This window comes from Streptomyces thermodiastaticus (assembly GCF_014656135.1).
Classification (GTDB): Bacteria; Actinomycetota; Actinomycetes; order Streptomycetales; family Streptomycetaceae; genus Streptomyces; species Streptomyces thermodiastaticus.
Genome location: NZ_BNBV01000011.1, coordinates 56,812 through 114,482 on the forward strand (window position 1 = coordinate 56,812; position 57,671 = coordinate 114,482).

Here is a 57,671-nt window from a genome sequence, read left to right on the forward strand (position 1 = left end):
CCAGCTGGTCGTCGCCACGAACGTCTTCCGGCGCACCCCGGTGGGCTGGAAGCTGTGGTCGCACCACGCCTCCCCGGTCCTGGCCGAGAGCGACTCGGACGACGAGGACCGGCCGGACGACACCCCGGCCTGAGCGAAGGCGTCCGTCCGCCGCCGGTCCGGCCCGCGGCGGACGTGGCCGGAATCACGATGACGCCGCCCCCAGGCGGTCGCCGTGCTTCAGGTGCCCGCGTTCTCCTGCGGAAACGCCCGGCCGGTGATCACCCGACCGCCCGGTACGGCCGTGCTGGGGGCCTGGCGCTGTCGGTGGTCGCAGGTAGATTCGTTCGAGGCCGGGGTACTGCCCGCACGCGGCGGGCGCCGGCCCCGACCGACGATTGCAGGAGTGATTCGCGTGGATCGTGTCGCGCTGCGCGGCCTGAAGGCCCGCGGGCACCACGGGGTGTTCCCCACGGAGCGCGAGGAGGGCCAGACCTTCCTCGTGGACCTCGTCCTGGGCGTGGACACCCGCCCGGCCGCGGCCGACGACGACCTGGCGAAGACCGTGCACTACGGCATCGTGGCCGAAGAGGTCGTGGCCGTGGTGGAGGGGGAGCCCGTCAACCTGATCGAGACGCTCGCCGAGCGCATCGCCGACACCTGTCTCCGGCACGAGGCCGTGCAGGAGGTCGAGGTGTGCGTGCACAAGCCGGACGCGCCGATCACGGTCCCCTTCGACGACGTGACCGTCACCATCACCCGGAGCCGAGCATGACCGCATCTTTCAGCCAGGGCCCCACCGATCCCATCGTCCAGCCGGTGCCCGCGTCCGTCACCGAGAAGGTCGACGCGGCCGACACCACCCTGCAGAACCCGAAATGGGCCGTGCTCTCCCTCGGCTCCAACCTGGGCAATCGCCTGGAGACCCTGCAGGGGGCCGTCGACGCCCTGGAGGACACCCCCGGCGTGCGCGTCAAGGCGGTCTCCCCGGTGTACGAGACGGAGCCGTGGGGCGTCGAGCCGGGCAGCCAGCCCACCTACTTCAATGCCGTCGTCCTGCTGAAGACGACGCTGCCGCCGTCCTCCCTGCTGGAGCGGGCCCACGCCATCGAGGAGGCTTTCCACCGGGTGCGGGACGAGCGCTGGGGCCCGCGCACTCTCGATGTCGACATCGTCTCCTACGCCGGCGTCGTCTCCGAGGACCCGCAGCTCACCCTGCCCCACCCCCGCGCCCACGAGCGCGCCTTCGTGCTGGCACCGTGGCACGACGTGGACCCCGAGGCGGAGCTGCCCGGGCACGGGGCCGTGGCCGGGCTGCTCGACGCCGTCACCCGGGCCGGCGTGGCCCCGCGGGCGGACCTGGAACTCAGGCTCCCCGAGTAGTCGTTAAGGTCGAGAAGATCCTTACGACATTCAGCGGCACGACCAGCCCCCGGCGGGGGCCGGACCGGGCCGGCCACACCCGGCCGCGGTCCGGGGGAGCTGAAGGGACACCGTGAAAGAGCTGCGCATCAGGGTGCTGATCGGCGTGTTCGTCGTCGCGGGCGTGCTGTCCTGGGCGGCCGCCCGGCTGTGGAACTCGGTCGGGACACTGCCCAGCGTTCCCCTGGCCGCCCCGATCGTGCTGGCGCTGATCGCGGCGGTGCTGCTCGCCACCGCGCTGTCCCTGCGCAGCCGCCTGAGGGCCCAGCGCGAGCGGCGGCCCGACGCCAAGGGCGTGGACCCGCTGATGGCCGCCCGCGCGGTCGTCTTCGGCCAGGCCAGCGCCATCGTGGCCGCCCTGGTCGCCGGGATGTACGGCGGCACGGGCGTGTTCCTGCTGGAGCTGCTCGACATCCCCAGCCGCCGCGACCAGGCCTTCTACGCCGGTTTCTCGGTCCTGGCGGGGCTTGCGGTGATAGCGGCAGCCCTGTTCCTCGAGCACGTCTGCAGGCTGCCCGAGGACGACGACGACCAGAACCACGGCACCGCCGCGCCGGCTGCCTGACCGGCCTGCCCGGGCGAGGTGCCGCCGGGCCTGCGAGGCACCGCCGGGCTCACCGGCGGGCCGTGACGCGTCCGGTCAGCGCGCCATGATCAGGCTCATCGCCTCGTTGCGGGTCGCCACGTCGCGCAGCTGACCGCGCACCGCCGAGGTGAGGGTCTTGGCGCCGGGCTTGCGGATGCCCCGCATCGACATGCACATGTGCTCGCACTCCACGACCACGATCACCCCGCGCGGCTCCAGGATCTCCATCAGGGAGTCGGCGATCTGCGTGGTGAGTCGTTCCTGCACCTGCGGGCGGCGGGCGAACACGTCCACCAGCCGGGCCAGCTTCGACAGACCGGTGATCTTGCCGCTGGCGGACGGGATGTAGCCGACGTGGGCGACGCCCCTGAACGGCACCAGGTGGTGCTCGCAGGTCGAGAACACCTCGATGTCCTTGACCAGCACCATCTCGTCGTGCCCCAGGTCGAACGTCGTCGTCAGCACGTCCTCGGGCTTCTGCCACAGCCCCGCGAAGATCTCCTTGTACGCCCGCGCCACCCGGGCCGGGGTGTCGCGCAGCCCCTCACGGTCCGGGTCCTCGCCGACCGCGATCAGAAGCTCGCGTACGGCGTTCTCGGCGCGCTTCTCGTCGAACTCGCCGATGGTTCCCTCGCCGTCCAGCGTCACGGGGTCGGTCATGTGAAGCCTCGTTCCTGTGTATCTCAGCCACGACGTACCAAAAGCCGCGCCCCCCAGGCTAGAACCAGGGGGGCGCGGCTGACATTCCGGGGCCGTGGGCCCCGCCCTGCCGACGGATCAGGACTCCGGACGGTCCTCCGGGGTCTGCTCCTTCGGGGCGGCATCCGCGGTGGTGGACTTCACCGTGCTGACCGTCGAGCCGTTCGCCCCGTTGGTCAGCGCCAGCTCCTTCGGGGAGAGCACCGGCGGGCGGGTGGACGGGGTCCGGCGGGAGGAGCCGGTCCACGCGGGCCGCGGCGGCCGCTTGACGACCGGGGCGAAGATCTCGGCGATCTCCTCCTTGCCCAGGGTCTCCTTCTCCAGCAGGGCCAGGACGAGGTTGTCGAGCACGTCGCGGTTCTCGACCAGGATCTCCCAGGCCTCGTTGTGCGCGTTCTCGATGAGCTTCTTGACTTCCTCGTCGACCAGCGCGGCGACCTCCTCGGAGTAGTCGCGCTGGTGGCCCATCTCCCGGCCGAGGAACGGCTCGGAGTTGTCGCTGCCGAACTTGATCGCGCCCAGGCGCTCGGTCATGCCGTACTGGGTGACCATCGCCCGCGCCATGGCCGTGGCCTTCTCGATGTCGTTCGCGGCACCCGTGGTCGGGTCGTGGAAGACCAGCTCCTCCGCCGCGCGCCCGCCGAGCATGTAGGCCAGCTGGTCCAGCATCTCGTTGCGCGTGGTGGAGTACTTGTCCTCGTCCGGCAGGACCATCGTGTAGCCGAGGGCACGGCCGCGGGACAGGATGGTGATCTTGTGGACCGGGTCGGCGTTCGGGGAGGCCGCCGCGACCAGGGCGTGACCGCCCTCGTGGTACGCGGTGATCTTCTTCTCCTTGTCCGACATGATCCGGGTCCGCTTCTGCGGGCCGGCGACGACGCGGTCGATCGCCTCGTCCAGCATCTTGTTGTCGATCAGCTTCTTGTCGCTGCGGGCCGTGAGCAGCGCGGCCTCGTTCAGGACGTTGGACAGATCGGCACCGGTGAAACCGGGCGTGCGGCGGGCGACGGCGGCCAGGTCGACGTCGGGCGCGACCGGCTTGCCCTTCTGGTGGACCTTGAGGATCTCCAGGCGGCCCTGCATGTCGGGGCGGTCGACGGCGATCTGCCGGTCGAAGCGGCCCGGACGCAGCAGCGCCGGGTCGAGGATGTCGGGCCGGTTGGTGGCGGCGATCAGGATCACGCCGCCCTTGACGTCGAAGCCGTCCATCTCGACGAGCAGCTGGTTCAGCGTCTGCTCGCGCTCGTCGTGACCGCCGCCCAGGCCGGCGCCGCGGTGGCGGCCGACGGCGTCGATCTCGTCGACGAACACGATCGCCGGGGCGTTCGCCTTGGCCTGCTCGAACAGGTCACGGACCCGGGAGGCACCCACACCGACGAACATCTCGACGAAGTCGGAACCGGAGATCGAGTAGAACGGCACCCCGGCCTCGCCGGCGACGGCCCGCGCGAGCAGGGTCTTGCCGGTGCCGGGCGGGCCGTAGAGCAGCACGCCCTTGGGGATCTTCGCGCCGACGGCCTGGAACTTGGCCGGCTCCTGCAGGAACTCCTTGATCTCCTGCAGCTCCTCGACCGCCTCGTCCGCGCCCGCGACGTCCGCGAAGGTCGTCTTGGGGGTGTCCTTGGTGATGAGCTTGGCCTTGGACTTGCCGAAGTTCATCACCCGGGAGCCGCCGCCCTGCATCTGGTTCATCAGGAACAGGAAGACGACGACGATGAGCACGAAGGGCAGCAGGGACAGCAGAACGCCGACGAAGGGGTTCTGCTTGGACGGCGAGACGGTGTAGCCGTCCGGGATCTGCTTGTCCTGGAACTTGGTCTGCAGCGTGTTGGCGATGGTCACGCCCTGGTCGCCGATGTAGCTCGCCTGGATCTTCGAGCTGCCCTCGACCTTCTGACCGTCCTTGAGCTCGACCTTGATGGTCTGCTCGTCACCGGTGGTCAGCTTGGCCTGCTGCACCCGGTTGTCGTTGATCGCTGCGACGACCTGGCCCGTGTCCACCGTCTTGTAGCCGCCGGAGGACCCGACGACCTGCATCAACACGACCACGGCAAGGACGGCCAGCACGATCCACATGACCGGCCCACGGAAGTATCGCTTCACGTCCATCCATACGGAGCGGTGCCGCCCCGTCCCTCCTGCCATAGTGAGTTTGATAAGACAGTTCTTCCGACGGTACCCCAGCACGGTGCCTCGTGGCCGCACGGGAGAGCTGACGTCCCCGTCTGCATCCTCCAACGCCCGCGGCCGCGCGGGGGTTCCCGATCACGGCGGCGCGTGGCCGCCGTGAGGGTTCAGCCGCCGTAGACGTGGGGCGCGAGCGTCCCCACGAACGGCAGGTTGCGGTACTTCTCGGCGTAGTCCAGGCCGTAGCCGACGACGAACTCGTTAGGGATGTCGAAGCCGACCCACTCCACGTCGATGGCGACCTTCGCGGCGTCCGGCTTGCGCAGCAGCGTGCACACCTTCAGCGAGGCGGGCTCGCGCGAGCCGAGGTTGTTGATCAGCCAGGACAGGGTCAGGCCGGAGTCGATGATGTCCTCGACGATCAGGACGTGCTTGCCCTTGATGTCGGTGTCGAGGTCCTTCAGGATCCGCACCACGCCGGAGGACTGGGTGCCCGCCCCGTAGGAGGACACGGCCATCCAGTCCATGGTCACCGGGGTGGACAGCGCCCGGGCCAGGTCGGCCATGACCATGACGGCACCCTTGAGGACCCCGACGATCAACAGGTCCCTGCCCGCGTACTCCGCGTCGATCTTGGCGGCCAGTTCGGCCAGCTTGGCGTCGATCTCTTCCTTGGTGATGAGCACCTTCTCGAGGTCGGCACCCATGTCTTTCGCGTCCACCCGCATCACTTTCGGTCGGTCGTCCCACCGGCTGCCGCGGCCCGCCCCGGCTGGGAGGACCGGCCACCGGGACCCTCCCCCGCGGGGGAGACCGGCGCCTTCCCCGCGAGGGAAGGATTCAGCCTTGCCGAATCACCAGTCTGCCACCCTGCCGCTGGGCCACGACTTTGCCGGGCAGGTTGATGGCTCCCTGGCCGCGCCAGCCGGTGATCAGCCGGTCCATCTCCTCGATGTGGCGGGCGAACAGCGACCCGGCCGGAGCACCGGCCGCGATGGCGGCGCGGCGCAGAATACGGCGGCGCACGGCGGGCGGCAGGGCGTACAGCTTGGCGCATTCCAGCCGTCCGTCCTCGTCGCGCACGGCGGCCTCGGCCTGGCCGGCCCAGGCGTCGAGCGCGTCGGCGTCGTCGCGGGAGAGCTGTGCGGTGCGGGCCAGGGCCTCGACGACGCCCTTGCCCAGCGCCTTCTCCAGGGCGGGCAGTCCCTCGTGGCGCAGCCGGGAGCGGGTGTAGGCGGGGTCGGTGTTGTGCGGGTCGTCCCACACCGGCAGGGCCTGGACCATGCAGGCCTTGCGGGCGGTCTGGCGGTCGATCTGCAGGAAGGGGCGCCGGTAACGGCCGCCGGCCCCCGAGACCGCGGCCATGCCCGACAGGGAGCGGATGCCGGAGCCGCGGGCCAGGCCGAGCAGCACCGTCTCGGCCTGGTCGTCGCGGGTGTGGCCGAGGAGGATCGCGGCGGCGCCGTGGCGTTCGGCGGCGGCGTCGAGGGCGGCGTAGCGCGCGTCGCGGGCGGCGGCCTCGGGACCGCCCTCGCGGCCCACGCGGACGGCGACCGCCTCCACCGGGTCCAGGCCCAGGTCGCGCAGCCGCTGGGCGACCTCGCCGGCGCGCTGGTCGGAGCCGGCCTGCAGGCCGTGGTCGACGGTGACGCCTCCGGCGCGGACGCCGAGCCGGGGGGCCTCGAAGGCGAGGGCGGAGGCGAGCGCCATGGAGTCGGCGCCGCCGGAGCAGGCCACCAGCACGAGCGGCGCCGAGGGGTCCACGGCGGCGCGGCGCGTGCGGGAGGGGGCCGGCACCCCGGCCGGGGGCGGCGCGACGGGCGGCGCGGGCGGCACGAGAGGGGCGCCCGGCAGGGCGTACGGGGCGGGCGCGGGGGCGGGGGTCCGCGCGGCGTACGAGGGCTGGGAGGTCTGTTCGTTCAGGATGTCGTGGAGCACGCGGCGAACCGCCAGGCGTATCGCCGCGACCGCAGGATGGGGACCCATGTCCGGTTCCCTTCACGAAGGTTCTTCGGGGGGTGAACCCGAGTCGGTCACTCAGAGTGTGTCGATGGTGACAGAAACGGGCCGTTCCCCGAGCATTGCACGCCTACCCATCGCCCACGGTCCCTCGGACGGGTGATTGGCGGGGCGTTCGTCTGCCGCAGGCCGGATCCGGTTCACCACCTCGGGCGGCCGTTCACGACTCCGCCGTGCGGTGCACCCGCGCGATCCAGTCCGCCGGTTTGGCGATCTCCGCCTTGGTGGGGAGGGTGTTCGGGGAGGTCCACACCCGGTTGAAGCCGTCCATGCCGACCTGGTCGACGACCGCGCGCACGAACCGCTCCCCGTCGCGGTACTGCCGCAGCTTGGCGTCCAGTCCGAGCAGCTTGCGCAGGGCGGTGTCCAGGCGGGAGGCGCCCTTGGCACGGCGCTGCTGGAACTTCTCCCGGATCTCCGCCACGGTCGGCACCACGTCCGGTCCGACGCCGTCCATGACGTAGTCGGCGTGCCCCTCCAGCAGGGACATCACAGCGGTGAGCCGGCCGAGGATCGCCCGCTGGGCCGGGGTCTGCACCAGCTCCACCAGGGAGTGGCCCGTGTCGTCGGCCTCGCCCTCGGGACGGCCGCCGACCAGCGACTGGGCGGCCTCGCGCAGCCGCTCCAGAAAGGCCGCCGGGTCGACGTCGGTCTCGGCCAGGAAGGCCTGGATCTCGCCCTGGAGGTGGTCACGCAGCCAGGGCACCGCGCTGAACTGCGTGCGGTGCGTCTCCTCGTGCAGGCACACCCACAGGCGGAAGTCGTGCGGCTCGACGTCCAGCTCCCGCTCGACGTGGACGATGTTCGGGGCGACCAGCAGCAGCCGGCCGCCGCCGTCGCCCGCGGGCAGCTCGCGGGAGGCCGGGGCGAACGTCTCGTACTGCCCGAGCACCCGGGAGGCGAGGAACGACAGCAGCATGCCCAGCTCGACGCCGGTGACCTTGCCGCCCACGGTGCCGAGGACCACGCCGCCGGGGCTGCTGCCGCGCCGCCGCTGCATCTTCTCCAGCAGCGGTCTGAGCAGCTCGCGGAAGCCGGCGACGTTCGCCTTGACCCAGCCGGGGCGGTCGACGACGAGGACGGGCGTGTCGTGGCCGGCGTCGGTGCCCAGACGAGTGAAGCCCCGGACGTGCTCCTGAGAGGCCTCGGCATGGCGGCGCAGCTCCGCGACGACGGCGCGGGCCTCGTCGCGGGTCACCTCGGGGCCCGGCCGGACCAGCCGGGTCGCGGTCGCCACCGCGAGATTCCAGTCGATCATCCCGGGACTTGCGGCACCACCGATGCTCGTCATGCGTCAACGGTACGTGAGCGGGGCCGCCTCAGGCAGTCCGTGGCGTGTCCGCCGGTGCGGGCCGGGCACGGCGCGGGCGCCCGGCCCGGCGGGGAGCGGGAACGGTTCAGCGGCAGCCGCAGCCCGCCAGCGCGGCCGCCGCCCGGTCCAGGGCGGACTGGGCCGCCTGGGGGTCGGTGGTGTCCTCGGCGAGGAAGGCGAAGGCCATCAGCCGGCCGTCCCGGTCGACGACGGTGCCGGCCAGCGTGTTCACCCCGGTCAGGGTGCCCGTCTTGGCGTGCACGATCCCGGCCGCGGCCTGGCCGGTGTACCGGTCGGTCAGGGTGCCGGTGAAGGCGGCCACCGGCAGGCCGGTGAGGATCGGGCGGAGCCCGGGGCGGGCCGGGTCGGCGGCGGTGCGCAGCAGGGCGGTGAGCAGGCTCGCGGTGAGCCGGTCGGAGCGGTCCAGGCCGCTGCCGTCGTGGAAGGAGGCACCCTTCAGGGGCAGCCCGAGCTGCGCCAGCCGGCGGGTGATCGCCCGGGCGCCGCCGGCGAAGTCGGGCCGCTCGCCGGTGGCGAGAGCCGTCTGCCGGGCGAGGGTCTCGGCGATGTCGTTGTCGCTCTCGGTGAGCATGCGCTCGACCACGTCGGACAGGGGCGGGGAGGAGACGGACGCGAGGGTCTGCGCGCGGCTGGCCGCCGTGGCCCGGGCGGGCTCGCCGGTGCGGATGCCGTGGGCGTGCAGGAAGCCGGCGAAGGCGCGGGCCGCGGCGGCCGCCGGGTCGGGCTCGCGCGGGGCGGGCCCGCTCGTGGAGCCGTCGGTGCGCCCCTCGTCGGCGGCCAGGGCGGTGACCCGGGCCAGGTTGTCGTTGACCCCGATGGGGTGCATGCCGTCCCCGGCGAACAGGCTGGTGTCGTACGCGAGCGTCACGTCGTGCAGGCCGCGCCGGGTCAGCGCGGCGGCGGTGCGGTCGGCCAGGGTGCGCAGGCTCGCCCGGCCGTCCGCGTCGGCGCGGGCGGTGAGGGTGGGGTCGCCGCCTCCGACGAGGACCAGCCGGGTGGTGCCGGGCTCCAGGACCGTGCGGGTGGTGAAGCGGTGGTCCGGACCGAGGGCGGACAGCGCGGCGGTGGCGGTGGCGATCTTGGTGGTGGAGGCCGGGGTGAGCGCCGCGTCGGCGTTCCGGCCGTAGAGCCGGTGCCCGTCGGTCAGGTCGACGACGACCGCCGCGGGCTGCTCCCCGAGCGCGGGGTCGCGCAGCAGCGGGTCCAGCACACCGGCGAGACGCGGGGCGCCACCCTGCGGCCTGGCCAGGCTCGCCAGCACGGGCGGGGCGCTGGGCGCGGGCGCCGGACCGTCGGCGGACGTGCCGGACCCCACGCCGTGATCTGCGCCACCCGCGGCCTGAAGAGCGGCGGCACGGTCTCTCTCGGCCGTACGCTGGCCGGAGGAGTCCCAAGGACCGGCGGCGGTCACCACCGCGGCGGCCAGCGCCACACCGGCGGTGGCGGCGCCCGCGGTGAACTGCCAGGTGCGCGGCCGGCCGGCCGGCCGTGTCCCGGCGGCCGCCGCGAGCCGAGCGATCCGCAGCGCCGCGGAGCGTGCGGCACCCGCCGGAGCAGGCCGTGCGGCCCGCGCCAGCCGTGCCAGACGCGGTCGTGCAGCCCGTGCCAGGCCTGTCAGACGTGGTTTCGCGGCCCGCCAGGCCCTCGGTTCCCGCACGACCACCAGCCCCTTTCGCGATCACACACCTGCGTGGGGGACACTTAATCACCAGAACTATGTGCTGATCATGGAGGAGCCACCGGTGGAGTTCGACGTCACGATCGAGATCCCTAAGGGTTCGCGGAACAAGTACGAGGTGGACCACGAGACCGGTCGTATCCGCCTGGACCGTCGACTCTTCACTTCGACCAGCTACCCGGCGGACTACGGCTTCGTCGAGAACACCCTCGGTGAGGACGGCGACCCGCTGGACGCTCTGGTCATCCTGGACGAGCCGACGTTCCCCGGCTGCCTCATCAAGTGCCGCGCGATCGGCATGTTCCGGATGACGGACGAGGCCGGTGGCGACGACAAGGTGCTGTGCGTACCGGCGTCCGACCCGCGTGTGGAACACCTGCGGGACATCCACCACGTGTCGGAGTTCGACCGTCTGGAGATCCAGCACTTCTTCGAGGTCTACAAGGACCTGGAGCCCGGCAAGTCGGTGGAGGGCGCCAACTGGGTCGGCCGCGCCGACGCGGAGGCGGAGATCGAGCGGTCCATCAAGCGCTACCAGGAGCACGGCGGTCACTGACCCACGATTCGGTAAGGGCCGCGGCCACCCCGGCGGGTGACGCGGCCCTTTCCGTATCGGGCGGGATACGGCCGCCGCGCATACTGAGCCCACGGAACGCGAAGTTCAGGGAGCGTTGCCCAGTGACGGATGCGGAGAACCGCGCGCCTGCGGACGACCGCAAGCCGCAGTCGGACGAGGCGAGGGGTGTCTTCGGGGACCCCGCGGACTCGTCGGTGACGCAGGCGACGCACGAGAACGACGTGCCGCGTGCGGCGAAGAAGCAGCAGGCACCGAGGACGGCGGGGACCAAGCAGGCGGAGGCGGGAGGCCGGGCGGCCACGACCGCCACGGTCCCGGTCTCGCCGCGCCCGGCGAGACCTGTGATCCCCCGGCCCGCCGCGCCCCTCGGGACGGACGGCGAGTCGTCCACGACGTCCGAGTTCGCCGTCCCGAAGGGGCTGGCCCTGCCCCGGACGAGCGAGTCCGAGACCACCTCCGAGTTCGCGGTCCCGGACGGCCTGGCCGTCCCCCGGACCGATTCCGAGACCACCTCCGAGTTCGCCGTCCCCGACGGCCTGGAGGTGCCCGAGCCGCCGGCCGCGGAGCGCGAGGGCTCGGCGTTCAGCCCGCCGAGCACCTACAGCGCCCCGCAGGCACCGGCCGCCTTCACCCCGCCCTTGGGCACCCCCGCGGTCAGCCTGACCAAGGAGATCCCCTGGCAGGACCGGATGCGCACGATGCTGCGCATGCCGGTGGCCGAGCGCCCGGCCCCGGAGACGGTCCAGCGGACGGAGGACGAGGGCGGCCCGGCCGTGCCCCGCGTCCTCGACCTCACCCTGCGTATCGGCGAGCTGCTGCTGGCCGGCGGCGAGGGCGCCGAGGACGTGGAGACCGCGATGTTCGCGGTGTGCCGCGCCTACGGCCTGGACCGCTGCGAGCCGAACGTCACCTTCACCCTGCTGTCGGTCTCCTACCAGCCGTCCCTCGTCGACGACCCGGTGTCGGCCTCCCGCACGGTGCGGCGCCGGGGCACCGACTACACCCGGCTCGCGGCCGTCTTCCAGCTCGTCGACGACCTGAGCGACCCGGACACGCATGTCTCCCTGGAGGAGGCCTACCGCCGGCTCGCGGAGATCCGCCGCAACCGGCACCCCTACCCCGGCTGGGCGCTGACCGCGGCCGCGGGGCTGCTCGCGGGTGCGGCCTCCCTGCTCGTCGGCGGCGGTGACCTGATCGTGTTCGTGGCGGCCGCGGTGGGCGCGATGCTCGGCGACCGGCTGGCCTGGCTGTGCGCGGGCCGCGGGCTGCCGGAGTTCTACCAGTTCACGGTCGCCGCGACGCCGCCGGCCGCGCTCGGTGTGGCGCTGACCCTGGCACACGTCGACGTGAAGGCCTCCGCCGTCATCACCGGTGGACTCTTCGCGCTGCTGCCGGGACGGGCCCTGGTGGCGGGCGTGCAGGACGGCCTGACCGGCTTCTACATCACCGCCTCCGCGCGCCTGCTGGAGGTCATGTACCTCTTCGTCGGCATCGTCACCGGCGTGCTGACCGTCCTGTACTTCGGCGTGAAGCTGGGGGCCCCGCTCAACCCGGACGCGGCCCTGGCCGTCGGCAACCGGCCGGTGACGCAGATCTTCGCCTCGATGCTGCTGTCGCTGACCTTCGCGGTGCTGCTGCAGCAGGAACGGTCGACGGTGCTGCTGGTGACGGTCAACGGCGGCATCGCCTGGGTGGTGTACGGGGCGCTGCACTACGTCGCCGGGATCTCCCCGGTGGCCTCCACGGCGGTCGCCGCGGGCCTGGTGGGTCTGTTCGGGCAGCTGATGGCCCGCTACCGGTTCGCGTCCGCGCTGCCGTACACGACCGCCGCGATAGGGCCGCTGCTGCCCGGTTCGGCGACCTATTTCGGGCTGCTGGCGATCGCGCAGAACCACATCGACAAGGGGCTGGTGTCGCTGGCCAAGGCGGTGTCGCTCGCCATGGCCATCGCGATCGGCGTCAACCTCGGCTCGGAGATCTCCCGGCTGTTCCTGCGGGTGCCCGGCGCGGGCAGCGCGGCGGGCCGCCGGGGCGCGAAGCGGACGAGGGGCTTCTGACCGGTCCGCGCGCGGGCTCACCGGTCCGCGCGCGGGCCGCCGGCTCAGCGGCGGTCGGCCTCGCCGCCGCCGTCGGGGTACCCGGCGCCGGAGTTCCACTGCCGGCGCGGGTCCGGCGCCGGCGCCTGGGCGTATTCGCCCGCCGGAGTGCCGTAGGACTGCGGCTGCTGCGGGTAGGGCTGCTGGGGGTACTGCTGCGCGCCGTAGCCGCCGCCGTACTGCTGCCCGTTGCCCGGCCCGCCGTGCGGGGGGTTCTGCGGGCCCTGCGGCGGGTTCGGCTCGCCGTACTGCCCGGGCTGCCCGTACTGCCCGGGCTGCCCGTACTGCCCGGGCCGGCCGTACTGCGGCTGGTGCGGCGGTTCGATGCGGCGCAGGCGGGTCGTGGCATCGTCCATGACGGGCTGCTGCGGCTGCGCGGCGTACGGCTGCGGGTACGGCTGCTGCCCCTGCGCCGGCTCGCCGGCCCCGGCGGGGGACTGCGCCTCCCTCTTGCTCTTGCCCCGGGCCCGGAGCACCTCGATGGCGACCGGGATCACCGAGACGAGGACGATCAGGACGAGGATCGCCTCGATGTTGTCCTTGACGAAGGCGATGTTGCCCAGCCAGGAGCCCAGCAGGGTCACGCCGGCGCCCCACAGGACACCGCCGATGACGTTGAAGATCAGGAACGAGCGGTACCGCATCCCGCTGACGCCCGCGATGATCGGCGTGAAGGTGCGCACCACGGGCACGAAGCGGGCCAGCACCAGCGACTTGGGGCCGTGCTTCTCGAAGAACTCGTGCGCCTTGGTGACGTTCTCCTGCTTGAACAGGCGCGAGTCCGGACGCTTGAACAGGGACGGGCCGACCTTCCGGCCGAACATGTAGCCCGCCTGGTCGCCGAGGACGGCGGCGAGGCTGATCAGCACGATGGCCGCCGGCAGCGGGAAGCCCATCTGGCCGGAGGTGATCAGCAGGCCGCAGGTGAACAGCAGTGAGTCGCCCGGCAGGAAGAACCCGATCAACAGACCCGACTCGGCGAAGACGACGAGGAGCAGACCCCAGATGCCGAAGGTGTCGAGGAGGTAGTTCGGATCGAGCCAGCTCGGGCCGAGGGCGAGCGTCGTCACGGTACCGGGCTCCTGAAGGGTGAGGGCGGACGGCGGCGGTTTCGGCCTCCGTGGTGCTGCCGCACAAAACTATCAACGCATGGTGTGCGGGTCGCGTTCCACGGGGCTTGTGCGCCCGCCCGCCGGGTCCGCCCTCACCCTTCGCGTCCGGTCACACCCCGGCGGTGCGGCGCTCGGCGTTGGCGTGGATCGCCTGGCGCAGGTGCGCGGCGAGCCCCGGCCGCAGCCCGTCGTAGTACGCCGTGAAGCGCTCGTCGGAGACGTACATGTCGGCGAAGCACCGGTGCATCTCGTACGGCACCTCGAAGTACCACCGGCTGATGTGCTGCCGGTGCTCCTCGGCGAGGTCCATGGCCGTCTCGCCGGACGGCGGCTCGCCGGCGGCCACCACGGCGGCGTACCGCTGCTGCCAGTCGTCCATCTCGGCCTTGATGCGCTGCCAGTCCTCCTTGGTGTAGGAGGCCGTGCGGCGCCGCGACTCGGCGTACGCCTCCGTGTGCCCCCAGCGCTGCTCGGTCTCCTCCTCGTACCGCACGGGGTCCATGTCGCCGAAGACCTCGAAGCGCTCCTCGGGCGTGAGATCGATACCCATCCTGCGTGCCTCCATGGCGTGCTCCACCGCCGCGGCCATCTGCTGCAGCTTCTCGATCCGGGCGGTGAGCGCCGCGTGCCGGCGCCGCAGGTGTTCCCGCGGGTCGGCGTCCGGGTCGTCGAGCAGGGCCGCGACCTCGTCGAGCGGAAAGCCCAGCTCCCGGTAGAACAGGATTCGCTGCAGCCGCTCCAGGTCGGCGTCGCTGTAGCGCCGGTGGCCCGCGTGGCTGCGCTCGCTGGGCTGGAGCAGGCCGATGGCGTCGTAGTGGTGCAGCGTGCGCACCGTCACCCCGGCGAACCCGGCGACCTGTCCCACGGAGTAGCTCACTGCTCCGCTCCCTTCTCGGTACGCACTCCACGGTCGGCCCTCACGTCACGTGAGGTGCAAGTCCGCAAGGGTAAAGGGGGCGGGGGAGGCCGTCAGAACGGGAAGCTGCCGCGCCGGTGCCGGACGGAGATCCACTTCAGGGTGGTGAAGGCGTCCACGGTCGACTCGCCGTTCAGCCGGCCGATGCCGGAGTGCTTCTCGCCGCCGAAGGGGACGTGCGGCTCGTCGTGGACGGTGCCGTCGTTCACATGGAACATGCCGGTGTCGATGCGCCGGGCGAAGGCGACGCCGCGCTCGACGTCCGCGGTATGGACCGCGCCGCTCAGGCCGTACGGGGAGTCGTTGACGATCCGGACCGCCTCCTCCTCGCCGTCGAAGGGGACGAGGAAGACGACCGGGCCGAACACCTCCTGCCGCAGCAGGGGCGAGTCGGCGGGCAGCCCGGTCAGGACGGTCGGCTCGACCAGGTTGTCCCGCACCGAGCCGTGCACCAGGGCCGTCGCACCGGCGGCGAGCGCCTGCTCGACGGTGGCCGTGACGGCGGCGGCCTGCGCGGAGTTGATCAGCGGGCCGATGACGGTCTCCGGGTCGCGGGGGTCGCCGCACTTCAGCGACCGCACTCTGGCGACGAACTTCTCGGTGAACTCCTCGGCGACCGAGCACTCCACCAGGACGCGGTTGGCGGCCATGCAGACCTGGCCCTGGTGGACGAAGCGGCTGAAGACGGCCGCGTCGACGGCGTGGTCGAGGTCGGCGTCGCCGAGGACCACGAGGGCGCTGTTGCCGCCCAGTTCGAGCACCACGCGCTTGAAGTGCCGGGCGCAGACGGTCGCGACGTGCCGGCCGACGGCGTCGGAGCCGGTGAAGGAGATGACCTTGGGGACGGGATGCTCGAGGAAGGCGTCGCCGATCTCGTCGATGTCGGTGACGACGACGTTGAGCAGCCCGGCGGGCAGTCCGGCGTCCTCGAAGATCTTCGCCACCAGGGTGCCGCCGGTCACGGGCGTGTTCGGGTGCGGCTTGAGCACCACCGCGTTGCCGAGCGCGAGGGCCGGGGCGACCGACTTGAGCGACAGCAGGAAGGGGAAGTTGAAGGGGCTGATCACGCCGACGACACCGACCGGGACCCGGTAGACGCGGTTCTCCTTGCCTTCGCCCGGGGACGGCAGGACCGTGCCCTGCGGGCTCAGCGTCAGCCGGGCCGCCTCGCGCAGGAACTCCTTCACGAGGTGCAGCTCGAAGGCGGCCTTGAGCCGGGTGCCGCCCAGCTCGGCGATGATCAGCTCGGTGATCTCCGGCTCGCGCTCCTCGACCAGCCGCAGCGCCTTCTCCAGCACCTCGCGGCGGGCGTAGGGGCTGCCCGCGGCCCACTCCTGCTGGGCGCGGGCGGCCGCCCGGTAGGCCTGATCCACCTCGTCGGCCGTGGCTATGGTGATCGCGGCCAGCTTCTCGCCGTCGTACGGGTCGAAGTCGATGAGGTCCCAGGAGCCGGTGCCCGGACGCCACTCGCCGTCGATGTACTGCTGGGCCAGGTCGGTGAAACAGGTCGGCATGTGTTCCCCCTCGCATCCCGGGCTCGCGGTGGCCGATCGGGCCGTCATCGTACGTGCGAGCGACGGGAGTTGGGGGATCTTGGCCGGTTTCAGGAGAGCTGCAGCAGCCCGCGCAGCAGGTCGCGGCTCTCCTTGGGTCCGGGGCTGTCGCGCTGCAGTTCCGTGAGCGCCTTCTCGTACTGGGCGACGTCCTCGGGCTTGTCCAGGTACAGGGCGCTGGTCAGCTGCTCGACGTAGACGATGTCGGCCAGATCGGACTCGGGGAAGCTCAGGAGGGTGAAGGCGCCGGACTCGCCGGAATGGCCGCCGAAGCTGAACGGCATGACCTGCAGCCGCACATTGGGCCGCTCGGACATCTCGATCAGATGCTGCAACTGGCCGCGCATCACCTCACGGTCGCCATAGGGCCGGCGCAGGGCGGCCTCGTCCAGGACGATGTGCAGCTCGGGCGCATGCTCGGACACGAGGTACTTCTGCCGCTCCAGCCGCAGGGCCACCCGCCGCTCCACATCGGCCTCGCCGGCGTCCCGCATGCCGCGCCGGACGACCGCGCGGGCGTACTCCTCGGTCTGCAGCAGCCCGTGCACGAACTGCACCTCGTAGACGCGGATCAGCGAGGCGGCGCCTTCCAGGCCCACGTAGGTGGGGAACCAGCTGGGCAGGACGTCGGAGTAACTGTGCCACCAGCCGGCGAGGTTGGCCTCCTTGACCAGGGACAGCAGCGCGGCGCGCTCCGCCTCGTCCGTGACGCCGTAGAGCGTCAGCAGGTCCTCCACGTCCCGGGTCTTGAAGCTCACCCGGCCCAGCTCCATCCGGCTGATCTTCGATTCCGAGGCGCGGATCGCGTATCCCGCCGCCTCCCGGGTGATCCCCCGCGCTTCCCGCAGTCGCCTGAGTTGCGCGCCGAGCAGCATCCGCCGCACCACCGATCCTGACTCTCCCGCGCTCACGTCCGTCAGCCTCCCCGACTCCTTCGAACGCCGAAGTCTGCCACCAAATCACTCCGAGCAGTACTCGACCGGTTACAGATCCGCAGGCCCGCGGGCACCGCCCTCGGGCCCCCGAAACGCACGGCGACGGCGGGACGGGCGGCCCGGGGCAGGCGTACGGGCGGACGAGAAGACGGCGGAAAATGACTCATAAGCGGTACGGGAAGCCGCATTCCGGTCTCGTGCACGTGCATCTGCTCTTGCGTCCGCCCGGTGCTTCCGAAACCATGGTTCCCGCACCACCGCTCCATCGCAACGATCTGCTTCGCAACGACCGCGATACCCGGGAGTGCCTCGCATGGGGACGAATGGATCGACCATGCTCGAGCCGTCACGGCAGGGCCTTCCGCCACTGGATCCCGCGGCGGTGTCCGACGCCGCCTGCTGCGCCCTTTCCGCCGGTCACGAGGCGGTGCCCGAGGCCCGGCACTTCACCCGGGGCACGCTCGACGCCTGGGGCCTCGCGGAACGCTTCGACGACGTCTGCCTGGTGGTCTCGGAGCTGGTCACCAACGCCCTGCGGCACGCGCTGCCGGCGGTGCGCTCCCACGGGCCGGCCCCCGACCCCGGCCCTGCGATACGGCTGCATCTGATGCGCTGGACCGGGCGCCTGGTGTGCGCGGTGCGCGACCCCAGCCGGGACCACCCCGTCGTCAGGGACGCGGACGCCCTGCCCGACGACCGGGCCGAGTCGGGCCGCGGGCTGTTCCTCATCGCGTCCTTCAGCGACGGCTGGGGCTGGCATCCGCTCGCGGGCACGCTCGGCGGCAAGGTCGTCTGGGCCCAGTTCCGGCTGGCGGACGAGGGCGGCTAGCGCGCACCGATGCGCCGGGGACGAACGACGTCCTGGCGCTACGCGCGTCACACCACCGGCGCCCCGGCGGCACCGCATCGCCGGTGACGCAGGGTCAGCCGGCCACCAGGTGGTCGAACTCGCCGTCCTTCGCACCACGCAGCATCGCCTCGATCTCCGCGCGGGTGTAGACCAGGGCCGGGCCCTCCGGGAAGCGCGAGTTGCGCACCGCCACCTCACCGCCCGGCAACCGGGCGAACTCCACGCAGGAACCCTGGGAGTTGCTGTACCGGCTCTTGTGCCAGGAGACCCCGCGCAGCTGCGTGGCCGCCATGCCGTTGTACACGCCGCACTCCCCGTACCCGCCGTCGACGTCGTGGTCCACAGGTCGCTCCTCGATGGTGCACTGGCTGTGTGGCCATGGATGCGTTGGTCAACTGCGCCTCGGATCATAACTGGTTCATGTGCAACTGCTCAGGCATATGCACGTGCACGCCGCCGGGCGACGAGGCGCGACCACCCGGGTGACGAGGCGCGACACCACCCGGGTGACGACAGGATGTGACACGTCTTCGACCGATCGGCTACCCGGCTTCTGCCCCGGAACGCACCGGCAAGTGGGCGGGTCTCCCACCGCCTCCCCGCGCCGCCTGCTCACTGGTAGCTTGCCGGCGACCGGCCGGCCGCCGGGGGCCGCCGCTTCCGACAGGGAGGCTCGCAGTGACCACGGCAACGACGGAATCGGGCGCACAGCGGACGCCGGACGCCGCGGCGTCGGGCACGACGGCGCGGACGGCGGCAGGGATCGCGGCCGTCGCGCTGGCGGGCACGCTCGTCCTGACGGCGTGCGACAGCGGCAGCCCGGATCCGGGGACGTCCCGCTCCGGCGCACCGTCCGCCTCCGCCTCCCCGCACAGCGCCTCTCGGGCGCCCGGTGCGTCGCCGGGATCCGGCGGCGGCACGCACGCCGGTGATGCTCCGGCGGTGGACGGCAGCTGGCTGACCACCCGTGACGGCGCCATGGTGGTGCTGACGGTGGAGGGCGGCCGGGCGGCTCTGTTCGCGACGGACCGGACCATGTGCTCGGGCACCGCGCAGGAGCGGGACGGCAAGCGGCTCGTCCGGCTGACCGGCTGCGGCAAACGCACCTTCGGCACGGTGGACTCGGTCAACACGACCACGCTGCGGGTGACCTGGGAGGGTGGACTCGGCACGGAGACGTGCACCAGGTCCGACGGCGGAGCGCTACCGTCGGGGCTGCCCACGGCGAGCCTCGGCTCCTGACGTTCGTACAAGGCCGGTGCCGGTGGCGGCGCGGGCAACCGCGCCGCGCGCTCGTACGTGATGAGCTCCGAGCATCGTCACGACCCAAGGAACTCCCGCTCATGCGTGCCCTCCCGATCCGCGTCGCCGCCCTCGCCACGGCCCTGGCACTGACCGCCTGCGGCCACGGCGGCGGCACCGAGGACAGCCACCGCGACACCGGCAGCAAGAACGCCGACGTCGCCGCCTGCCGCCTCGGCGACGTCACCCTGACAATCGGACCGGTCAGTGCCGCGCCCGCCGCCGGCGACACCGGCCAGGTGCCCGTGACCCTGACCAACCGGGGCGCCCGGTGCGCCCTGCGCGGCTTCCCGGTCGTTCGGCTGGGAACCGGGACCACGACCCGGGCCGTACCGGCCGACCGCACCAGCACGCCGCAGGATCTGCCCCTCGCCACGGGCGACGCCGCCCTGTTCACCCTCACCTATGTGCGGGGGCGTGAGGGGGACGGGACGAGCCTGCCGGCCACCTCGCTGACGGTCGCACTGCCCGGGACGAAGGACGGCACGTCCTTCCCCTGGTCCTACGGGCCGGTGGGGGCCACGGCGACCACGGGCACACCGGACGCGTCGGTGACGGCGTTCCAGCAGGCCGGGGACTGACCCGTCGCGCGGGCACGGGTCCTGCTCCGGCGGCCGGCACTGCGCCGTCCGTGCCCTACTCCAGCGGCCGGCACTCCGTCATCCGTGCCCGGTCGGCGGCCTCGGCGCCCTGAGCCCAGCCGGCCGCGTCGCTCACCCCGCGCAGACGGGTGGTGGTCGTCTCGGGGAACATGCGCTCCACCCGGCCGGCGACCGCGACGTCCCGGCTCGCCAGCACCGGAAGCAGATCCCGCGTCACCTGACTCTCGGCGGCGGCCGCGAGACGGGTGCCGACGCGGTGGGCGTAGGCGGCGAGGAAGGACTGCCGGAAGGTCTTCGTGCGTCTGCGTCCGCCGGCCCGCTGGGCGGCCTCGGCCTTGGTCATCGCCGTCGTCGCCTGCACCAGGAGCGAGGTGTACAGCAGTTCCACGGCCTCCAGGTCGGCCTCGAAGCCGACGACGGTGGAGAAGCCGAGGGCTTCGTGCCACACGGCGCGGCAGTGGTTGGCCGTGGCGACCGCGTCCAGCAGGACGGCCTTGGCCTGTTCGTAGGGCGGATCGACGCCGATCCGGCAGGCACCGGGCACGTCCGGGGACGGGTCCTGCGCGGCGAGCCGTGCCTCGTCGACACTGTGCCGTGCCATCAGCTCCTGCGCCTTGGCGCTCAGCGCCTCCGCCTCCTGTGGATACCCGGTCGCCTCGGCCTTGGCGAGCAACGCCCGTATGCGGCCCAGCACACGCGACTCGCCGTGCGCGGCGGCCCGCCGTCCGGCCGGGCCGGGGGCGTCCAGCGGTTCGAGGACGGGCAGCCGCAGCAGCAGCCGGTACAGCTGAAGGACGGCGGTGGCGTGCGTGAACCGGTCCGTCCGGGCGGGCGCCCGGCCGGAGGACTCCAGCAGCCGGCCGGTCTCGTCGAGCTGCCTGGTCCAGCGCCGCCCGCGGGGCCGGTCGGCGGCGGCCTGCGCGCGGATCAGCTCCGCCGCCAGGCGCACGTGCGGCTCGTCCAGCTCGCGTCGCACCAGGCGCAGGACATCGGCCGGCTCCCACCCCCGCCGCCAGGCGGCCGCCACCAGCTCCTCACCGCGCCGGGCCAGCTCGGCTTCGGCGGCCGGGTCGGCGGCGAGCAGGGAGGCACCCGTGTCGAGCGCGGTGTCGTCGGCGGTGTGGAGCGCGGCCGCGAAGGCGCGGTCGACGGTGCCGGCCGCACCGGACGGGCCGGAGGTGCTGGTCGTGGTCACGCACCGATCGTGCCACGACCGGCCGCGCGACCCCGGCCGCATCCACAGCCTGTGGACAACGCACCCCGCACTCTCCTCTCACCCCTCGGCCACCGCACCCCGGCAACTGTCAACCGGCGGTTGACACCCCCCAACTGTCAACCTACGGTTGTCAGCATGACGAACCTCACCTTCAGGTCGTCCATCCGTCTCGACGACCTCATCAACGCGATCAAGAAGGCCCACCAAGAACCGCTCGAGCAGCTGCAGGACGCGGTGCTCGCCGCCGAGCACCTCGGCGAGCTGGCCGATCACCTCATCGGGCACTTCGTGGACCAGGCGCGGCGCTCCGGCGCGTCCTGGACCGACATCGGCAGGAGCATGGGCGTCACCCGGCAGGCCGCACAGAAGCGGTTCGTGCCGAAGGAGTCCACCGATCTCGACCCCAGCCAGGGCTTCAACCGCTACACGCCGCGCGCCCGCAAGGTCGTGATGGCCGCCCACGACGCCGCCAAGGCCGCCCGGAACTCCGAGGGCCTGCCGGTGCACCTCGTCCTCGGGCTGCTGACCGAGCCGGAGGCCCTGGCCGCGAAGGCGATCCAGCACCTGGGCGTCACCCTGGAGGCGGTCCGTGAGGCCGCCACCGCCGCCCTGCCGCCGTCGTCCCCCGACGCCCCGGAGCTGATCCCCTACGGCCCGGCCGCCAAGAAGGCCCTCGAACTCACCTTCCGCGAGGCCCTGCGCCTCGGCCACAACTACATCGGCACCGAGCACATCCTGCTGGCGCTGCTGGAGCAGGAGAACGGCGAAGGCCTGCTGAGCGGGCTGGGCCTGGACAAGGCCCGGGTCGAGGAGTACGTCACCACGACGCTGGCGGCCCTCCTGGAGGACTCCTCGCCCCAGGAGACGGCACCGCGACCGGACGGGACGGCGGACGGAGGGACGGCACAGGAGCCCGAGGGCGCCTGACGTTCCGTGTCCGGCCGGATGTCAGACCCTGCTGCAAGACTCGTACGCATGACCGGTCGGTGGGCTCTCGCCCCGGCCGAGGACGGTGGCGCCGACATCGCACCCCTCGGCCCCGACGGGCTGCCCGCCGGCCCGGTGCGCCGGGAGACCGACCTGGCCGAGGCCGTCCGGAGCAGACCACAGGTCACGCGCTGGGTCTGGCGGTCCACCGCCGAGGTCGCCCCACGGCTGCTCGCCGCGGGCGCCCATGTGGAACGCTGCTACGACATCGAGTGCGCCGAAGCCCTCCTCCTCGGCCACGAGGGCCACCACGGCGAACCGCGCTCGGCGGCCGCCGCGCTCGCCCGGCTGCGCGGCGCCCCCGTCCCACCGGACCCGCCTGTGCCCTCGGCCGTCCCCGGAGCCCAGTCCCCGCTCTTCGAACCGCCCGCCGCCCGCCTCCCCCTGCACGACCTGATCGCGGTCTACGCCTGGCAGCAGCGCCGGCACGAGCGGGCCGAACACCCCGACCGCATGCGGCTGCTGACCGCGGCCGAATCGGCCGGCACGCTCGTCGCTGCCGAGATGAACCACGCCGGCCTGCCCTGGCGCGCCGATCTGCACCGCCGGGTGCTGCACGACCTGCTCGGCGAGCGGTACGCGGGCGGCGGCGAGCCGCGCCGGCTGGCCGAACTGGCCGACGAGGTGTCCGCCGCCTTCGGCCACCGGGTGCGCCCCGACCTGCCCGCCGACGTGATCAAGGCGTTCGCCGGCGCCGGCATCACGCTCCGGTCCACCCGCCGCTGGGAGCTGGAGACCGTCGACCACCCCGCCGTACGGCCTCTGCTGGAGTACAAGAGGCTGTACCGGATCTGGGTCGCCCACGGCTGGACCTGGCTGCAGGACTGGGTGCACGACGGCAGGTTCCGGCCGGGGTTCCAGGCAGGCGGCACGGTCAGCGGCCGCTGGGTGACGCACGGCGGCGGCGCCCTGCAGATCCCCAGGGTGATCCGGCGGGCCGTGATCGCCGACCCCGGGTGGAAGCTGGTCGTCGCCGACGCCGACCAGATGGAGCCCCGCATCCTCGCGGCGGTCTCCCGCGACCCCGGCCTGATGGAGGTGGCCTCCCGGGACACCGACCTGTACCAGGCCGTCTCCGACCGCGCCTTCTCCGGCGACCGGGCCCAAGCCAAGATCGCCGTGCTCGGCGCCGTCTACGGCCAGACCTCCGGCGACGGGCTGAAGAACCTCGCCGCCCTCCGGCGCCGGTTTCCGCGGGCGGTCGCCTACGTCGACGAGGCCGCCCGCGCCGGCGAGGAGGGCCGCCTGGTCCGCACCTGGCTGGGGCGCACCTCTCCCCCGGCCGCCGGCACCGACGACACGGCCGGCGAGGCCGGGCTGCCCCAGGACGGCGGAGGGGAGCCCGACCGCGACCGGCTGCCCGGCCGCCTCACGGCCGACGCCCGCGCCCGCGGCCGCTTCGCCCGCAACTTCGTCGTCCAGGGCAGCGCCGCCGACTGGGCCCTGCTGCTGCTCGCCGCCCTGCGGCCCGCCTGCCGGAACCTGGCGGCCGAGCTGGTGTTCTTCCAGCACGACGAAGTGATCGTGCACTGCCCGGAGGACGAGGCGGACACCGTCGTCGATGCCATCCGGGAGGCGGCGGCGCTGGCCGGGCGGCTGACCTTCGGCGACACTCCCGTACGGTTCCCGTTCACCACCGCGGTGGTGGACTGCTACGCGGACGCCAAGTGAACGGACCACCCCGGCCATCCGCGGACCGCCGCCGCTTTTCGCCCGTCTCGGCAAGGACCCGTGCGGGACTCTCGCCGGAACACCGCGCTCCGCGCCGCAAGGGTGCATAGGATGACTTTTCATGCCGAACGCTGATGACCTGCTCGTCGCCGTCGCCTCCCTGGTGGAGTCACAGCCGAGCAACCAGATGCCGCTGACGGTGGTCGTCGGCGGTGCTGTGCTGACCGGCCGGCTGGCCCCCGAGGCCATGTGGCGGCAACGGGTCGCGGAGGTCCTCCGGGACTCGGACCGCCTCGCCCCCTTCGCCGAGGTCTTCGCCCACGACGCACGCGGGGACAAGCACGACCGCACCGAGCCCCCCGCGTATCTGCACTTCCACCTCGCCCGGATCCTGCAGGGCAACCTCGGCATCCCGGAGACGGGCGGCATGTACCGCGTCGCGATCAAGGACGTCAGCGCATGGACCGTGGGCGACGTCAGCTACTCGGACCGGTGAGGTGACTCCGGCGCGGGTGCCGGCGGTGGTACGTCCGGCTCAGTGGAACTCGCGCACCACCTGGAGCCTGCCGACGACATCGTCGCGCACCGGGTAGAAGATCGGCTGCTCGGGGAGCCTGGGCGGCCAGGCGGGCCAGTCCAGCTCCCGCACCAGCTCCAGCTCCTCGGGGCCGGTGGGACGCCACAGGGTCGTCGTTGCGCGCGGGCTGCTCACGGACATCGCTTCCTTGACGACGTGGCCGGCGGTACGGCCGGCCGCATCCGGGATCGTGAACGCCCGGAGATCCTCGCCGGCGGGAGCGCTCGACGGGGCGGCCGACCGAGACGACAACTGAGACCGGGCGAAAAGCAGAACAGCGGCTTCCCGGGGAAACCGCTGTTCGGAGTGGAGCCGCTTTCGGGATTCGAACCCGAGACCTACGCATTACGAGTGCGTTGCTCTGGCCATCTGAGCTAAAGCGGCCTGCTGCCTGCACCATGGTGCGGGCGGCAACGTGCGTAAGTCTACACAGTTTCCCGGGGTGCTTCGTACCCGCCCAGGCGGTGCCCGGCCCGGGGCGGGTGCGGGGCTACGAGCAGCGCTTGCCCTCGGCCGGTGGGGTGCCCTTCAGCAGGTAGGTGTCGATCGCGTCGTCGATGCAGCGGCTGCCGCGGCCGTAGGCGGTGTGGCCGTCGCCGTCGTAGGTGAGCAGGCGGGCCGAGGAGAGCTGGGCGGCCAGGGACTCGGCCCAGCGGTAGGGGGTGGCGGGGTCACGGGTGGTGCCGACGACCACGATGGGCGCGGCGCCCCTGGCCTCGATGCGGTGCGGCTCCCCGGTGGCCCTCACCGGCCAGTACCCGCAGCTCAGGGCGGACCAGGCCAGGCCCCGGCCGAAGACCGGGGAGGCCTTCTCGAAGGCGGGCAGGGCCTTGGCCACCTCGTCGGGGCCGCCGAAGGCGGGCGGCAGGTCCAGGCAGTTCACGGCGGCGTTGGCGTACATCAGGTTGGCGTAGTGGCCCTTGGTGTCGCGTTCGTAGTAGCTGTCGGAGAGCGCGAGCAGGGCGGAGCCGTCGCGCCTGGTCATCGCCGTGGTCAGGGCGCCGCGGAGCTGGGGCCAGGCCCCCTGGTCGTACATCGCGGCGATCACGCCGGTGGTGGCGAGCGCCTCGCCGAGCCTGCGGCCGTCGGGGTCGCCGGTGGGCAGGGGGCGGGCGTCGAGTTCGCGGAAGAAGGCGGCCAGTCGGTCGCCGGCCTCGTGCGGGGCGGTGCCCGGGCCGCCGAGCGGGCAGTCGTCGTGGCGGACGCAGTCCCGCGCGAACGACTGGAACGCCGTCTCGAAGCCGGCGGTCTGGTCGAGATTCATCCGGCGGGCGGACAGGGACGGGTCCACCGCGCCGTCCAGGACCAGCCGGCCCACCCGGTTTGGGAACAGGCCGGCGTAGGTGGCGCCGAGGTACGTGCCGTACGACGCGCCCACGTACGTCAGTTTCGGATCGCCGAGCACCGCCCGCAGGACGTCCATGTCGCGAGCCGCCTCCACCGTGGAGACGTGCCGCAGCAAGCGCGGGGCGCGGGCGCCGCAGCCCTCGGCGAACCTGCGGTAGGCAGCGGTGAGCGCGTCGATCTCCGTCCGGTCGTCGGGGGTGACGTCGGTCTGAGTGAACATGTCCATGGCCCGGTCGTCGAGGCACTGCACGGGTTCGCTGCGGGCCACGCCTCGCGGGTCCAGGGCCACCAGGTCGTAGCGGGCGCGGATGCCGGCGGGGTAGCCGATGCCGGCGAACCGCTGGAGGAAGTCGATGCCGGAGCCGCCCGGCCCGCCCGGGTTCACCAGCAGCGAGCCCAGCCGCTCGCCCGGCCCGGTGGCCCGTGTGCGGGCCACGGCCAGCCGGATCTCGCCCGCGGCGGGATCGGCGTAGTCGAGCGGTGCCTTCATGGTGGCGCACTGGAAACCCGGGGCTCCGCAGTCGCGCCAGGTCAGCTTCTGCGTGTAGTACGGCAGCAGGGCCGGGGGTGTGGACCGGGGCAGCGCCGCCAGCACCGCCTGGGTGGCGGGCACCGCACGGTGACGGGACTGTCCGGCGGAGCAGGCCGCGAGAAGCAGAGCACCTGCGGCGACGAGCGCACCGGCGGTGCGTACCGCCGTGAGAGAGGCGGTCTTGAGAGAGGCGGTACGGCGCCCGGAACCGCCGGCAGGCGGACAGCCGCCTGCCGGGGCGTCCCCGGGGGTGCCGGAAGGGATGCGGGCGGTGCCGCTCGGACGTAGGACGCGCCTGAAGTACATCCCGCGAGCGTAACTCTCCGGAGTCGCACGTGTACGTTTCGCCGTCTTCATGCCTCGCACGAGTGACGGCGCGTTTCCGGACCGGGCGCCCAGGGGGCGCGCGGGTCTCAGCCGGCCCTCAGGGCCATGGTCATCGCCTCCACCGCCAGCAGCGGGGCCACATTGCGGTCGAGGGCGTCACGGCAGGCGGCTATCGCCTCGATCCTGCGCAGGGTGGACTCGGGCGTGCCGGCGCGTGCGACACGTTCCAGGGCGTCCTCCACGTCCGCGTTGGCGATCGCCACCCGGGAGCCGAGCTGCAGGGCGAGGACGTCGCGGTAGAAGCCGGTGAGGTCGGTCAGGGCGAGGTCGAGGCTGTCGCGCTGGGTGCGGGTGCGCCGGCGCTTCTGTCTGTCCTCCAGTTCCTTCATCACGCCCGCGGTGCCCCGCGGCAGCCGGCCGCCCTGGGCCGCGCCCAGCGCCGCCTTCAGCTCCTCGGTCTCCTTGGCGTCCGTCTCCTCGGCGAGCGCCTTGGCGTCGGCCGCCGCGGCGTCGACCAGTTCCTGCGCCGCCTTCAGGCAGCCGCCGATGTCGTCCAGGCGCAGCGGCAGCCGCAGCACGGCGGCGCGACGCTCGCGCGCGGCCGGGTCGGTGGCCAGCCGGCGGGCCCGGTCGACGTGGCCCTGGGTGGCGGCCGCGGCGGCCGCGGCCACTTCGGGGTCGACGCCCTCGCGGCGCACCAGCGTGTCGGCGACGGCGGCGACCGACGGGGTGCGCAGGTTCACGTGGCGGCAGCGGGAGCGGATCGTGGGCAGGACGTCCTCGATGGACGGCGCGCACAGCAGCCAGACCGTGCGGGGTGCGGGTTCCTCGACGGCCTTCAGGACGGCGTTGGCGGACTTCTCGTTCAGCCGCTCGGCGTCCTCGACGAGGATCACCTGCCAGCGGCCGCCTGCCGGGGAGGTGAACGACTTGCGGACGGTGTCCCGCATGTCCTCGGCGAGGATCTGCGTGCCGACCGCGGTGACCGTGGAGACGTCGGCGTGGGTGCCGACGAGCGTGGTGTGGCAGCCCTCGCAGAATCCGCAGCCGGGGCCGGCGTGCGCGCGGTCGGGGCTGACGCACTGCAGGGCGGCGGCGAAGGCCCGCGCGGCCTGGGTGACGCCCGCTCCGGGCGGACCGGTGAACAGCCAGGCGTGCGTCATCTTCGACGCCGCCGGGGGCGGGGTGTTCGCGGCTGCGGCCGTGACCAGGGCGTCGGCGTCCCGGGCAGCGGCGTCCAGCTGCTCGCTGACCTTCTCCTGCCCGACGAGGTCGTCCCACACGGTCATGGGTCACGCCGCCCTTTCGTCCTGATACGCGGTGCGGGACCCATTGTGCCGGGGACCACTGACACCGCGGCCGGGCAGGCGCCCGGCCGCGGTGCCGGCGGGAGGCCGGTCACCCGCGGGAGTGCCGGCACCGTCCGCTACACGCGGGGGTCCCGGCCGCCGGCGCCGTACGCGCCGTGCTCCCGGCCGTCGCCGGACTCGCGCGGCCCGAGCAGTTCGTCCGTCAGCGACGGCAGGTCGTCCAGCGGGGTCTCCTCGGCCCACTCGGGACGCGGCCGGCGCCGGACACCGCCGGCGCCGCGCACCCAGGTGTCCGGGTCGACCCGCGGCAGTTCGCGGGTGCGGTCCTCACCGCCGTCGGGGCGGGCGGGGGCCGGACGCTCGTCGCGGAAGTAGCCCGGCGGGAGGCGGTCGGCGAGGTCCGCGCCCCGGGAGCCGTCCGTGTCGCTCACGCCGCCCGGCTCCTGGCCGCGCACCGGCGGCAGGACCGCGGTCTCGTCGGCCGCACCGGCGGCGGGCATCTGCGGCAGCACGGCCGTCTCGTCCGCCGCGCCCGGCGGGTCGGCGGGCGCCGGGGGCTGCGGCAGCTCCACGGTGACCTCGGAGGCCGACTCGTCGCCGGTCCGGGACATGTCCTCCGGGTCCGCATCCCGCGGCCGGTTGTCATCCGGCCCGGGCGACACGGCCGTCCGGTCGCCGGAGCCGGCCGGTGCGTCCTCGGGGGCGACCACCGGCGTCGGCACGGTCGCCTCGGTGTCCTGCGGCAGCTCGGCGGCGGCAGGAGGCGTGGCGCGCGGGCCGGCCTGCGCGGCGGCAGCGGCCTGCTCGGCCTCCCGCCGCGCCTCCTCGGCCCGCAGCAGCGCCTCCTCGGCCTTGCGCTGCTTCTCCAGGCGGCGCGCCTCGGCCTCGGCCCGCTGCCGGGCCTCCTCCTCCGCCTGCCGGCGCAGCCGCTCCTCCTCGGCCTTGCGCCGGGCCTCGGCCTCCGCCCGGGCCTTCTCCTCGGCCAGCAGCCGGGCGCGCTCCGCCTCGGCACGGCGACGGGCCTCCTCGGCCCGCTGCCGGGCCTCCTCGGCCTGCCGCTCGGCCTCGCGCCGCTGCGCCTCCTCCAGCTCGCGCCGCTTGCGTTCCTCCTCCTCGGCGCGCATCCGGGCGAGCTGCTCCTGGCGCTCCCGCTCCAGGCGCTCCTCCTCGGCCTTCCTGCGGGCCTCTTCCTCCGCCTTGCGGCGGGCCTCCTCCTCGGCCTTGCGGCGCGCCTCCTCCTGGGCCTTCTTCTCGGCGTCGGACAGCGGCAGCATCCGGTCGAGCCGGTGCCGGATGACCGTGGTCACCGCCTCGGGCTCCTGCCCGGCGTCCACCACCAGGTACCGCGCGGGGTCGGCGGCGGCCAGCGCGAGGAAGCCGGCCCGCACCCGGGCGTGGAACTCGGCCGGCTCCGACTCCAGGCGGTCGGGCGCCTCGGTGAACCGCTCGCGGGCGGTCGCGGGATCGACGTCCAGCAGCACCGTCAGGTGCGGCACCAGTCCGCCCGTGGCCCAGCGGGAGATCCGCGCGATCTCGGTCGCGGACAGGTCGCGGCCGGCGCCCTGGTAGGCGACGGAGGAGTCGATGTACCGGTCGCTGATCACCACGGCGCCGCGCTCCAGGGCGGGCCGGACCACGGTGTCGACGTGCTCGGCGCGGTCGGCGGCGTACAGCAGCGCCTCGGTGCGGTGCGACAGGCCCTGTGAGGAGACGTCCAGCAGGATCGAACGCAGCCGCTTGCCGACGGCGGTGGCGCCCGGCTCGCGGGTCAGGACGACCTCGTGGCCCTTGGACCTGATCCAGTCGGCCAGCGCCTCGGCCTGGGTGGACTTGCCGGCGCCGTCGCCGCCCTCCACGGCGATGAAGAACCCGGTGGGCGAGGGCCTGGTCACCGGCTCGTCGCCGCCGCGCAGGGCGTCGACGAGGTCCTGCCGCAGCGGGACGCCGGAGCGGTCGTCGACCTTGGCGAGCACCAGCGCGGCCACCGGCAGCAGCAGCGCGCCGACCAGCATCAGCGTGAAGGCGGCGCCGCCGTGGGCGAAGACGAAACGGCCGTTCGCCAGGCGGTGCGGGCCGATCCCGGCCGCGACCAGCGGGGCGAGGACGGCGCCGAGCGCGACGAGGACGCGGACGACCGCGTGCAGGTGCTCGGTCAGGCGCGGCCGGCGGTACTCCTCGGTCTCCTGGTCGAGCAGGGTGTGCCCGGTGTTGGCGGCGATGCCCGCGCCGGCGCCGGCCAGGGCCAGCAGCAGCAGCACGGTGGTGACGTCGGGGACCAGGCCGGCGGCGAGCAGGGCCACGCCGGTGACGGCGATGGCCAGCGCCAGCAGCCGGCGCCGGGACAACGACGGCAGCGCCTTGGGCGCGGTGCGGATGCCGACGCCGACCCCGCCGGTCAGGGCGAGCACCGCCAGTCCGTAGAGCACCGGGCCGCCGCCCAGGTCACGGGTGTGCAGCGCGCTCACCGCGACCGCGGCCGCGACGGCCCCGGCGACGGCGGCGCAGGCGAGCACGAGCAGCGGGACGGCCCCGGTGCGGCCCTTGTCGGCGCCGGCGGCGGTCCTCGGGCGGCGCAGTCCCTCCAGCGGCGACCGCGGGCGGGGGGTCCGCGTGCCGGGCAGGTCCAGGGAGGTCAGCACGGACAGGGAGGCGGCGAACAGACCGGCCGCGACGTAGGCGGCGAGGGCGGCCTGGTGCTGGTCGAACCAGTCGGCGGCGGTGCCCAGCAGGTTGTTGAACAGGGAGGCCACGATCAGCACGGCCGCGGCCAGCGGGACGGCCAGGAAGGTCGTGCGCAGCGACAGACGGCGCAGGGCGTCCTGGTGGTCCGGCAGCGGGCGCACGGTGGCACCCTCCGGCGGCGGGGCGGGCAGCAGAGCGGGGGCCGCGCTCTGTCGGCACAGCGTCCACAGCCGCTCGGCGAGGCCGGTGACGAAGACGGTGACCAGCAGGACGGTGGGCGCGTTCGCCGGGGTCCAGTCGATCCACAGCGGTGCCATGATCAGCAGCAGGCTCCGCACGCCGTCGGCGCCGACCATGGTCCAGCGGCGGTCGAGCGGTCCCTGCGGGGCGAGGAGCTTGGTGAGCGGGCCCAGCAGCACCGCTCCGGCCAGCAGCGTCGCCAGCACGCGCACCGCGAGGACGACCGCGACCGCGCAGGCGGCACCCCGGTAGCCGCCGCCGAAGGTGTGCTGGGCTGCGGTGGCCTGCAGGACGAGAACGACCAGGACCAGCAGCGCGAGGACGTCCGCGGCGCCGCCCACCAGATGGACGCCCCACAGCCGTCGCAGCTCGGGACGGCGGAGCAGCGCGCGCACGGCGCGCTCACGGGAGTCCGCTACCAGGGCGTCATCGGGGTCAGGGATGGGGGCCGTAGGCTGCTCGGCTCGCGTCATGCGTTCAGCCTATCGGGACGCGAGGGCAGCTCGTGGCGACCGTCCGAACATGTGAACGCCCCGGCACCCGATGCGGTGCCGGGGCGCCGACGGTGCGAGCGGACCCGCGAGCCGCCCTGGGGCGCGGGCTCAGTCCTCCGCGCGGGCGGCCGCCGCCGTCTTCCTGGCGGCCGTCTTCTTCGCGGTGGTCTTCTTCGCGGTGGTCTTCCTCGCCGTGGTCGTCTTCTTGGCCGCCGTCTTCTTCGCGGTCGTGGACGCGGTCTTCCTCGCCGTCGTCTTCTTCGCGGCGGCCTTCTTCGCGGTCTTCTTGGCCGGGCCCTTGGCGCGCTTCTCCGCGAGCAGCTCGAAGGCGCGCTCCGGGGTGATCGCCTCGACGCTGTCGCCGGAGCGCAGGGTCGCGTTGGTCTCGCCGTCGGTGACGTACGGACCGAAGCGCCCGTCCTTGACCACGACCGGCTTGCCGCTGACCGGGTCCTCGCCCAGCTCCTTCAGCGGCGGCTTGGCCGCGGCCCGGCCGCGTTGCTTGGGCTGGGCGTAGATCGCCTGCGCCTCTTCCAGCGTGATCGTGAAGATCTGGTCCTCGGACTGCAGCGAGCGCGAGTCCGTCCCCTTCTTCAGGTACGGGCCGTAGCGGCCGTTCTGCGCGGTGATCTCCTGCCCGTCGGTGTCGGTGCCGACGACACGCGGCAGCGACATCAGCTTCAGGGCGTCGTCGAGGGTCACCGTGTCCAGGGACATCGACTTGAACAGCGAGGCCGTGCGCGGCTTGACCGCGTTCTTGCCGGTCTTCGGGGTGCCCTCGGGGAGCACCTCGGTGACGTACGGGCCGAAGCGGCCCTTCTTGGCGACGATCGTGTGGCCGGTGGCCGGGTCGGTGCCCAGCTCGCGGTCGCCGCTGGGCTCGGCCAGCAGCTTCTCCGCCAGCTCGACGGTCAGCTCGTCCGGCGCCAGGTCGGCGGGGATGTCGGCGCGCTGGTGCTCCTCGGAGTCCTTCTCGCCGCGCTCGATGTACGGCCCGAAGCGGCCGACGCGCAGCACGATGCCGTTGCCCACCGGGAACGACGACACCTCGCGGGCGTCGATCGCGCCCAGGTCGGTCACCAGCTCCTTCAAGCCGCCCAGGTGGTCGCCGTCGCCGTTGCCGGCCTCGGCGGCGCCACCGGTGGCCGCGCCCTCGCCGAAGTAGAAGCGCTTCAGCCACGGCACGGCCTCGGCCTCGCCGGCCGCGATGCGGTCGAGGTCGTCCTCCATCCGGGCGGTGAAGTCGTAGTCGACGAGCCGGCCGAAGTGCTTCTCCAGCAGGTTCACCACGGCGAAGGACAGGAAGGACGGCACCAGGGCCGTGCCCTTCTTGAACACATAGCCGCGGTCGAGGATCGTGCCGATGATCGACGCGTACGTCGACGGGCGGCCGATCTCCCGCTCCTCCAGCTCCTTGACCAGCGTGGCCTCGGTGTAGCGGGCCGGGGGCTTGGTCGCGTGGCCCTCGGGCGTGATCTCCTCGGCGGTGAGCCGGTCGCCCTCGGCGACCTGCGGCAGCCGGCGCTCGCGGTCGTCCAGCTCGGCGTTCGGGTCGTCGGCGCCCTCCACGTAGGCCTTCAGGAAGCCGTGGAAGGTGATCGTTTTACCGGAGGCGGTGAACTCCACGTCCCGGCCGTCGGCGGTGGTGCCGCCGATCTTCACGGTGACGCTGTTGCCGGTCGCGTCCTTCATCTGGGAGGCGACGGTCCGCTTCCAGATCAGCTCGTACAGCTTGAACTGGTCGCCGGTCAGGCCGGTCTCGGCGGGCGTGCGGAAGCGGTCGCCCGAGGGACGGATCGCCTCGTGCGCCTCCTGCGCGTTCTTCACCTTGGCGGCGTACGTCCGGGGCTGCGGCGGCAGGTAGTCGGCGCCGTACAGCTGGGTGACCTGGGCGCGGGCGGCGGCGACCGCCGTGTCGCTCAGCGTCGTGGAGTCCGTACGCATGTACGTGATGTAGCCGTTCTCGTACAGCTTCTGCGCGATCTGCATGGTCGCCTTCGCGCCGAAGCCGAGCTTGCGGCTGGCCTCCTGCTGCAGCGTCGTCGTACGGAACGGCGCGTACGGCGAGCGGCGGTAGGGCTTGGACTCCACGGAGCGGACGGTGAAGTCGGTGTGCTCCAGGGCCTCGGCGAGCGCCCGCGCGTTCGCCTCGTCCAGGTGCAGGGCGTTGTCGCTCTTCAACCGGCCCTGGGCGTCGAAGTCGCGGCCCTGCGCCACCCGCCGGCCGTCGACCGACTGCAGGCGGGCGACCAGGGAGGACGGGTCGCTGGCGTCGCCGGCCCGGCCGGTGCCGAAGGTGCCCGTCAGGTCCCAGTACTCGGCGGAGCGGAACGCCATGCGCTCCCGCTCCCGCTCGACGACCAGGCGGGTCGCCACCGACTGGACCCGGCCGGCCGACAGCCGCGGCATGACCTTCTTCCACAGCACCGGCGAGACCTCGTAGCCGAAGAGCCGGTCGAGGATGCGGCGGGTCTCCTGGGCGTCGACCAGCTTCTGGTCGAGCTGCCGCGGATTGGCGACGGCCGCGCGGATCGCGTCCCGGGTGATCTCGTGGAACACCATCCGCTTGACCGGGATCTTCGGCTTCAGCACCTCCTGCAGGTGCCAGGCGATGGCCTCGCCCTCGCGGTCCTCGTCGGTGGCGAGGAACAGCTCGTCGGACTCCTTCAGCAGGTCCTTGAGCTTCTTGACCTGGGCCTTCTTGTCGGCGTTGATCACATAGATCGGCTGGAAGTCGTGTTCGACGTCCACACCGAGACGGCGGACCTCGCCGGTGTACTTCTCGGGAACCTCCGCGGCGCCGTTGGGAAGGTCACGGATGTGCCCGACGCTCGCTTCGACGACGTAGCCAGGGCCGAGGTAGCCCTTGATCGTCTTCGCCTTGGCAGGCGACTCGACGATGACGAGTCGGCGGCCGCCCTGTGCGGTCTCGCTGGTCGGGGACAACTTCGCTCTTCTCTCCGGTCGACGCTGATTCCGCTGGGATCCTCCCCCCAGGCCGTGGCTCCGGGGTCGGGTTCGTGCTGACGCTGCGGAGTGTGACGGTACATCCCGCCCCCGTGTCAAACGGGAAAAGCCCGCAACGGCCACTCGAACGGTAACCCGACTACAACCCTTCCTGCCGCCCGGACCGTGCACCCGGCACGTGCCGTCGACACCCACGGTCACCTTCCGGTCACGCAGCGCAAGTGAGGGTGAGGATTCCGGCCGCACGGCCGCACACCCGGCTCCGCACGCCCTGAACGCCGCCACGGCCTGCGCGGCGACGGCCGCCGAGGGGAGGACGGGCGCCGGTGGCCGGGCGGGGAGCCGGTGCCGGACCGGGTCGCCGTCGGCGCCGGCCGGACCGCCGTGACCAGCGGTGACGACGGTATCGCGGGACCGCCGGGCCGCTTGCGGTACGCGTACCCGTACCGCGCCGGGCGATCCGGCACCGGTACTCGGCACCCCGGGCGACGGGTGAGCCGACACCGGGGGAACACCACGGTGGCGCCTGTTCATTCCCGTCACTCACGGTGAAGCACGGCCGACGTAGAAGGACCACGTCGGATGACGGAATCGGCGGTGGCCACGAGGATGATCCGGCCCCGTCGAGCGGGACCGGCGCACCGAGGCCGCCGGGGCAGGCCGCAGGGACCGGCCGGGCGCACCACGACCGCCCGGCCGGTACCCCGCGGCTGCCTCACTGAGCGGGGTCCGCCGGCTCCAGGAAGCCCTGCTCCACCAGCAGCCGGATCCGGGCGGGCGTGCGCTCCCGCAGCTGCCCGGGGTCCTCGCCCATGAGCTCGGCGATGGCGTCCAGGATGCGGCCGGCGCTCAGCGAGCCGTCGCACGCCCCGACGAATCCGGCACCGACGGTGTCCACCGCGGTGGCGCGGCGCATCCCGCGATTCTGGCGCAGCACGACGTGCTCGGGGTCCTCCGCGCCGGGGAGCCCGACCTGTTCCTGCACGACCTGCGGGGCGAGCCGGAAGTGCGCCGCCAGCAGGGCCGCGTCGTCCAGGCCGCGCAGGTGGTCCAGGCGCTCGAAGCGGGCACGGACAGTGTCGCCGAGCGGCTGCTCCACGGGATGCGGCCACTCCTCCACGGTGACGGAGGGCGTGGCGGACCCGGTCCTGCGCAGGGTGATCCAGCCGAAGCCGACGGCCTTCACCTTGCGCGCCTCGAACTCCTCCAGCCAGGCGTCGTACCGCGCCTGGTACCGGGCCGGATCGCCGCGGTGGTCGCCGGCGTCCCGCAGCCACAGCTCGGCGTACTGCGTGACGTCCTGCACCTCGCGCTGCACGATCCACGCGTCGCAGCCGCGGGGCACCCACGACCTGAGCCGGTCCTGCCAGTCCTCGCCCTCGACGTGCTCCCAGTTGGCGAGGAACTGCGCGTACCCGCCCTCGTTCAGACGGTCACCCGTCCCTTGGACGAGCGTGCGGCACAGATCGTCCCCCGCCATGCCGCCGTCCCGGTAGGTCAGCCGGGCACCCGGGGAGATCACGAACGGCGGGTTGGACACGATCAGGTCGAACGTCTCGCCGTCCCGGACCGGTTCGTACAGCGAGCCCTGGCGCAGGTCGGCGGCCGGGGCGCCGGACAGGGCGAGCGTGAGCGCGGTGATGTGCAGCGCCCGCGGGTTGACGTCGGTGGCGGTCACCCGGGTGGCGTGCCGGCCGGCGTGCAGGGCCTGGATGCCGGAGCCGGTGCCGAGGTCGAGCGCGGTGCGGACGGGCGTACGGACCGTGATGCCGGCCAGCGTGGTGGACGCCCCGCCCACGCCGAGCACCACGTCCCTCGCACGGCTGGCGATGCCTCCCGCACCGCCGACCGCGCAGCCCAGGTCGGAGACGACGAACCAGTCCTCGCCGTCCGGGCCGCCGTAGGGGCGGACGTCCACCGTCGCGGCGAGCTGGTCCTCGCCGGCCGGCACCAGCCAGCCCGCCTGCAGACAGTCCTCGACGGGCAGCACCCCGGCCGCGGCCGCCCGCGGCACCGGCTGCTGCAGCAGGAACAGGCGGACGAGCAGCTCCAGCGGTGTGTCCCCGCGGGTGGCGCGCAGCGCGGGCACGGTCTCGCTGCGGGCGAGCGCCGCGTACGCGGGCGCGCCGAGCAGGTCGAGCAGCCCGTCGGCGGTGAAGGAGGCGCCGAGCAGGGCGTCCCGCAGCCGGGCGGCCACATCGGGGCGGTCGGCCGCGGGAAGGACGGACGGTACGGACACAGAGGAGTCACTCACGACCCCATTGTGTCGGCTCCCGCCGGCATCGCACGCGAGCGCGGTCGGTGCCGTCGGCGCGGTCGGTGCCGTCGGCGCGCTCGCCGGCGAACGGGCGGGCGGCGCTCAGCCGGCCGCCGGCGAGGAGGGGGCGGCGGACGCCGAGGCGGAGGCGGAGCGGCAGCTGGGCTGTCTGGCCATCGCCTGGCCGACCTCGCCCTCCTCGAGGGTCTTCAGGGCGTCGTTGCCGGTCTTGCTCAGCTTCTTCAGCTCGGCGGCGATGCCGTTCAGGCCGTCGGCGAACTTCGCCTGGTCCTTGGTGTCGAGCTTGTCCATCTGCTGCTTGAGCGAGGCGTAGGACGTTCCCAGCGCGTCGAGTTCCTTGACCGCGTCCTGCTGCTTCTTCTGCCCCTCGTCCACCTTCGGCGCGCCCGCCTTGCTGACGGCGGCGCTGATGGCCGCGTAGGCGTCGGCCATGTCCTGGAAGGCCTGCGAGTCGGTCTTCTGCACGTCGGCCGGGGAGCTGTTGTCGCTCGTCACCTTCTGGATCGCGGCGTTGGCGGCCGCGATCTTCTGCGTCTGCGGTCGCACGCCCTCGCAGACCTGCTTGACCCAGGCGTCCAGCGCCTCGTTCTTGTCGTCGGCGCCGGCGCCGGTGCACCCCGTCAGTGCCAGAACCAGTACCGCACCGCCGGACAGTGCGGCCGCGAGCTTCTTGTTCACCGGTTTGGTCCCTTCCATGGCTCTCGGCCCCGGAACATACACGGCGTGGAGGCGGCAACCCGGCCTGATCGCCCCGTGCATCCCGTCTTGCAGCCATTTGCACCAAGCGAGAGAAGGCTCACGGAACCGCCGCCCTCGGGTGCGCGTACGGCGGACGGGACCGCGGACGGCGAACGGGCGGGTGGCGCGTCATCCGCACCGCCCGCCCGTTCGCCGGACCTTCGCACCGGGACACGGCCGACAGGACCTGCCGGCCGGACGGCTACGACACCACCGCCGGGTCGGCCGACTCCGACACCCGCTCGGTCCCGCCTTCCTCGCCCACGGAGATCCCGCGCCGCTTGGACAGCCAGACCGTGCCGACGATGACGGCCAGCGCCACGATCGCGATGAGGATCCGCACGCCGAGGCTCTTGTCCTGGCCGTAGCTGAACTTGATGACCGCGGGCGCGATGAGCAGGGACACCAGGTTCATCACCTTCAGCAGCGGGTTGATGGCCGGGCCCGCGGTGTCCTTGAACGGGTCGCCCACGGTGTCGCCGATGACCGTGGCGGCGTGGGCCTCGCTGCCCTTGCCGCCGTGATGGCCGTCCTCGACGAGCTTCTTGGCGTTGTCCCAGGCGCCGCCGGAGTTGGCGAGGAACACCGCCATGAGGGTGCCCGCGCCGATCGCGCCCGCCAGGTAGGCGCCGAGCGCGCCGACGCCGAGGGTGAACCCGATGAAGATCGGCGCCATCACGGCCAGCAGTCCCGGCGTGGCCAGTTCGCGCAGCGCGTCCTTGGTGCAGATGTCGACGACCTTGCCGTACTCCGGCTTCTGGCTGTAGTCCATGATCCCGGGCTTCTCCCGGAACTGCCGCCGCACCTCGAACACCACCGAGCCGGCCGACCGCGACACGGCGTTGATGGCCAGTCCGGAGAACAGGAAGACCACCGCGGCGCCCGCGACCAGGCCGACGAGGTTGCTGGGCTGCGAGATGTCCAGGGACAGGCTCAGCGGCGCTCCCGGCCCGGTGAGCCTCTCCCCGACGTCCTGGACGCTGGTGGTGATCACGTCACGGTAGGAGCCGAACAGCGCCGAGGCCGCCAGGACCGCGGTGGCGATGGCGATGCCCTTGGTGATGGCCTTGGTGGTGTTGCCGACCGCGTCGAGGTTGGTGAGCACCTGCGCACCCGCCCCCTGGACGTCGCCGGACATCTCCGCGATGCCCTGGGCGTTGTCGGAGACCGGGCCGAAGGTGTCCATGGCGACGATCACCCCGACCGTGGTGAGCAGACCGGTGCCGGCCAGGGCCACCGCGAACAGCGCCAGCATGATCGAGGTACCGCCGAGCAGGAACGCCCCGTAGACGCCGAGCCCGATGAGCAGGGCCGTGTAGACGGCCGACTCCAGGCCGACGGAGATGCCGGCGAGGACGACCGTGGCCGGGCCGGTCAGCGAGGTCTTGCCGATGTCCCGCACCGGGCGCCGGCTGGTCTCGGTGAAGTAGCCGGTCAGCTGCTGGATCACCGCGGCGAGCAGGATGCCGACAGCCACCGAGACCAGGGCGAGAATGCGCGGGTCGCCGTCCTTGCCGCGGATCGTGGCGTCGGTGACGCCGGCGAGGTCGGCGTAGGACGAGGGCAGGTAGGTGTAGACGGCCGCCGCGACCAGGGCGAGGGAGATCACCGCGGAGATGAAGAATCCGCGGTTGATCGCGGTCATGCCGCTGCGGTCGGAGCGGCGCGGAGCCACCGCGAAGATGCCGATCATCGCGGTGATCACGCCGATCGCGGGGACCAGCAGCGGGAAGGCGAGACCGTCGTTGCCGAACGCCGCCCGGCCGAGGATGAGCGCGGCGACGAGCGTGACGGCGTACGACTCGAACAGGTCGGCCGCCATGCCCGCGCAGTCGCCGACGTTGTCGCCCACGTTGTCGGCGATGGTCGCGGCATTGCGCGGATCGTCCTCCGGAATGCCCTGCTCGACCTTGCCGACCAGGTCGGCGCCGACGTCGGCGGCTTTGGTGAAGATGCCGCCGCCCACACGCATGAACATCGCGATCAGCGCGGCGCCCAGGCCGAAGCCCTCCAGCACCTTCGGCGCGTCGGCCGCGTACACCAGCACCACGCAGGAGGCGCCCAGCAGGCCGAGCCCCACCGTGAACATGCCGACGACGCCGCCCGTACGGAAAGCGATCTTCATGGCTTTGTGCGAGACAGCGGTGAGATCCTTTTCCGGCTCACCCGCTGCCGGAGTCGCCTCCCGGGCGGCCGCGGCGACCCGCACATTGCTGCGTACGGCGAGCCACATGCCGATATAACCGGTGGCCGCCGAGAACGCCGCACCGATCAGGAAGAACACCGACCGTCCGACGCGCTGATTCCAGTCGTCCGCGGGAAGCAGCATGAGCAGGAAGAACACCACGACGGCGAATACGCCGACGGTGCGCAGCTGCCGGCCCAGATAGGCCTTCGCACCTTCCTGGACCGCTTCCGCGATCCGTTTCATGCTGTCGGTGCCCTCGCCCGCCGCGAGCACCTGGCGCACCAGGACACCCGCGACCACGAGCGCCACCACCGCGACGGCCGCGATCACAGCAACGATGATCCGATTGTCGTGGGTCAGCACCGCGGCTGCGAAAGGCGTGGAGTGGCCCAACTGAAGAGGGGGAGTAGAAAGCCCCGCCATTCGTCCTCCTTGACGCTTGGGCTGAGCTCAAGATGTGGACGGATTGTAGGGAGCAAAACAGGAAGCAGACAGTGTGCGGTAAAGAGAATCAGCCGCCACACGCTTCTCAGCAAATGATCGCCGAGCCGGTACGCAACCCGAAAGAAGTAATGGGTCAAATCCATTGACCCTTGAGTATCATCCGTTTATTGATCGTGAATGCATTCACGACATCGGGCATGACGACGGTAACACCGTCACCGCAATGGCGCATATCGCGGCCGCATCGCACGGCCGTCCGTGTGACCTGCGCATTCGGCCATCTGCGTGATCAATGCCAGGTGCGTGCGCTGATCAGCGGTCAGGGCGGCACGGCGGCGCGATGCGGTCGGGCGTGGGCGGCAGGCGTGGTCGGGCTGTGCGGTCGGGCGTGGGCGGCACGGCGTGAGCGGGTTGTGCGGCCGGAGCCGGGCGTGGGGGGAGCGGGGAGTGTGAGCCGGTCCACGGGGAGGTGCGGGGGTCCTGGGCGGTGCGATCCCGTGGGGCGGTGCGGTGCGGTCGGGCGCGGGGGTACGGGGCGGTGTGCTCCTCCGTGGGAGGCGCAGGGGTACGGGGCGGTGCGGTCCTCCGTGGGAGGCGCGGGGGTACGGGGCGGTGTGATCCTCCGTGGGAGGCGCGGGGGTACGGGGCGGTGCGGTCCTCCAGCGGTGCGGTCCTCCATGGGAGGCGCGGGGGTACGGCGCGATGCGGTCGTCCATGGGAAGCGCGGGGGTACGGGGCGGTGCGGTCCTCCGTGGAAGGCGCTGGGTACGGGGCGGTGCGGTCGTCAGTGGGAGGCGTGGTGCGGTCGCCCATGTGCGGGCGCGGCGCCGTAGCCCGCGGACACAGGTCGAGGGCCCCGCCGTGACGGACGGGGCCCTCGGACGTGCTCTGCGGCGGCCGGACCGGCGGCTCAGGGCAGAATCGTGGGCGACGGGTTGGTGGGCCAGGTCATCCTGATCGAACCGCCGTCCTCCCCTGCCGTGACCTCCACGTCGTCGACGAGCCCGCTGATGACTGCGAGGCCCATCTCGTCCTCCTCGGCATCGACCTCGTCCACCACGCCGGGGGCGCCCACGGCGTGCAGCGGCTGGTGCCGTGCCTCGTCACCGACCTGGATGGAGAACTGTTTCTCCTCTTCGGTGAGCACCACGGTCACCGGCGCCGAGATCCCGCCGCTCTGGTGCAGCCCGACCGCGCGGGAGCATGCCTCGCCGACCGCGAGCCTGACTTCGTCGAGGACCGCCTCGTCCACCCCTGCCCGGCGCGCCACCGCTGCCGCCACCAGACGGGCGGTCCGGACGTGCTCAGGCAGCGCGCTGAAGCGGAGTTCGACGGTGGCCATGCATCCCCCTAGAGCTACGGGCGTGCTGTCGGGGGGCCGGGCCGCCGCGGCACCCGGTCCCCCGCCGGTAACGTCTGTCATCCGGGCACGTGCCCGGCTCGGCGGTCAGTCGGTGGCCGCCACGGCCTCGTCGACCGACGAGTGGATCGGGAAGACCTTGGTCAGACCGGTGATGCGGAAGATCTTGAGAATCCGCTCCTGGTTGCAGACCAGGCGCAGCGAGCCCTCGTGGGCACGCACCCGCTTCAGGCCGCCCACCAGCACGCCGAGCCCGGTGGAGTCGAGGAAGTCCACGCCCTCCATGTCGACGACGAGGTGGAAATTCCCGTCGTTCACCAGCTCGACCAGCTGCTCGCGCAGCTTGGGCGCGGTATACACGTCGATTTCGCCACCGACCTCGACGACCGTGCGATCGCCGACGGTACGGGTCGACAGGGACAGGTCCACGGATCCTCCAGCACCTTGCTATCGAGCGGTCGCCCCTCGGGGCACCTCGGCTTGAGGCCCCCAGGACGGTTCGCCAGCCGCGATGGCATTCAATCACTTACCGGCAGGCGTGCACGACGCCTTGACTCCATTGTCCGTCACGCCGGTGACACACTCGGTGCCAATGGCCAACAATCACCGATCCGATCGACCCTCGACGGACCCCGCCCCCCGTCTCCCGCCGGGCGTGCTCCTGGACCGGCTCGCCTCCGGACCGAGCCGGGCTGCGCGCATCACTCATACGGAGCACCTGCCCCCGCGGGAGGGTCGTCATGCCGTCTGGCCCGACCGGATTCGCCCCGAGGTCGTCGCGGCCGTGCAGGCCTGCGGCATCGAGCGCCTGTGGGCCCACCAGGCACGCGTGGCCGAGCTCGCGCTCGACGGCGAGTCGGTGGTCGTCGCCACGGGCACGGCGTCCGGCAAGTCGCTGGCGTATCTGGTGCCCGTCCTGTCCGCGCTGCTCGACGGCGCCGGGCCGGCGGCCGGCGGCCGCGGCGCCACCGCCCTGTATCTGGCGCCCACCAAGGCACTGGCGGCGGACCAGTTCCGCACGGTGCGGGAACTGGTGCGCCCGCTGGGCACCGCCGTGCGCCCGGCGGTGTACGACGGCGACACGCCGTTCGAGGAACGGGAGTGGATCCGCCAGTACGGCACCTATGTGCTGACCAACCCCGACATGCTGCACCGCGGGATCCTGCCCTCCCATCCGCGCTGGGCCTCCTTCCTCAAATCGCTGCAGTACGTCGTCGTCGACGAGTGCCACACCTACCGGGGCGTCTTCGGCTCCCATGTCGCCCAGGTCCTGCGCCGCCTGCGCCGGCTGTGCGCCCGCTACGGCTCCTCGCCGGCCTTCCTGCTGGCCTCGGCGACCGCGGCCCAGCCCGCGCTGGCGGCCACCCGCCTCACCGGCCTGCCGGTGGTCGAGGTGGCCGACGACGCCTCCCCCCGCGGTGAACTGGTGTTCGCGCTGTGGGAGCCGCCCCTGACCGAGCTGCAGGGAGAGAAGGGCGCCCCGGTCCGCCGCACCGCCACCGCCGAGACCGCCGACCTGCTCACCGACCTCACCCTGCAGGGCGTGCGCTCGGTCGCCTTCGTCCGCTCCCGGCGCGGCGCCGAGCTGATCTCGGTGATCGCCCAGGAACGGCTCAAGGAGATAGACCGGCCGCTTTCCCGGCGGGTCGCGGCCTACCGGGGCGGCTACCTCCCCGAGGAACGCCGTGCCCTGGAACGGGCCTTGCACTCCGGCGAGCTGCTCGGCCTGTCGGCCACCACCGCCCTGGAACTCGGGATGGACGTCTCCGGTCTGGACGCGGTGCTCATCGCCGGCTATCCGGGCACCCGCGCCTCCCTGTGGCAGCAGGCGGGGCGGGCCGGCAGGGCGGGGCAGGGCGCCCTGGCGGTGCTGGTCGCCCGCGACGACCCGCTGGACACCTTCCTCGTCCACCATCCCGAGGCCCTGTTCGACCAGCCGGTGGAGTCCACCGTGCTGGACCCGGACAACCCGTATGTCCTCGCCCCGCACCTGTGCGCGGCCGCCGCCGAGCTGCCGCTCACCGAGGAGGACCTCGGCCTGTTCGGGCCGGCCTCGGCCGAACTGCTGCCGCAGCTGGAGGCCGCGAAGCTGCTGCGTCGCCGGACGAAGGCCTGGCACTGGACGCGCCGGGAACGCGCCGCGGACCTGGCCGACATCCGCGGCGAGGGCGGACGGCCGGTGCAGATCGTCGAGGCGGGCACCGGGCGGCTGCTCGGCACGGTCGACGAGGCCGCCGCGCACACGAGCGTGCACGAGGGCGCCGTCCACCTGCACCAGGGGCGGACCTATCTGGTGCGCTCCCTGGACCTGGACGACTCGGTCGCCCTGGTCGAGGAGGCGAACCCGCCGTACACGACGGTGGCCCGGGACACGACGGCCGTCTCCGTGCTGGAGACGGACGTCGAGGTCCCCTGGGGCGACGGCCGTCTGTGCTTCGGTTCCGTCGAGGTCACCAACCAGGTGGTCTCCTTCCTGCGTCGCCGGGTCGTCACGGGCGAGGTGCTGGGCGAGACCAAGCTCGACCTGCCTCCACGCACGCTGCGCACCCGGGCGGTGTGGTGGACGGTCACCGAGGACCAGCTGGACGAGGCCCGGATCGGCCCGGTGATCCTCGGCGGTGCCCTGCACGCCGCCGAGCACGCGTCGATCGGCATGCTCCCCTTGTTCGCCACCTGCGACCGCTGGGACATCGGCGGCGTCTCCGTCCCGCTGCATCCCGACACCCTCCTGCCCACGGTGTTCGTCTACGACGGCCATCCCGGCGGGGCGGGCTTCGCCGAGCGGGCCTTCCGCACCGCCCGCGCCTGGCTCACCGCGACACGCGAGGCCATCGCCTCCTGCGACTGCGACGCCGGCTGCCCGTCGTGCATCCAGTCCCCCAAGTGCGGCAACGGCAACGACCCGCTGCACAAGAGGGGTGCCGTGCGGCTGCTGACCGTGCTGCTGAAGGGCGCCCCGCCGGACGAGCCCGAGGCGGAGGGCCGTCCGGCCTGAGGCTCCGGCGGGGGCGGCCTGTGCGCCCGCCGGGGGGCGGGATCCGTCACCCCTGCGCGCGTTCGCTGGAGGCGAGGGCCGTCCCTCCTTCGCACCGCCTGTCGGCGGGAGGCCTCTCAGCCCGTCCCGCCGCCTGGGGCAGCGGTGTCCGCAGGGACACTGTTTCCAGCAGCGGTGTCAGCGGGACCGCTGTCCAGAGCAGCGGTGTCAGCGGGACCGCTGTTCACGGCAGCGGTGTCCGTGGGAGCGGGCGGTCCCGCCCGGGCCCTCGCCTGTGCGGACAGCGGCCCCTGCGCCCATGCCGCCGTGACGTCGGAGACGGTGCCCGTCAGCGTGCAGCGCACCAGCCGGGCACCCTGGGCGAGGGCGACCCGATCGGCATGGGCACAGGCCTCCGCGCGGCCCTCCGCCCAGTGGTCCGCCGCGGCCAGGGCCGCCAGGTCGGCGGCGCCGGCGGCACGGTGACGGACGACCACGGCCTGTCCCAGGGCGAGGCCCGCGCCGAAGACCGCACAGAGCACGGCGATCGCACCCACGCTCCACACGGTGGCGGATCCCCGGTCGCTCCGGACCGCGATGATGCCGCCGGCGCCTCCGTCTGCGCGCCGCCTCGCGTCCGTGCGGAGCCGGCCGTTCACGGGTCCGCTCCTTCCGTCGTCCCGGCTCCTTGGGTCGTTACGGCCCCGACGGCCTCCTCGGCCTCGGCCACGGCCTCCTCTCTCAGTTCGAAGGGCAGCGGGCCCAGGCCGGGCGGGTCGGCCGTCACGACCACGTGGACGTGCCGGCCGGTCCGGCTCACCGCGACCTTCGCTCCCGGTGGCGCCACCTCGCGGGCCGCCTGGACGACAGCGCCGTCCGGGTCCTGGCGGGCGGCGGCACGGGCCCCCGCCCGTGCCGCGTCCACGCACTGGATCCGGGCGACCACCACGAGCAGCCCCCACACCAGGGTGGTCACGACGAGCACCAGCACGGGCAGGGTCATGGCCGCTTCCGCGGTCACGAACCCGGCGTCGCCCCCACGCCCGCGGCGCCGCTCACGTCCGCGCACTGAGCGCCCGCTTCACGATGTTCTGCAGCTCGGTCTTGACCTGCCCGCTCGTCACCACCTCGTACAGCAGCACGGCGAACGCCACCGCCGCGATGATGCCCATCGCGTACTCGGACGTGACCATCCCCGCGTCCCGGCGCAGCCGGCCCGTCAGGTGGTGCACCCGGCCCGTCAGGCCGTGCAGCCGGCCCTTGAGGCCGTGCAGCCGTGTCCGCATCCGTCGGCATCGGTCCATCTGAACCCCCGTGAGGTCTCGTTCTCCGGTCTTCTCCGGTCTTCCGTCTCTTGAGTCGGTTCGTCGCTTCACCGACGCGTCCCGCGCCCCGGTGCGCTCACGCGGTCGTCACCAGGCACCACCTCCCCTCAGCACCCCGCCCGCCAGGCCGATCACCACGGGCAGTACGCCGACGGCGACGAAGGCGGGCAGGAAGCACAGGCCCACCGGTGCGGTGACCAGCACCGCCGCCCGGCGGGCGCGGGCCGTCGCGGCGCGGGACCGTTCGGCCCGTACGTCGGCCGCGATCCGGGCGGCCGGGCCGGCAGCGGGAAGCCCCGACGCGTCGGCCCGTTCCAGCAGCCGGGCCAGGGCCGCGGCTCCCGGCAGCGCGGCGAGCCGGCTCCAGGCGTCGTCCGGCGCGCCGCCCAGCCGTACCTGGGCCGCCCCGTGCGTGAGCGCCTCCCCGACGGGTCCGCCCACGGCCTCCCCGACCGCCCGGGCGGCGGTCACCGGTCCCGCGCCGGCGGCGATGCAGGCCGCCAGGAGGTCGGCGGCGAGCGGGAGACGGCGGGCCGCCTCGGCGGCGTCGGGCTCCGTCTCGGGGCGGCTGCCCATCCGCTGCTGCCACCACCTCAGCCCGGCCGCTCCGGCCAGCCCGGCGACGATCCCGGCGGCTCCGCCGACCAGCGCCCATCCGGCGCAGGCCACCGCCACCACCGGCACCCATGTCCGCAGGACGGCCGGGGCCGTCCGGCGCGGGCCGGGACGTCCGTCCGGCACCGCCCCGGGCAGCAGGCGGGCCATCCGCCGTCGGGTGCGGCGCCTGCGGCGCACCGCCTGGATCCACCACGTCGGCAGTCCCAGAAGCGCGAAGGCACCGGCCACCGTCCCCAGGGCGTGAGCGGTGTCCGCGCTCATGACACCTCCGCCCGTCGCACGATCCCCAGGGCCCACCACAGCCCGAGGGCCTCCAGAACCCCGCCGACCACCAGGCAGGCGAGGCCGGCTCCGGTGTGCAGCAGCGCGTGCAGCGGGCCGGCGCCCATGGCCGTGCCCAGCAGCAGGCCCAGCGCGGGCAGGCAGGCGAGCATCACGGTCGTGGCCCGGGCTCCGGACAACTGGGCGCGCAGGTCGGCGCGCTGGTCGCGCTCCGCGCGCAGCGCCGACTCCAGCCGGTCGAGCCCGGCCGCCAGTCCGGCGCCCTGGTCCAGGGCCACCCGCCAGCAGGCGGCGAGTCCGCTCAGGCCCTCGGCGCCGGGTTGCCGGGCCGCCTCGGCGAGCGCGCCGGGCACGTCACCGCCGAACCGTGCCGCCGCGAGCACGGCGGCCTGGGCGGCGCCGAGGCCCCCGGAGTCCCGTGCGGCGCTCAGCAGTGCCTCGCCCGGCTGCCGCCCGGCCCGCACCTGACCGGCGAGCGTCCCGCACAGGGCGATCACCGCGTCCACCCGCCGCTCACGTGCCCTGTCCGCGGCCCGGGCGCGCCGGCTGCGACGCAGGAGAGGCACTGCGGCGGCGCCGACGAGGGCCGGCAGCGGCGAGGCACCGAGCACCGACAGCAGCACGCCGGCGGCCGGCGCCCACCCCTCGGGGCCGAATCGCCGATGCAGCCGGGCCAGCCGGCCGCGGACCCGTTCCCACGCCGGCGGCCCTGTGACCGCCGCGCCGCCGGCGAGCAGCGACCGTGCCCGCCGCCGGTCCGACGGACGCCCGGCCGGCAGCCATCGGGCCGCCCCCGCGCACACCGCTCCCAGCGCTCCCGCGACCACCGCCGGTCCGCCCCACACGCTCATCCGCACACCAGCTCCCTTCCGTGATCGCCGCAGGCCGACGCGCCGACCGCGCCGCCGGCACACCCCGCCGCGTCCGTGCCGTCCGCCTCGTCCGCGCGTTCCCCGCCCCGGGCGCCGAGCAGTTCCCGCAGCCGCTGCCACCCCCGTTGCGGCACGAACGCCTCCGGTGCCCACCGCAGCGCCGGCACCGTCCGGACCAGGCCGGACACGTCCCGTTCCAGCACCCGCACCTCGGCGATCCGGCGCCGCCCCGTGCGGTCCCGCACCAGGTGCAGCACGACCGACAGGGCGGCCGCGAGCTGGCTGTGCAGCGCGGCCCGGTCCAGCCCCGCCGCCGTGCCCAGCGCCTCCAGCCGGGCGGGCACGTCCGCCGCCGCGTTGGCATGGACCGTGCCGCACCCGCCTTCGTGGCCCGTGTTCAGAGCGGCCAGGAGGTGGACCACCTCGGGGCCGCGCACCTCGCCCACGACGAGCCGGTCCGGCCGCATCCGCAGCGCCTGGCGCACCAGGTCCTCGAGGGTGACCAGACCGGCGCCCTCCTGGTTGGCAGGCCGGGTCTCCAGGCGGACGACGTGCGGATGGTCGGGACGCAGCTCCGCGGAGTCCTCGGCGAGCACGATGCGCTCGCCTGGTCCGACCAGGCCCAGCAGCGCGCTGAGCAGGGTGGTCTTGCCGCTGCCTGTGCCCCCGCTGACGAGGAAGGACAGCCGTGCGCCGATCAGTGCCCGCAGCACCCGGTCCCCGCCGGGCGGAACCGTGCCCGCCGCCACCAGCTCGCCGAGGGTGAACGCCCGCGGCCGGACCACCCGCAGCGACAGGACGGTGCAGTCCACGGCGACCGGGGGCAGCACCGCGTGCAGCCGGGTGCCGTCCGGCAACCGGGCGTCCACCCAGGGGCGGGCGTCGTCCAGCCGGCGTCCGGCCACGGCGGCCAGGCGCTGGGCGAGGCGCCGGACGGCCGCCGCGTCGGGAAAGGCGACGGTGGTCAGCTCCAGGCCGCCGCCGCGGTCGACCCAGACCCGGTCGGGGGCCGAGACGAGGACGTCCGTGACGCCGGGGTCGGCCAGCAGCGGCTCCAGCGGGCCGCTGCCGATCAGTTCGGACCGCAGCCGCTCGGCGGCCGCGAGCACCTCCGCGTCGCCGAGCACCTGGCCCTGCTCCCGCAGTGCCTGCGCCACCCGTGCGGGTGTGGGTTCGGCCCCGCTCTCGGCGAGCCACTGCCGCACACCGTCCAGCAGGGCGGCGGACACCCCGGACAGGGCCGCCGGGCGGCCGGTGCCGGGTCCGGCCGGTGCGTGCCGCTGGTCCTGCCCCGCCCTCATGACGCACCCGCCTCGACCAGCATCCGCTGCCAGAACTCGGTGCAGAACCGGGCCAGCGGTCCGCGCGCGGCCGCACCGGGCGGTGTGCTGCTGCCGCCGGGCCGCTGCAGCCCGGCCTCCAGCGGCACCTCGCCGGCCAGCGGCAGTCCGAGCAGCCGCGCCACCTCCTGCTCGTCCAGGCCGGGCGCGTACGGTCCGCGCACCGCCACCCGCAGATCGCGCAGGACCAGGCCGACGGCGGAGGCCACCCGCGCGGCGGCCGCCACGGCGCGCAGCTCGGCGGGCACCACCAGCAGTCCCATGTCGAGCTGGGCGAGGACCTCGGCGGCCGGCTCATCGACGCGGCGGGGCAGGTCGACCACCACGGCGCCGCCGCGCCGCCGGGCCGCGGCCAGCACTGCCCGGACGGCCTGCGGCGGGACGGCCACGCAGTCGCCGCGGTCCCAGCTGAGCACCCGCAGGGAGTGCAGCCGCGGCAGCGACTCCTCCAGGGCGCCGCCGCCGACCCGCCCCCGGGAGGCGGCGAACGCTGGCCAGCGCAGGCCCTCGGCCGCCTCCCCGCCGAGCAGGACGTCGAGCCCGCCGCCCAGCGGATCGGCGTCCACGAGCAGGGTGCGCCGGCCCACCCGGGCGGAGGTGACGGCGAGCGCGCAGGCCAGCGTGGACGCGCCGGCCCCGCCCCGGCCGCCGATGACGCCCACGGTGACGGCGGGCCGGCCGACCGATTCGGCGACGTCGGCGATGCGGTCGACGAGCCACTGCTCGCCGTCCGGCAGGACCAGCACATGGTCGGCGCCGATCTCCACGGCGCGCCGCCAGATGCCCGGATCGTCCTGGTCCCGGCCGACCAGGACCACGCCACGCCGGCGCGTCGCCCCGCGCACACGCGGCGCGGCGTCGTCGCCGACCAGGACCAGCGGCGCGGCCTCCCAGGCGCCTGCCCGCTCCGGCGGCCCGTGGTGGACCTCGGGTGTGGCGCCCGCAGCCGCGCACAGGCGCAGCAGGTCGTCGAGGAGCTGGGCGTCCTCGGTGACGATCAGCGGTCTGCCCTGCTGTCCTGGAGTGCCGGGCGGTGGATCGTGTGCGACGGTGTCCCTCACGGGCCGCTCCCCTTCGCTGCGTCTCGCGCGCCCCCTCGGGCACCGCGATTCCCGAACCTGTGAAGAACCGGCAACCGGCCTTCATAGGGCCGGCCGATACGAGCCGGCCATACGCGCCCCGGCAAACAGAACCGGCCATCGACGAGGCCCCGAGCGGGACGCGCAGGAATGAGGATGCGGCGATCCGGAAAATGTTGTGGATCTTGATCGAAATCTGTGGACAACTCGGCGCCTGTGAATACAGCAGTCACCCAAACCGGTGAGCACCGACTCTGTTCCGTCACGCCTTTCGCAGCGCAGCACTTCCACTACGCTGCGTCACGGATCATGATGGGTTGATCGGTATCCGGCACCACGGGCCCCGGCCGCCCGCTGAGGGCCGGTGTCGCCGGAAAAACCCGCCCGGACATGCGACGACCCCCGCCGGGGGGGAGAGCGGGGGTCGTCTCCACGGCCGACTCGGGGGGGGAGGAGTCGGGCCGGGTTAGCACGGTCGCGAACGATCCGTGACTTCCATGGTGTACCCGAGAGGCCTCTCAGGCAAACCCACGCGCCCACCTTACGCCGAATGGGCTGCCCCTATGCTCCAGGGTGTGGAAAACCACTCCTTGCCGCGCACAGCGGCCTTCTTTGATCTGGACAAGACGGTCATTGCGAAGTCCAGCACGCTCGCCTTCAGCAAGTCCTTCTACCAAGGCGGGCTGATCAACCGCAGGGCCGTGTTGCGCACCGCATACGCCCAGTTCGTCTTCCTCGCCGGCGGCGCGGACCACGACCAGATGGAACGCATGCGCTCCTACCTGTCGTCCCTGTGCCGCGGGTGGAACGTGCAACAGGTCAAGGAGATCGTCGCCGAGGCGCTGCACGACTTGATCGACCCGATCATCTACGACGAGGCCGCGTTTCTCATCGAGGAGCATCACACCGCCGGGCGGGACGTCGTCATCGTGTCGACGTCGGGCGCGGAGGTGGTCGAGCCGATCGGTGAACTGCTGGGCGCGGACCGGGTGGTGGCCACCCGGATGGTGGTCGGCGAGGACGGCTGCTTCACGGGCGAGGTGGAGTACTACGCGTACGGCCCGACGAAGGCGGAGGCGATCCGGGAACTGGCCGCGTCCGAGGGATACGACCTGCGGCGGTGCTACGCGTACAGCGACTCGGTGACCGACCTGCCGATGCTGGAGGCGGTGGGTCACCCGCATGCGGTGAACCCCGACCGTGCGCTGCGCCGGGAGGCACTCGCCCGCGGCTGGCCGGTTCTCGACTTCCACCGCCCTGTGCGGCTCACGCAGCGGCTGCCGGGACTGTCCGCGCCGCCGCGCCCGGCCCTGGTCGCGGCGGCGGTGGGAGCGGCCGCAGCGACCGCGGGACTGGTGTGGCTCGCGAGCCGGCGCCGGGGCACGGCCGCCTGATGGGTCAGGGTACGGACCGGCCCGGACGACCGCCGGGCCCTCTGGCCGCCCCTCCGTGAACAAGTGCGCTGTTACGCCCGTTTCGCCTTACAAGTAAAGATATGCGGCGAGGGGTTCCCCTTGTCCTTCGCGTGCAGTACAAAGGAGTTAACGGCCCGCGAGACCGAAGGACGTCCGAGAGGACGACTTCAGACGCATGGCCCCACGGACCGACGCATGAACACCGGGCACCCACGCGACGTCGACCCGTCGATTACGGGCCAGCCGCACCAGGTCACGGGCAAAGATCCCGACCTGATGGGCGACATATCGAGGACGCCTGGTAACTCGGTGGTCATGCCAGCGGCGGTACGAGCCCTCGTACCGCCGCACCCTGTGTACGCCCCGTGCGCCCCCTACGGGCGACCGGCGCGCCCGCGGCCGCCGGTCACGCCGCTCCGCGCTGCAGCGCCTCGCACACCGCCGTCGACTCGCGCGCACCGAGCTGCACCGCCTGGGCGCAGTGCCCGATCCAGGCGGCCATGCCCTCAGCGGTTCCCGAGACGTACCCGTCCAGGGCCGCCCGGTAGGCGTCGGGCCCCAGCTCTACGTACCCCACCTCGGCCGGGCAGACGGACTTCGGGTCCAGGCCGCTGCCGACCAGGACGATGCGTTCCGCCGCGCGGGCGACCAGGCCGTTGTGGGAGACGAACGGGCGCAGCGCCAGCAGTTCGCCGTGCACGACGGCGGCGACGACCAGGGCCGGCGCGGAGGTGCCGGCGACGAGCAGATCCGCCAGGCCCTCCAGCCGCCCGGAGACCTCGTCGGCCCCGGGCAGCGGCAGGTCGATCAGCGGCTCGTCGGCCTCCTCGCCCTCCTGCCGGGGCCGGCCGACACCGTCGTCGTGCGTCCCGGCAGCCGCCACCAGGTGCAGCCGGGCCAGGACCCGCAACGGTGACTGCCGCCAGATGGACAGCAGTTGACCCGCCTCGGCCGTCAGGCGCAGCGCCGCGCCGAGCACCCTCGCCTCGTCGTCGCCGCTGAAGTCGGTGCGCCGCCGCACCTCCTCCAGGGCCCAGTCGGCCCCGGACAGCGCCGCGGAGGCGCGGGCGCCGCGCAGCGCCGCCTCCGAGGTGATCGCGTTGCTCCGGCGCCGCATGATCCGGTGGCCGTAGACCCGGTCCACGGCCTTGCGCACGGACTCCACGGACTCGGCCACACCGGGCAGACCGCCCAGGGCCGCAAGAGGATCCTGCCGGTTCGCGCCCGTGCGGGAACTCGGAGGGGGCTCGGCGGTCGCGCCTGTCGTACTCATGAGTACGACCCTACGCACCAGCCCGGCACACCCCACGATGGAGTGGTCTTCTTCACTTCGATCGCAACCCGGAGCATCCGTCTCGCTACGCTTCGTGAACATGAAAATTGCTTTCGTCGGGAAGGGCGGCAGCGGCAAGACCACGCTGTCCTCCCTGTTCATCCGCCATCTCGCGACGACCGGCGCGCCCGTCGTCGCGATCGACGCCGACATCAACCAGCACCTGGGCGTCGCCCTGGGCCTGGACGAGGCCGAGGCGGCCGCACTGCCCGCGATGGGCGACCGGCTCCCGCTGATCAAGGACTATCTGCGCGGCAGCAACCCGCGCATCACCTCAGCCGAGACGATGATCAAGACGACGCCTCCCGGCGAGGGCTCCCGGCTGCTGCGCGTACGCGAGAACAACCCGGTCTACGACGCCTGCGCGCGCGAGGTGCAGCTCGACGACGGCGCCGTCCGCCTGATGGTCACCGGTCCCTTCACGGACGCCGACCTCGGAGTCGCCTGCTACCACTCCAAGACCGGAGCGGTGGAGCTGTATCTGAACCATCTGGTGGACGGCCGCGACGAGTACGTCGTGGTGGACATGACGGCCGGTTCGGACTCCTTCGCCTCCGGGATGTTCACCCGGTTCGACATGACGTTCCTGGTCGCCGAGCCCACCCGGAAGGGCGTCTCGGTCTACCGTCAGTACAAGGAGTACGCCCGGGACTTCGAGGTCGCTCTGCGGGTCGTCGGCAACAAGGTGCAGGGCCAGGACGACCTGGACTTCCTGCGCGCCGAGGTCGGGGACGACCTGCTCGTGACCGTCGGCCACTCGGACTGGGTCCGGGCCATGGAGAAGGGGCGGCCGCCGCGGTTCGCGTTGCTGGAGGACACCAACCGCAGCGCCCTGCAGACCCTGCAGGCCGCCGCCGACGCCACGTACGAGCGGCGGGACTGGCAGCGCTACACCCAGCAGATGGTGCACTTCCACCTCAAGAACGCCGTCTCCTGGGGAAACGAGCGCACAGGAGCCGACCTGGCGGCGCAGGTCGACCCCGGCTTCGTCCTGGGCGAGGGCGTCGCCGCCCCGGCCTGAGCGGCGCGGCACCCTCGGCGGACGCGAGGGCCTCCCGGCAGGGGCGGTGGCTGCCGCACCCGGTCCCGGGAGGCCCTGGCTCGTTCAGGCACCAGGTACACGTGTCACCGGCACACCGGCCTGTCCGGACAACACATCTAACTCGCGGGCGCCCCGGGTACGCCCTTGGGCGCCGGGGCCGGACGGGCCGACAGGAAGGACGCCCAGCCCTGCCGGGGCGCCTCGCCGACCTCCAGGGTGCGCAGCCGGGCGAGGATCTGCGGATCCTGGGCGTCCAGCCAGTCCACCAGCTGGTGGAAGGAGACGCAGCGCACCTCGGGCTTGGTGCACACCTCTTTCACGACGTCCTCGACGGCCCGCATGTAGGTGCCGCCGTTCCAGGACTCGAAGTGGTTGCCGATGATCAGCGGTGCGCGGTTGCCGTCGTAGGCGCGGTGGAAGCCGCGGAGCAGGCCGTCGCGCATCTGGTTGCCCCAGTGCTCGTAGTGGGCCGGGTCGCCCTGGGTCTGTGTGCCGGACTGGTTGACCATGAAGTTGTAGTCCCTGGTCAGCTGCTCGAAGGTGTGCCCGGGGAACGGCACCAGCTGCATGGACAGGTCCCACAGGCCGTGCCGTTTCTCCGGCCAGACCTGGTTGTTCACGCCGCTGCTGTCGTAGCGGAAGCCCAGCTCGGCCGCCGCCTTCATGAAGTTCTCCCGGCCTTCCAGGCAGGGCGTGCGGGCGCCGATGAGTTCCCTGCCGTAGTCGAAGGGCAGCGGCGGAAGGTCCTTCAGGCCGCTGGTGGTCTTCCAGGTCTGCACGAACTGCTTGGCCTGCTCGATCTCGCTCTTCCACTCGTCCACGGACCACTGGCCCACTCCGCCGGGGCCGCAGAAATGGCCGTTGAAGTGGGTGCCGATCTCGTGGCCCTCCAGCCATGCCAGGCGCAACTGCCGGACGGTGTCCGCGATGCCGCGGGTGTGGTTGAAGCCGATGTCCGAACTGCCGGGCGCGTGCCGCGGTGGCCGGTACAGGTCGCGCTTGTCCTCGGGAAGCAGGTACACCCCGCTGAGGAAGAACGTCATCGTGGCGTTGTTCTCCTTGGCCACCTTGCGGACGTGCGAGAACAGCCGCCGGCTGTCCTCGCCCGCTCCGTCCCAGGAGAAGACGACGAACTGCGGAGGTTTCTCACCGGACTTCAGCCGCGCCGGCCGGGGCTGGTGCGGCTGCGCTCCGGTGTAGGCGGTGGATCCGTCGCCGATGAGGCGCACGACGGTGCCGGGAGGCCGCGCGGGACGGTGTTCGGGGCGTGGCGCACCGGCCGCACCGTGTCCGGGAGTGCCGGTGCCGCTCGCGCAGCCGGCGAGCGAGGAGGCGCAGGCCGCGGCGGTGACGACGCTCGCGGCGATCCTCTGGGTGGCGGCCGTGTTCCTCCGGGTGGCGGCCATGTTCGGCCCACCTTCTTCCTTCTCTCGTCCGACGCCGAGGCGGCGTGTGCTGGTCCGGTGCCGGCCGGGCCGGCGGTGCGCCGCCAAGGTCGCACGGGACCGAGAAGGAATTAGTACGACAAGCCGATGAAACTCCCACTTCACCCAACACGGTGAGTTTCTCCGCCATTTGCACAGAAAGTGCAGACAAGATCTTTACGTTGGATTACCTTTGCTTTACTAGTCCTTGGCCTGCGCACGTGAAGGAGGCTCGAACCGTGATCCCCTGTCTTCCCGTCCACGCCGCCGATCACGCGCGGCACCGGCACTCCCACCCACCGCACAGCCCGCCCCCTCGGCCACACCGCTCCGGCCCCGCGGGCACCGGCCTGTCCGCTTCTGCCGCATCCTCCGGCTGCCGCTGCGGGCCCTGGACAGCCGGGCGCAACCACCCGTCACAGGGCGCGCCGCGCACGCTTCCGCCACCGGCCCGGAACACGGCCCCCGCGCCGTCCCCGGACCCCGTCCGGACCCCCGCCCCAAGCACTGCCGGCGACCGACCGCACGCCACGAGCCGCAGCGGCACCCAGCCCCCGCCCGCACCGCCGACCGACCGGGTAACCGCGCCCACGGAGAAGGCCCGCACACCGTCACCAAACGTCGCCGCCGCAACCGTGGACAGCTCGTCACCGGACAAGAGGACGCCGACCGCGCCGAAAGGGGACCTCTCACCAGCCTCTGACCCACCATCCGGCTCCAGCTCTGCGCGCCCTTCGACCCGTGACCAACTGGCCCGTGGAATCAGCGCGTTCCAGCGCTACACCGCCCCCCTGGTCCGGCACGAGCTGGCACGGCTGGCCCGGGAGGGCCAGCGGCCCTCCCAGCTCTTCCTCGCCTGTGCCGACTCCCGGCTGGTCACCTCGATGATCACCTCCAGTGGTCCCGGCGACCTCTTCGTCGTCCGGAACGTGGGCAACCTCGTTCCCGTGCCCGGCGAGGAACCCGGCGACGACTCGGTGGCGGCCGGCATCGAGTACGCGGTGGACGTGCTCCGGGTGCGCTCCATCACGGTGTGCGGCCACTCCGGGTGCGGGGCCATGCAGGCCCTGCTCGACTCCCGCCCCGCCGGTGCGGCACCGCAGGGTGCGGCGACCTCGCTCGGCCGGTGGCTGCGCCACGGTCTGCCGAGCCTGCGGCGGCTGGCCGACGGCAGCCACGGCACACCCACCCTGGACGACCGCCCTCCCGCCGACACGCTGGAGCGGCTCTGCCTGGTCAATGTCCTCCAGCAACTGGATCACCTGCGTGTCCACGACGCGGTGGCCCGGGCCCTGCGGCAGGGCCGGCTGGAGCTGCACGGAATGTACTTCCATGTGGCCGAGGCCCAGGCGTACCTGCTCGCCAGGAGAGACGGAGCGGATGTGTTCACCCGGGTGGGCGCATCAGAGGAGCTGCCCAGCCCGGCGTGAGAACCGCGCCCGTCAGCCGGGCGGGCCGCACCGCGCCGGTCCACCCGGCGCGGGCCGCGACCCGCGCTGTTGGCACCGTCCATGCCGGCCGTGACCGTCCAAGCCGTCCATGCCGACCGAGACCGTCCAAGCCGTCCAAGCCGTCCATGCCGGCCGTGACCGTCCAAGCCGTCCATGCCGACCGAGACCGTCCCTGCGCAGGGACCCGGACGCCCCCGGACGACGGGGGGCAGCCGGGGGCGTCCACAGCGCACGGACCCGGCCCCCAGGTCGTCCGCGCCGACCGTAGCCGCGTGGGGCCCACGTCAGAACAGGGGTACGACTGCGCAAGCTCTCCACAACAGGTCTAAACCATCTGTACCGACGACCCTTGTCATCGGCCTCCTCGTCTGATGAGCTGTGGCCTGGGACACAACGGACACCCTGAGAAAGGGAGATGTCGTGAGCAACGAAAGCCTGGCCAACCTCTTGAAGGAGGAACGACGTTTCGCGCCGCCCGCTGACCTGGCCGCGAACGCCAATGTGACGGCGGAGGCGTACGAACAGGCCAAGGCTGACAGGCTCGGCTTCTGGGCTGAGCAGGCCCGCCGGCTGGCCTGGGTCAAGGAGCCGACCGAGACCCTCGACTGGTCGAACCCGCCGTTCGCCAAGTGGTTCAAGGACGGCACGCTCAACGTGGCGTACAACTGCGTCGACCGGCATGTGGAGGCCGGGCACGGCGACCGCGTCGCGATCCACTTCGAGGGCGAGCCCGGCGACAGCCGGGCCATCACGTACGCCCAGCTCAAGGACGAGGTCTCCAAGGCCGCCAACGCCCTGCTCGAACTCGGCGTGCGCTCGGGCGACCGGGTCGCGATCTACATGCCGATGATCCCGGAGACGGCGATCGCGATGCTGGCCTGCGCCCGTATCGGCGCCGCCCACTCGGTCGTCTTCGGCGGCTTCTCCGCGGACGCGCTCGCCACCCGCATCAAGGACGCCGACGCCAAGGTCGTCATCACGGCGGACGGCGGCTACCGGCGCGGCAAGCCGTCCGCGCTCAAGCCCGCCGTCGACGAGGCCCTCACCCGCGTGTCGGACGTCCGCCACGTCCTGGTGGTCCGCCGCACCGGCCAGGAGGTCGCCTGGGACGACAGCCGCGACCTGTGGTGGCACGAGGTCGTCGGCCGGCAGCCGGCGGAGCACACCCCGGAGGCGTTCGAGGCCGAGCACCCGCTGTTCATCCTCTACACCTCGGGCACCACCGGGAAGCCCAAGGGCATCCTGCACACCTCCGGCGGCTACCTGACCCAGGCCGCGTACACCCACTGGGCCGTCTTCGACCTCAAGCCCGAGACGGACGTCTACTGGTGCACCGCCGACGTCGGCTGGGTCACCGGCCACTCGTACATCG

General features: G+C 73.1%; 47 protein-coding genes, 1 tRNA gene and 1 pseudogene (2 of these 49 only partly in view). 17 read left to right on the forward strand and 32 right to left on the reverse strand.

The features are described 5' to 3' along the window. The 4 genes from IE286_RS12885 to IE286_RS12900 all read left to right on the forward strand — a co-directional run. A protein-coding gene (locus tag IE286_RS12885; RefSeq protein ID WP_189796824.1) for a nuclear transport factor 2 family protein crosses the window boundary here: on the forward strand, positions 1–133 show its 3' portion. It extends 380 nt beyond the left edge of the window; 133 of the gene's 513 nt are visible here — the last part of the coding sequence; the start codon falls outside the window, past its left edge; its stop codon occupies positions 131–133. A gap of 261 nt (positions 134–394) precedes the next feature. Next, positions 395–754: a dihydroneopterin aldolase gene (folB, locus tag IE286_RS12890; RefSeq protein ID WP_189796825.1), complete on the forward strand. Its 360-nt coding sequence runs from the start codon at positions 395–397 to the stop codon at positions 752–754. Continuing rightward, on the forward strand, positions 751–1,362 hold the full coding sequence (folK, locus tag IE286_RS12895; protein ID WP_189796826.1) for a 2-amino-4-hydroxy-6-hydroxymethyldihydropteridine diphosphokinase: 612 nt from the start codon (positions 751–753) through the stop codon (positions 1,360–1,362). The genes folB and folK overlap by 4 nt, the downstream gene beginning before the upstream one ends. 112 nt (positions 1,363–1,474) lie before the next feature. Continuing rightward, complete coding sequence (locus IE286_RS12900) at positions 1,475–1,966, forward strand: DUF3180 domain-containing protein (protein ID WP_189796827.1); 492 nt, start codon at positions 1,475–1,477, stop codon at positions 1,964–1,966. A gap of 75 nt (positions 1,967–2,041) precedes the next feature. On the opposite strand, the gene folE is transcribed toward IE286_RS12900, so the two are convergent. The 6 genes from folE to dacB all read right to left on the reverse strand — a co-directional run bounded on the left by folE (position 2,042) and on the right by dacB (position 9,828). Then, complete coding sequence (folE, locus tag IE286_RS12905; protein WP_125500188.1) at positions 2,042–2,647, reverse strand: GTP cyclohydrolase I FolE; 606 nt, start codon at positions 2,645–2,647, stop codon at positions 2,042–2,044. Positions 2,648–2,764: 117 nt separating this feature from the next. Beyond that, entirely contained in the window at positions 2,765–4,795 is a 2,031-nt protein-coding gene (gene ftsH / locus IE286_RS12910) for an ATP-dependent zinc metalloprotease FtsH (RefSeq protein ID WP_189796828.1), read from the reverse strand. Between the two features lie 185 nt (positions 4,796–4,980). Further along, on the reverse strand, positions 4,981–5,541 hold the full coding sequence (hpt, locus tag IE286_RS12915; RefSeq protein WP_189796829.1) for a hypoxanthine phosphoribosyltransferase: 561 nt from the start codon (positions 5,539–5,541) through the stop codon (positions 4,981–4,983). Positions 5,542–5,653: 112 nt separating this feature from the next. Continuing rightward, positions 5,654–6,799 carry a tRNA lysidine(34) synthetase TilS gene (gene tilS, locus IE286_RS12920; protein WP_189796830.1) on the reverse strand — a complete coding sequence of 382 codons (1,146 nt, stop codon included), beginning with the start codon at positions 6,797–6,799 and terminating at the stop codon, positions 5,654–5,656. Between the two features lie 193 nt (positions 6,800–6,992). Then, entirely contained in the window at positions 6,993–8,123 is a 1,131-nt protein-coding gene (locus IE286_RS12925) for an Rv3626c family coenzyme F420 biosynthesis-associated protein (protein WP_189796831.1), read from the reverse strand. 106 nt (positions 8,124–8,229) lie between these two features. Continuing rightward, positions 8,230–9,828, reverse strand: coding sequence for a D-alanyl-D-alanine carboxypeptidase/D-alanyl-D-alanine endopeptidase (gene dacB / locus IE286_RS12930; protein WP_189796832.1), 1,599 nt, complete (start codon positions 9,826–9,828; stop codon positions 8,230–8,232). A 79-nt stretch (positions 9,829–9,907) separates the two neighbouring features. Between dacB and IE286_RS12935 the strand changes: the two genes are divergently transcribed. After that, positions 9,908–10,399, forward strand: a complete 492-nt coding sequence (locus IE286_RS12935) for an inorganic diphosphatase (protein WP_125500197.1) — start codon at positions 9,908–9,910, stop codon at positions 10,397–10,399. Between the two features lie 440 nt (positions 10,400–10,839). Beyond that, on the forward strand, positions 10,840–12,477 hold the full coding sequence (locus tag IE286_RS12940) for a threonine/serine exporter family protein (RefSeq protein WP_229862599.1): 1,638 nt from the start codon (positions 10,840–10,842) through the stop codon (positions 12,475–12,477). A gap of 44 nt (positions 12,478–12,521) precedes the next feature. On the opposite strand, the gene IE286_RS12945 is transcribed toward IE286_RS12940, so the two are convergent. The 4 genes from IE286_RS12945 to IE286_RS12960 all read right to left on the reverse strand — a co-directional run bounded on the left by IE286_RS12945 (position 12,522) and on the right by IE286_RS12960 (position 17,008). Then, positions 12,522–13,586, reverse strand: a complete 1,065-nt coding sequence (locus IE286_RS12945; RefSeq protein ID WP_189796833.1) for a DedA family protein — start codon at positions 13,584–13,586, stop codon at positions 12,522–12,524. Between the two features lie 151 nt (positions 13,587–13,737). After that, entirely contained in the window at positions 13,738–14,505 is a 768-nt protein-coding gene (locus IE286_RS12950) for a MerR family transcriptional regulator (protein ID WP_189796834.1), read from the reverse strand. Positions 14,506–14,597: 92 nt separating this feature from the next. After that, positions 14,598–16,058 carry an aldehyde dehydrogenase family protein gene (locus tag IE286_RS12955; RefSeq protein ID WP_189796835.1) on the reverse strand — a complete coding sequence of 487 codons (1,461 nt, stop codon included), beginning with the start codon at positions 16,056–16,058 and terminating at the stop codon, positions 14,598–14,600. Positions 16,059–16,147: 89 nt separating this feature from the next. Continuing rightward, complete coding sequence (locus IE286_RS12960) at positions 16,148–17,008, reverse strand: Sco1979 family transcriptional regulator (protein ID WP_505014451.1); 861 nt, start codon at positions 17,006–17,008, stop codon at positions 16,148–16,150. A 337-nt stretch (positions 17,009–17,345) separates the two neighbouring features. Between IE286_RS12960 and IE286_RS12965 the strand changes: the two genes are divergently transcribed. Continuing rightward, complete coding sequence (locus IE286_RS12965) at positions 17,346–17,861, forward strand: ATP-binding protein (RefSeq protein ID WP_189796836.1); 516 nt, start codon at positions 17,346–17,348, stop codon at positions 17,859–17,861. A gap of 94 nt (positions 17,862–17,955) precedes the next feature. Here the strand turns inward: IE286_RS12965 and IE286_RS12970 are convergent, their stop codons facing one another. Next, positions 17,956–18,225, reverse strand: a complete 270-nt coding sequence (locus IE286_RS12970) for a DUF397 domain-containing protein (RefSeq protein ID WP_189796837.1) — start codon at positions 18,223–18,225, stop codon at positions 17,956–17,958. Positions 18,226–18,560: 335 nt separating this feature from the next. On the opposite strand from IE286_RS12970, the gene IE286_RS12975 reads away from it, so the two are divergent. Continuing rightward, complete coding sequence (locus tag IE286_RS12975; protein WP_229862535.1) at positions 18,561–19,124, forward strand: hypothetical protein; 564 nt, start codon at positions 18,561–18,563, stop codon at positions 19,122–19,124. Positions 19,125–19,225: 101 nt separating this feature from the next. Continuing rightward, positions 19,226–19,765, forward strand: coding sequence for a DUF4232 domain-containing protein (locus tag IE286_RS12980; protein WP_189796838.1), 540 nt, complete (start codon positions 19,226–19,228; stop codon positions 19,763–19,765). A gap of 55 nt (positions 19,766–19,820) precedes the next feature. Here the strand turns inward: IE286_RS12980 and IE286_RS12985 are convergent, their stop codons facing one another. Further along, positions 19,821–21,023, reverse strand: a complete 1,203-nt coding sequence (locus tag IE286_RS12985; protein WP_189796839.1) for a DUF2786 domain-containing protein — start codon at positions 21,021–21,023, stop codon at positions 19,821–19,823. Between the two features lie 114 nt (positions 21,024–21,137). On the opposite strand from IE286_RS12985, the gene IE286_RS12990 reads away from it, so the two are divergent. From IE286_RS12990 to IE286_RS13000, 3 genes are all read left to right on the forward strand, one after another. Beyond that, positions 21,138–21,929: a Clp protease N-terminal domain-containing protein gene (locus IE286_RS12990; RefSeq protein WP_189796840.1), complete on the forward strand. Its 792-nt coding sequence runs from the start codon at positions 21,138–21,140 to the stop codon at positions 21,927–21,929. A gap of 48 nt (positions 21,930–21,977) precedes the next feature. Then, a complete protein-coding gene (locus IE286_RS12995; RefSeq protein WP_189796841.1) occupies positions 21,978–23,660 on the forward strand; it encodes a bifunctional 3'-5' exonuclease/DNA polymerase in 1,683 nt (560 codons plus the stop codon). Positions 23,661–23,781: 121 nt separating this feature from the next. Beyond that, positions 23,782–24,156 (forward strand): GvpU-like protein, encoded by a 375-nt coding sequence (locus IE286_RS13000; RefSeq protein WP_189796842.1) that lies wholly within the window; start codon positions 23,782–23,784, stop codon positions 24,154–24,156. Positions 24,157–24,195: 39 nt separating this feature from the next. Here IE286_RS13000 and IE286_RS13005 read toward each other — a convergent pair whose 3' ends face one another. From IE286_RS13005 to bldG, 11 genes are all read right to left on the reverse strand, one after another. Further along, positions 24,196–24,372: a hypothetical protein gene (locus tag IE286_RS13005; RefSeq protein ID WP_189796843.1), complete on the reverse strand. Its 177-nt coding sequence runs from the start codon at positions 24,370–24,372 to the stop codon at positions 24,196–24,198. 172 nt (positions 24,373–24,544) lie between these two features. Continuing rightward, positions 24,545–24,621, reverse strand: a tRNA-Thr gene (locus IE286_RS13010). Between the two features lie 106 nt (positions 24,622–24,727). Beyond that, positions 24,728–26,422 carry an alpha/beta hydrolase gene (locus IE286_RS13015; RefSeq protein ID WP_189796844.1) on the reverse strand — a complete coding sequence of 565 codons (1,695 nt, stop codon included), beginning with the start codon at positions 26,420–26,422 and terminating at the stop codon, positions 24,728–24,730. Between the two features lie 107 nt (positions 26,423–26,529). Beyond that, entirely contained in the window at positions 26,530–27,732 is a 1,203-nt protein-coding gene (locus IE286_RS13020) for a DNA polymerase III subunit delta' (protein ID WP_189796845.1), read from the reverse strand. Positions 27,733–27,869: 137 nt separating this feature from the next. Continuing rightward, the gene (gene tmk, locus IE286_RS13025) at positions 27,870–31,148 is read right to left on the reverse strand and encodes a dTMP kinase (RefSeq protein ID WP_189796846.1); all 3,279 of its coding nucleotides are present in this window, start codon (positions 31,146–31,148) and stop codon (positions 27,870–27,872) included. 129 nt (positions 31,149–31,277) lie between these two features. Next, on the reverse strand, positions 31,278–34,115 hold the full coding sequence (topA, locus tag IE286_RS13030; protein WP_189796847.1) for a type I DNA topoisomerase: 2,838 nt from the start codon (positions 34,113–34,115) through the stop codon (positions 31,278–31,280). A 736-nt stretch (positions 34,116–34,851) separates the two neighbouring features. Then, positions 34,852–36,390 carry a DUF7059 domain-containing protein gene (locus IE286_RS13035; RefSeq protein WP_189796848.1) on the reverse strand — a complete coding sequence of 513 codons (1,539 nt, stop codon included), beginning with the start codon at positions 36,388–36,390 and terminating at the stop codon, positions 34,852–34,854. 105 nt (positions 36,391–36,495) lie between these two features. Next, entirely contained in the window at positions 36,496–37,110 is a 615-nt protein-coding gene (locus IE286_RS13040) for a small secreted protein (protein ID WP_189796849.1), read from the reverse strand. Between the two features lie 244 nt (positions 37,111–37,354). After that, entirely contained in the window at positions 37,355–39,763 is a 2,409-nt protein-coding gene (locus IE286_RS13045) for a sodium-translocating pyrophosphatase (RefSeq protein ID WP_189796850.1), read from the reverse strand. A gap of 931 nt (positions 39,764–40,694) precedes the next feature. After that, complete coding sequence (locus IE286_RS13050) at positions 40,695–41,126, reverse strand: ATP-binding protein (RefSeq protein ID WP_189796851.1); 432 nt, start codon at positions 41,124–41,126, stop codon at positions 40,695–40,697. 105 nt (positions 41,127–41,231) lie between these two features. Continuing rightward, positions 41,232–41,573, reverse strand: a complete 342-nt coding sequence (gene bldG, locus IE286_RS13055) for an anti-sigma factor antagonist BldG (RefSeq protein WP_125498018.1) — start codon at positions 41,571–41,573, stop codon at positions 41,232–41,234. An 82-nt stretch (positions 41,574–41,655) separates the two neighbouring features. On the opposite strand from bldG, the gene sftH reads away from it, so the two are divergent. Continuing rightward, entirely contained in the window at positions 41,656–44,139 is a 2,484-nt protein-coding gene (gene sftH / locus IE286_RS13060) for a DEAD/DEAH box helicase (protein WP_189796852.1), read from the forward strand. 116 nt (positions 44,140–44,255) lie between these two features. On the opposite strand, the gene IE286_RS13065 is transcribed toward sftH, so the two are convergent. The 7 genes from IE286_RS13065 to ssd all read right to left on the reverse strand — a co-directional run bounded on the left by IE286_RS13065 (position 44,256) and on the right by ssd (position 49,616). Further along, complete coding sequence (locus IE286_RS13065; protein WP_372462544.1) at positions 44,256–44,675, reverse strand: Rv3654c family TadE-like protein; 420 nt, start codon at positions 44,673–44,675, stop codon at positions 44,256–44,258. A gap of 98 nt (positions 44,676–44,773) precedes the next feature. Continuing rightward, positions 44,774–45,187: a TadE family type IV pilus minor pilin gene (locus IE286_RS13070; RefSeq protein WP_189796854.1), complete on the reverse strand. Its 414-nt coding sequence runs from the start codon at positions 45,185–45,187 to the stop codon at positions 44,774–44,776. After that, the gene (locus tag IE286_RS13075; protein ID WP_229862541.1) at positions 45,174–45,404 is read right to left on the reverse strand and encodes a DUF4244 domain-containing protein; all 231 of its coding nucleotides are present in this window, start codon (positions 45,402–45,404) and stop codon (positions 45,174–45,176) included. Before IE286_RS13075 ends, IE286_RS13070 begins: the two co-directional genes overlap by 14 nt. A gap of 126 nt (positions 45,405–45,530) precedes the next feature. Then, a complete protein-coding gene (locus tag IE286_RS13080; protein ID WP_189796855.1) occupies positions 45,531–46,322 on the reverse strand; it encodes a type II secretion system F family protein in 792 nt (263 codons plus the stop codon). Further along, the gene (locus tag IE286_RS13085; protein WP_189796856.1) at positions 46,319–47,194 is read right to left on the reverse strand and encodes a type II secretion system F family protein; all 876 of its coding nucleotides are present in this window, start codon (positions 47,192–47,194) and stop codon (positions 46,319–46,321) included. Before IE286_RS13085 ends, IE286_RS13080 begins: the two co-directional genes overlap by 4 nt. After that, the gene (locus tag IE286_RS13090; RefSeq protein WP_229862551.1) at positions 47,191–48,516 is read right to left on the reverse strand and encodes a TadA family conjugal transfer-associated ATPase; all 1,326 of its coding nucleotides are present in this window, start codon (positions 48,514–48,516) and stop codon (positions 47,191–47,193) included. The genes IE286_RS13085 and IE286_RS13090 overlap by 4 nt, the downstream gene beginning before the upstream one ends. Then, positions 48,513–49,616, reverse strand: a complete 1,104-nt coding sequence (gene ssd, locus IE286_RS13095) for a septum site-determining protein Ssd (RefSeq protein WP_189796857.1) — start codon at positions 49,614–49,616, stop codon at positions 48,513–48,515. The genes IE286_RS13090 and ssd overlap by 4 nt, the downstream gene beginning before the upstream one ends. A 581-nt stretch (positions 49,617–50,197) precedes the next feature. Here ssd and IE286_RS13100 point away from each other — a divergent pair. Next, positions 50,198–51,028, forward strand: a complete 831-nt coding sequence (locus IE286_RS13100) for an HAD family hydrolase (RefSeq protein WP_189796858.1) — start codon at positions 50,198–50,200, stop codon at positions 51,026–51,028. A gap of 427 nt (positions 51,029–51,455) precedes the next feature. On the opposite strand, the gene IE286_RS13105 is transcribed toward IE286_RS13100, so the two are convergent. Beyond that, on the reverse strand, positions 51,456–52,322 hold the full coding sequence (locus IE286_RS13105; protein ID WP_189796859.1) for a Fic family protein: 867 nt from the start codon (positions 52,320–52,322) through the stop codon (positions 51,456–51,458). A 100-nt stretch (positions 52,323–52,422) separates the two neighbouring features. Between IE286_RS13105 and IE286_RS13110 the strand changes: the two genes are divergently transcribed. Then, a complete protein-coding gene (locus IE286_RS13110) occupies positions 52,423–53,403 on the forward strand; it encodes an ATP-binding protein (RefSeq protein WP_189796860.1) in 981 nt (326 codons plus the stop codon). 137 nt (positions 53,404–53,540) lie between these two features. On the opposite strand, the gene IE286_RS13115 is transcribed toward IE286_RS13110, so the two are convergent. Further along, positions 53,541–54,830: a polysaccharide deacetylase family protein gene (locus IE286_RS13115; protein WP_189796861.1), complete on the reverse strand. Its 1,290-nt coding sequence runs from the start codon at positions 54,828–54,830 to the stop codon at positions 53,541–53,543. 761 nt (positions 54,831–55,591) lie between these two features. Between IE286_RS13115 and IE286_RS13120 the strand changes: the two are divergent. Together IE286_RS13120 and acs are read left to right on the forward strand one after the other, a co-directional pair. Then, a pseudogene (locus IE286_RS13120) lies at positions 55,592–56,278 on the forward strand (carbonic anhydrase); the annotation flags it as partial. 441 nt (positions 56,279–56,719) lie between these two features. Beyond that, positions 56,720–57,671: the beginning of an acetate--CoA ligase gene (gene acs, locus IE286_RS13125; protein WP_189796862.1), read on the forward strand. Its footprint extends 1,004 nt past the window's final position; only the first 952 of its 1,956 coding nucleotides appear in the window; its start codon is at positions 56,720–56,722; the stop codon falls past the right edge of the window.

What these genes read in the sequence shown, in the direction of transcription:
- IE286_RS12990 (WP_189796840.1), top strand. Translation starts at nt 21,138, where the DNA reads ATGACGAACCTCACCTTCAGGTCGTCCATCCGTCTCGACGACCTCATC.
- IE286_RS13045 (WP_189796850.1), bottom strand. Translation starts at nt 39,763, where the DNA reads ATGGCGGGGCTTTCTACTCCCCCTCTTCAGTTGGGCCACTCCACGCCT.
- IE286_RS13110 (WP_189796860.1), top strand. Translation starts at nt 52,423, where the DNA reads ATGAAAATTGCTTTCGTCGGGAAGGGCGGCAGCGGCAAGACCACGCTG.
- IE286_RS13090 (WP_229862551.1), bottom strand. Translation starts at nt 48,516, where the DNA reads ATGAGGGCGGGGCAGGACCAGCGGCACGCACCGGCCGGACCCGGCACC.
- IE286_RS12955 (WP_189796835.1), bottom strand. Translation starts at nt 16,058, where the DNA reads ATGCCGACCTGTTTCACCGACCTGGCCCAGCAGTACATCGACGGCGAG.
- IE286_RS12985 (WP_189796839.1), bottom strand. Translation starts at nt 21,023, where the DNA reads ATGCGGCCGGGGTCGCGCGGCCGGTCGTGGCACGATCGGTGCGTGACC.
- sftH (WP_189796852.1), top strand. Translation starts at nt 41,656, where the DNA reads ATGGCATTCAATCACTTACCGGCAGGCGTGCACGACGCCTTGACTCCA.
- IE286_RS12995 (WP_189796841.1), top strand. Translation starts at nt 21,978, where the DNA reads ATGACCGGTCGGTGGGCTCTCGCCCCGGCCGAGGACGGTGGCGCCGAC.
- IE286_RS12980 (WP_189796838.1), top strand. Translation starts at nt 19,226, where the DNA reads ATGCGTGCCCTCCCGATCCGCGTCGCCGCCCTCGCCACGGCCCTGGCA.
- IE286_RS12965 (WP_189796836.1), top strand. Translation starts at nt 17,346, where the DNA reads ATGGGGACGAATGGATCGACCATGCTCGAGCCGTCACGGCAGGGCCTT.
- IE286_RS13000 (WP_189796842.1), top strand. Translation starts at nt 23,782, where the DNA reads ATGCCGAACGCTGATGACCTGCTCGTCGCCGTCGCCTCCCTGGTGGAG.
- IE286_RS13085 (WP_189796856.1), bottom strand. Translation starts at nt 47,194, where the DNA reads ATGAGCGTGTGGGGCGGACCGGCGGTGGTCGCGGGAGCGCTGGGAGCG.
- IE286_RS12925 (WP_189796831.1), bottom strand. Translation starts at nt 8,123, where the DNA reads ATGACGAGCATCGGTGGTGCCGCAAGTCCCGGGATGATCGACTGGAAT.
- IE286_RS13015 (WP_189796844.1), bottom strand. Translation starts at nt 26,422, where the DNA reads ATGTACTTCAGGCGCGTCCTACGTCCGAGCGGCACCGCCCGCATCCCT.
- IE286_RS13080 (WP_189796855.1), bottom strand. Translation starts at nt 46,322, where the DNA reads ATGAGCGCGGACACCGCTCACGCCCTGGGGACGGTGGCCGGTGCCTTC.
- IE286_RS13040 (WP_189796849.1), bottom strand. Translation starts at nt 37,110, where the DNA reads ATGGAAGGGACCAAACCGGTGAACAAGAAGCTCGCGGCCGCACTGTCC.
- IE286_RS13115 (WP_189796861.1), bottom strand. Translation starts at nt 54,830, where the DNA reads ATGGCCGCCACCCGGAGGAACACGGCCGCCACCCAGAGGATCGCCGCG.
- IE286_RS13105 (WP_189796859.1), bottom strand. Translation starts at nt 52,322, where the DNA reads ATGAGTACGACAGGCGCGACCGCCGAGCCCCCTCCGAGTTCCCGCACG.
- hpt (WP_189796829.1), bottom strand. Translation starts at nt 5,541, where the DNA reads ATGCGGGTGGACGCGAAAGACATGGGTGCCGACCTCGAGAAGGTGCTC.
- folK (WP_189796826.1), top strand. Translation starts at nt 751, where the DNA reads ATGACCGCATCTTTCAGCCAGGGCCCCACCGATCCCATCGTCCAGCCG.
- ftsH (WP_189796828.1), bottom strand. Translation starts at nt 4,795, where the DNA reads ATGGACGTGAAGCGATACTTCCGTGGGCCGGTCATGTGGATCGTGCTG.
- IE286_RS13100 (WP_189796858.1), top strand. Translation starts at nt 50,198, where the DNA reads ATGCTCCAGGGTGTGGAAAACCACTCCTTGCCGCGCACAGCGGCCTTC.
- IE286_RS13050 (WP_189796851.1), bottom strand. Translation starts at nt 41,126, where the DNA reads ATGGCCACCGTCGAACTCCGCTTCAGCGCGCTGCCTGAGCACGTCCGG.
- folE (WP_125500188.1), bottom strand. Translation starts at nt 2,647, where the DNA reads ATGACCGACCCCGTGACGCTGGACGGCGAGGGAACCATCGGCGAGTTC.
- tmk (WP_189796846.1), bottom strand. Translation starts at nt 31,148, where the DNA reads ATGACGCGAGCCGAGCAGCCTACGGCCCCCATCCCTGACCCCGATGAC.
- tilS (WP_189796830.1), bottom strand. Translation starts at nt 6,799, where the DNA reads ATGGGTCCCCATCCTGCGGTCGCGGCGATACGCCTGGCGGTTCGCCGC.
- IE286_RS13020 (WP_189796845.1), bottom strand. Translation starts at nt 27,732, where the DNA reads ATGACCGTGTGGGACGACCTCGTCGGGCAGGAGAAGGTCAGCGAGCAG.
- IE286_RS13075 (WP_229862541.1), bottom strand. Translation starts at nt 45,404, where the DNA reads ATGCGGACACGGCTGCACGGCCTCAAGGGCCGGCTGCACGGCCTGACG.